The sequence below is a fragment of the Gilliamella sp. ESL0441 genome (genome assembly GCF_019469185.1).
Lineage (GTDB): Bacteria > Pseudomonadota > Gammaproteobacteria > Enterobacterales > Orbaceae > Gilliamella.
Map to the genome: position 1 here is coordinate 921,266 of NZ_CP048264.1, position 57,671 is coordinate 978,936.

Annotated in this window: 47 protein-coding genes (2 of these 47 running past the window's edge); 35 read left to right on the forward strand and 12 right to left on the reverse strand. The window is 34.5% G+C overall.

Annotation, left to right across the window (positions count from 1 at the left end; translation table 11 throughout):
• The 12 genes from GYM75_RS04050 to GYM75_RS04105 form a co-directional block, all read left to right on the forward strand.
• Positions 1–63, forward strand: the 3' end of a protein-coding gene (locus GYM75_RS04050; RefSeq protein ID WP_220216886.1) for a DNA internalization-related competence protein ComEC/Rec2. It extends 2,181 nt beyond the left edge of the window; 63 of the gene's 2,244 nt are visible here — the last part of the coding sequence; its start codon lies off the left edge, out of view; its stop codon occupies positions 61–63.
• 606 nt (positions 64–669) lie between these two features.
• Positions 670–1,911 carry a MotA/TolQ/ExbB proton channel family protein gene (locus GYM75_RS04055; RefSeq protein WP_220216887.1) on the forward strand — a complete coding sequence of 414 codons (1,242 nt, stop codon included), beginning with the start codon at positions 670–672 and terminating at the stop codon, positions 1,909–1,911.
• 97 nt (positions 1,912–2,008) lie between these two features.
• Positions 2,009–3,406, forward strand: a complete 1,398-nt coding sequence (locus GYM75_RS04060) for a TolC family protein (RefSeq protein WP_220216888.1) — start codon at positions 2,009–2,011, stop codon at positions 3,404–3,406.
• Positions 3,407–3,424: 18 nt separating this feature from the next.
• Entirely contained in the window at positions 3,425–4,060 is a 636-nt protein-coding gene (locus GYM75_RS04065; RefSeq protein ID WP_220216889.1) for a hypothetical protein, read from the forward strand.
• An 18-nt stretch (positions 4,061–4,078) separates the two neighbouring features.
• A complete protein-coding gene (locus GYM75_RS04070) occupies positions 4,079–5,431 on the forward strand; it encodes an HlyD family type I secretion periplasmic adaptor subunit (protein WP_220216890.1) in 1,353 nt (450 codons plus the stop codon).
• Positions 5,432–5,463: 32 nt separating this feature from the next.
• Positions 5,464–9,327: a calcium-binding protein gene (locus tag GYM75_RS04075; protein WP_220216891.1), complete on the forward strand. Its 3,864-nt coding sequence runs from the start codon at positions 5,464–5,466 to the stop codon at positions 9,325–9,327.
• A gap of 26 nt (positions 9,328–9,353) precedes the next feature.
• A complete protein-coding gene (locus GYM75_RS04080; protein WP_220216892.1) occupies positions 9,354–13,280 on the forward strand; it encodes a calcium-binding protein in 3,927 nt (1,308 codons plus the stop codon).
• 15 nt (positions 13,281–13,295) lie between these two features.
• Positions 13,296–15,344, forward strand: coding sequence for an ATP-binding cassette domain-containing protein (locus GYM75_RS04085; RefSeq protein ID WP_220216893.1), 2,049 nt, complete (start codon positions 13,296–13,298; stop codon positions 15,342–15,344).
• Positions 15,345–15,795: 451 nt separating this feature from the next.
• A complete protein-coding gene (gene lpxK / locus GYM75_RS04090; protein WP_220216894.1) occupies positions 15,796–16,809 on the forward strand; it encodes a tetraacyldisaccharide 4'-kinase in 1,014 nt (337 codons plus the stop codon).
• Positions 16,806–16,991, forward strand: a complete 186-nt coding sequence (locus tag GYM75_RS04095) for a Trm112 family protein (protein ID WP_220216895.1) — start codon at positions 16,806–16,808, stop codon at positions 16,989–16,991. The genes lpxK and GYM75_RS04095 overlap by 4 nt, the downstream gene beginning before the upstream one ends.
• A gap of 16 nt (positions 16,992–17,007) precedes the next feature.
• Entirely contained in the window at positions 17,008–17,772 is a 765-nt protein-coding gene (gene kdsB, locus GYM75_RS04100; protein WP_220216896.1) for a 3-deoxy-manno-octulosonate cytidylyltransferase, read from the forward strand.
• A 3-nt stretch (positions 17,773–17,775) separates the two neighbouring features.
• Entirely contained in the window at positions 17,776–18,468 is a 693-nt protein-coding gene (locus GYM75_RS04105; protein ID WP_220216897.1) for a DUF2461 domain-containing protein, read from the forward strand.
• Positions 18,469–18,547: 79 nt separating this feature from the next.
• Here GYM75_RS04105 and GYM75_RS04110 read toward each other — a convergent pair whose 3' ends face one another.
• Together GYM75_RS04110 and GYM75_RS04115 are read right to left on the reverse strand one after the other, a co-directional pair.
• Positions 18,548–19,210 carry a MarC family NAAT transporter gene (locus GYM75_RS04110; RefSeq protein WP_220216898.1) on the reverse strand — a complete coding sequence of 221 codons (663 nt, stop codon included), beginning with the start codon at positions 19,208–19,210 and terminating at the stop codon, positions 18,548–18,550.
• Between the two features lie 124 nt (positions 19,211–19,334).
• Complete coding sequence (locus tag GYM75_RS04115) at positions 19,335–19,844, reverse strand: single-stranded DNA-binding protein (RefSeq protein ID WP_220216899.1); 510 nt, start codon at positions 19,842–19,844, stop codon at positions 19,335–19,337.
• A gap of 214 nt (positions 19,845–20,058) precedes the next feature.
• On the opposite strand from GYM75_RS04115, the gene corA reads away from it, so the two are divergent.
• From corA to GYM75_RS04135, 4 genes are all read left to right on the forward strand, one after another.
• Positions 20,059–21,000 carry a magnesium/cobalt transporter CorA gene (corA, locus tag GYM75_RS04120; RefSeq protein WP_220216900.1) on the forward strand — a complete coding sequence of 314 codons (942 nt, stop codon included), beginning with the start codon at positions 20,059–20,061 and terminating at the stop codon, positions 20,998–21,000.
• A gap of 223 nt (positions 21,001–21,223) precedes the next feature.
• The gene (locus GYM75_RS04125) at positions 21,224–22,192 is read left to right on the forward strand and encodes a glucokinase (RefSeq protein ID WP_220216901.1); all 969 of its coding nucleotides are present in this window, start codon (positions 21,224–21,226) and stop codon (positions 22,190–22,192) included.
• Positions 22,193–22,204: 12 nt separating this feature from the next.
• Positions 22,205–22,453 (forward strand): YcgL domain-containing protein, encoded by a 249-nt coding sequence (locus GYM75_RS04130; protein WP_220216902.1) that lies wholly within the window; start codon positions 22,205–22,207, stop codon positions 22,451–22,453.
• Entirely contained in the window at positions 22,450–22,872 is a 423-nt protein-coding gene (locus tag GYM75_RS04135) for a YcgN family cysteine cluster protein (RefSeq protein ID WP_220216903.1), read from the forward strand. The genes GYM75_RS04130 and GYM75_RS04135 overlap by 4 nt, the downstream gene beginning before the upstream one ends.
• A gap of 28 nt (positions 22,873–22,900) precedes the next feature.
• Here GYM75_RS04135 and GYM75_RS04140 read toward each other — a convergent pair whose 3' ends face one another.
• Complete coding sequence (locus GYM75_RS04140; RefSeq protein WP_220216904.1) at positions 22,901–23,458, reverse strand: YggT family protein; 558 nt, start codon at positions 23,456–23,458, stop codon at positions 22,901–22,903.
• A 37-nt stretch (positions 23,459–23,495) separates the two neighbouring features.
• Positions 23,496–24,197, reverse strand: a complete 702-nt coding sequence (locus GYM75_RS04145; RefSeq protein WP_220216905.1) for a YggS family pyridoxal phosphate-dependent enzyme — start codon at positions 24,195–24,197, stop codon at positions 23,496–23,498.
• A 23-nt stretch (positions 24,198–24,220) separates the two neighbouring features.
• Here GYM75_RS04145 and GYM75_RS04150 point away from each other — a divergent pair, with 23 nt between their 5' ends.
• The 4 genes from GYM75_RS04150 to GYM75_RS04165 all read left to right on the forward strand — a co-directional run bounded on the left by GYM75_RS04150 (position 24,221) and on the right by GYM75_RS04165 (position 27,149).
• The gene (locus GYM75_RS04150; protein WP_220216906.1) at positions 24,221–25,174 is read left to right on the forward strand and encodes a type IV pilus twitching motility protein PilT; all 954 of its coding nucleotides are present in this window, start codon (positions 24,221–24,223) and stop codon (positions 25,172–25,174) included.
• 151 nt (positions 25,175–25,325) lie between these two features.
• Entirely contained in the window at positions 25,326–26,135 is an 810-nt protein-coding gene (gene proC / locus GYM75_RS04155; protein WP_220216907.1) for a pyrroline-5-carboxylate reductase, read from the forward strand.
• A gap of 316 nt (positions 26,136–26,451) precedes the next feature.
• Positions 26,452–26,661: a cold shock domain-containing protein gene (locus GYM75_RS04160; protein ID WP_220216908.1), complete on the forward strand. Its 210-nt coding sequence runs from the start codon at positions 26,452–26,454 to the stop codon at positions 26,659–26,661.
• A gap of 203 nt (positions 26,662–26,864) precedes the next feature.
• Entirely contained in the window at positions 26,865–27,149 is a 285-nt protein-coding gene (locus GYM75_RS04165) for a DUF5339 domain-containing protein (protein WP_220216909.1), read from the forward strand.
• Positions 27,150–27,654: 505 nt separating this feature from the next.
• Here the strand turns inward: GYM75_RS04165 and GYM75_RS04170 are convergent.
• The 3 genes from GYM75_RS04170 to GYM75_RS04180 form a co-directional block, all read right to left on the reverse strand.
• Complete coding sequence (locus GYM75_RS04170) at positions 27,655–28,140, reverse strand: thermonuclease family protein (protein ID WP_220216910.1); 486 nt, start codon at positions 28,138–28,140, stop codon at positions 27,655–27,657.
• 215 nt (positions 28,141–28,355) lie between these two features.
• Positions 28,356–28,877, reverse strand: coding sequence for a bifunctional 3-hydroxydecanoyl-ACP dehydratase/trans-2-decenoyl-ACP isomerase (gene fabA, locus GYM75_RS04175; protein WP_220216911.1), 522 nt, complete (start codon positions 28,875–28,877; stop codon positions 28,356–28,358).
• Positions 28,878–29,025: 148 nt separating this feature from the next.
• Positions 29,026–30,813 (reverse strand): Lon protease family protein, encoded by a 1,788-nt coding sequence (locus GYM75_RS04180; protein WP_220216912.1) that lies wholly within the window; start codon positions 30,811–30,813, stop codon positions 29,026–29,028.
• A 191-nt stretch (positions 30,814–31,004) separates the two neighbouring features.
• Here GYM75_RS04180 and GYM75_RS04185 point away from each other — a divergent pair, with 191 nt between their 5' ends.
• The gene (locus GYM75_RS04185; protein WP_220216913.1) at positions 31,005–32,777 is read left to right on the forward strand and encodes a DUF3413 domain-containing protein; all 1,773 of its coding nucleotides are present in this window, start codon (positions 31,005–31,007) and stop codon (positions 32,775–32,777) included.
• Between the two features lie 665 nt (positions 32,778–33,442).
• Here the strand turns inward: GYM75_RS04185 and lipA are convergent.
• Both lipA and lipB read right to left on the reverse strand, forming a co-directional pair.
• On the reverse strand, positions 33,443–34,402 hold the full coding sequence (lipA, locus tag GYM75_RS04190; RefSeq protein WP_220216914.1) for a lipoyl synthase: 960 nt from the start codon (positions 34,400–34,402) through the stop codon (positions 33,443–33,445).
• Between the two features lie 9 nt (positions 34,403–34,411).
• Entirely contained in the window at positions 34,412–35,032 is a 621-nt protein-coding gene (gene lipB / locus GYM75_RS04195; RefSeq protein WP_220216915.1) for a lipoyl(octanoyl) transferase LipB, read from the reverse strand.
• A gap of 375 nt (positions 35,033–35,407) precedes the next feature.
• Here lipB and aceE point away from each other — a divergent pair, with 375 nt between their 5' ends.
• From aceE to lpdA, 3 genes are read left to right on the forward strand one after another with little or no spacing between them, the layout of a single operon-like run.
• Entirely contained in the window at positions 35,408–38,074 is a 2,667-nt protein-coding gene (aceE, locus tag GYM75_RS04200) for a pyruvate dehydrogenase (acetyl-transferring), homodimeric type (protein ID WP_220216916.1), read from the forward strand.
• A gap of 12 nt (positions 38,075–38,086) precedes the next feature.
• On the forward strand, positions 38,087–39,691 hold the full coding sequence (gene aceF, locus GYM75_RS04205) for a pyruvate dehydrogenase complex dihydrolipoyllysine-residue acetyltransferase (RefSeq protein ID WP_220216917.1): 1,605 nt from the start codon (positions 38,087–38,089) through the stop codon (positions 39,689–39,691).
• Between the two features lie 16 nt (positions 39,692–39,707).
• Positions 39,708–41,132, forward strand: a complete 1,425-nt coding sequence (lpdA, locus tag GYM75_RS04210; RefSeq protein ID WP_065559371.1) for a dihydrolipoyl dehydrogenase — start codon at positions 39,708–39,710, stop codon at positions 41,130–41,132.
• 59 nt (positions 41,133–41,191) lie between these two features.
• Here lpdA and manA read toward each other — a convergent pair whose 3' ends face one another.
• A complete protein-coding gene (gene manA / locus GYM75_RS04215) occupies positions 41,192–42,379 on the reverse strand; it encodes a mannose-6-phosphate isomerase, class I (RefSeq protein WP_220216918.1) in 1,188 nt (395 codons plus the stop codon).
• A 421-nt stretch (positions 42,380–42,800) separates the two neighbouring features.
• Between manA and prfA the strand changes: the two genes are divergently transcribed.
• The 5 genes from prfA to GYM75_RS04240 all read left to right on the forward strand — a co-directional run bounded on the left by prfA (position 42,801) and on the right by GYM75_RS04240 (position 50,214).
• Positions 42,801–43,886 carry a peptide chain release factor 1 gene (gene prfA, locus GYM75_RS04220; RefSeq protein ID WP_220216919.1) on the forward strand — a complete coding sequence of 362 codons (1,086 nt, stop codon included), beginning with the start codon at positions 42,801–42,803 and terminating at the stop codon, positions 43,884–43,886.
• The gene (gene prmC / locus GYM75_RS04225; RefSeq protein ID WP_220216920.1) at positions 43,883–44,719 is read left to right on the forward strand and encodes a peptide chain release factor N(5)-glutamine methyltransferase; all 837 of its coding nucleotides are present in this window, start codon (positions 43,883–43,885) and stop codon (positions 44,717–44,719) included. The genes prfA and prmC overlap by 4 nt, the downstream gene beginning before the upstream one ends.
• A gap of 17 nt (positions 44,720–44,736) precedes the next feature.
• Entirely contained in the window at positions 44,737–45,591 is an 855-nt protein-coding gene (gene kdsA / locus GYM75_RS04230; RefSeq protein WP_305054569.1) for a 3-deoxy-8-phosphooctulonate synthase, read from the forward strand.
• Between the two features lie 514 nt (positions 45,592–46,105).
• Complete coding sequence (locus GYM75_RS04235) at positions 46,106–47,521, forward strand: OprD family outer membrane porin (RefSeq protein ID WP_220216922.1); 1,416 nt, start codon at positions 46,106–46,108, stop codon at positions 47,519–47,521.
• Between the two features lie 11 nt (positions 47,522–47,532).
• Positions 47,533–50,214, forward strand: coding sequence for a beta-N-acetylhexosaminidase (locus tag GYM75_RS04240; protein ID WP_220216923.1), 2,682 nt, complete (start codon positions 47,533–47,535; stop codon positions 50,212–50,214).
• Positions 50,215–50,288: 74 nt separating this feature from the next.
• Here GYM75_RS04240 and rraB read toward each other — a convergent pair whose 3' ends face one another.
• Complete coding sequence (rraB, locus tag GYM75_RS04245; protein WP_220216924.1) at positions 50,289–50,687, reverse strand: ribonuclease E inhibitor RraB; 399 nt, start codon at positions 50,685–50,687, stop codon at positions 50,289–50,291.
• A 70-nt stretch (positions 50,688–50,757) separates the two neighbouring features.
• On the opposite strand from rraB, the gene GYM75_RS04250 reads away from it, so the two are divergent.
• From GYM75_RS04250 to GYM75_RS04275, 6 genes are all read left to right on the forward strand, one after another.
• Positions 50,758–51,594: a PHP domain-containing protein gene (locus GYM75_RS04250; protein ID WP_220216925.1), complete on the forward strand. Its 837-nt coding sequence runs from the start codon at positions 50,758–50,760 to the stop codon at positions 51,592–51,594.
• A 105-nt stretch (positions 51,595–51,699) separates the two neighbouring features.
• Positions 51,700–52,320 (forward strand): L-threonylcarbamoyladenylate synthase, encoded by a 621-nt coding sequence (locus GYM75_RS04255; RefSeq protein WP_220216926.1) that lies wholly within the window; start codon positions 51,700–51,702, stop codon positions 52,318–52,320.
• Between the two features lie 267 nt (positions 52,321–52,587).
• Positions 52,588–53,472 (forward strand): 23S rRNA pseudouridine(2605) synthase RluB, encoded by an 885-nt coding sequence (gene rluB / locus GYM75_RS04260; RefSeq protein ID WP_220216927.1) that lies wholly within the window; start codon positions 52,588–52,590, stop codon positions 53,470–53,472.
• A gap of 242 nt (positions 53,473–53,714) precedes the next feature.
• Positions 53,715–55,109 carry a hypothetical protein gene (locus tag GYM75_RS04265; protein WP_220216928.1) on the forward strand — a complete coding sequence of 465 codons (1,395 nt, stop codon included), beginning with the start codon at positions 53,715–53,717 and terminating at the stop codon, positions 55,107–55,109.
• A gap of 17 nt (positions 55,110–55,126) precedes the next feature.
• Entirely contained in the window at positions 55,127–56,152 is a 1,026-nt protein-coding gene (locus GYM75_RS04270) for an SPFH domain-containing protein (RefSeq protein WP_220217280.1), read from the forward strand.
• Between the two features lie 15 nt (positions 56,153–56,167).
• The gene (locus GYM75_RS04275; RefSeq protein ID WP_220216929.1) at positions 56,168–56,413 is read left to right on the forward strand and encodes a hypothetical protein; all 246 of its coding nucleotides are present in this window, start codon (positions 56,168–56,170) and stop codon (positions 56,411–56,413) included.
• 62 nt (positions 56,414–56,475) lie between these two features.
• Here GYM75_RS04275 and pgm read toward each other — a convergent pair whose 3' ends face one another.
• Positions 56,476–57,671, reverse strand: the 3' portion of a protein-coding gene (gene pgm, locus GYM75_RS04280; protein WP_220216930.1) for a phosphoglucomutase (alpha-D-glucose-1,6-bisphosphate-dependent). Its footprint extends 442 nt past the window's final position; only the last 1,196 of its 1,638 coding nucleotides appear in the window; the start codon falls outside the window, past its right edge; the stop codon is at positions 56,476–56,478.

Here is a 57,671-nt window from a genome sequence, read left to right on the forward strand (position 1 = left end):
AGGAGTGAAATAAACCCAAGATGGTATCACAACTGGATAGGGCGTTTACCAAATTATAATTAAATAAATTATTACAATAATAATTTTAAAATACATTATAAATTTTGCTTGGTCTATAGAAGTCATCTTATATATTTATAAGACAATTTGATAGATCACAAGTAATAACACTTACACTATTCATTTCTAATATATCTCTATATGCTTTAATGATAAAAAAATATATTAAATAATTTACAAAAAGCATGAGTAAAATTTTTTTAATTTGAGTTTGTAACTTTTATGTAAATTTATTCTTTTTAAATATCAAATTTAAAAGAAATATAATCAATGAATATATAAAAATATATCTTCATGAATAATTGAATGAATTTCTTTGTTTGTCGATTTTGTGATTTTTTATAAGAAAAAATCTAACATTAGTCCAAATGCTACTAATTCTTGTTGTAAACTGGCTTTTTTAAAGCTAACTCATTATAAATAAAAACTAATTAGAAATTTTTTTTACAAAAAAGGTTTCATTTTTTATGAATCGATAATAGAATAGTCAAGGCATCATTTTTTGTAAAAAAAGATTGATGAATATAAATTATTTATAAAGAATTAGAAAATTTTTAAAGCAAAACTAAATTATAATTGATTTTCTAATTTAGTTTAAGGATGGATAAAGTGAAGTTGAATTCAGTTAAACGATCGATAAGTTTGATCTTTTTTATTCTTTTTGCAATTGTAATGGCTTTTACAATTTTTCACGATTTGCTTTTAGAGACGATTGGGCACAATCCGATAATTAACTCAGTTATTGTTTCAATGCAAATTATTGGTGTAATTTATGTCTTTTATGTCTGTATTTCTCTAGTAATGAGCATTAACAGTTGGAATAATTTTACCTCTTTAAAATCTAATGATGTTGAAGCTCTTGATAAGTACCAATTTTCAGGGGCTCTTAAAGGTTTAAGAGGGCGAGTTTCTGATTTAGTGCTAGCTGGACCGGAAATTCGGAGTTCTATTTTAGATGAACTAAAAGACAAATTTTCGCATCGTGTATCTGGGGCTGATTATTTATCAGGATTACTTGTCGGGCTTGGTTTATTAGGTACCTTTTTGGGCTTGATAATGACAATGGGCAGTATCACTGAGGCGATGATGAACCTCAAAAATAATGCGAACGATATTGGTAAATTACTAGATAGTATTAGTGGTCCATTGAGCGGTATGTCGCAAGCGTTTTCAGCTTCGTTTTTGGGGTTGATGGGCTCTTTAGTGATGGGTTTATTAGCACATCTTTTAAGTTCTATCGTAGATAATGTTTATCACTCAGTCGACGATTGGGTAAAAAAACACGCTGAAGATCAAGTGTCCGGATTTGGTGGAGCAGAGGGGGCTACAGGTTCATATTCTGGTTCAACAGGCGTACTAGGATCGGGATCACACGGTGGAAGTATTAACGCTGCAATATTAGATGCATTTAATCAATTTCTTGCTTCTATGAATGAACAACAACCTATATTACGTAGTATTAAATCAGAACTTGAAACGGCAAACAATGCATTAAATGTCATTGATCAGCACACAGTTAAAATTGCACAAAACCAAATACAGACAATTGATGCAATTGATAGTGTTCATGTCTCAACAGAACAAAATCGTACAGCCTTAGTAGAAGCTATTGGAGGTATGAATGCTGATCGTCTGCAAATTGTGACGTCTTTTGACGAAGTGTCAGAGACATTATCTGTCTTACAATCAGAAATACGTGGTGTTCGCCAGCAGTTGTTAACCATTGAATCTGTTGCTCGTACCAAAACAAGTGATTCAGAAGCTGTTGTAAAAGCAATAAGACAACAAAATGAAGCTTTGATTGAGTGTGTCGGTCAAATGACCTCAATAAAGGCATCGATTCAATCATAAGTTAATACTTATTGTTTTGGTTTAGTTAACTCTATTTTCAAATTAACAGAATAGAGTTAACCATGTTTAATTGTTATTAGTTATATGGATTGTTGTTGTGAAAAATAAAATTATTGTATTAAGTGTGCTTTCATCTCTTATGATCGGTTGTACTGTTAAACATAAACAGCATAACACTCAGGAAACGTATGAAGAGAATGAAATTATTTTGTTGTCTGAAAAACAAGTCCCAAATACCTTACAAGAAGATTTCAACATTTCAGCGAAAGGTTTATCTTTACAAGAAGCTATTGAACTAGCTCAATATTATTCACTCCGTACCGTTTCAGCCAATTCTAAATTACAAGAAGCCGATGCGCGTATCCAAGAAGTCAGTGCGACTTATTATCCTAAAGTTAATGTATTAGCAAAAACTCGAGATAAAGCCTTTGATAGAATGAAATCAGTTTCTCGTTCGAATGATGAATATGCACAGGCTCAAGTTTCTTTACAATATAACTTACTCGATTTTGGACGAACACGTTATGGTGTTGATAGTGCGACTCAACTTCGTGAATCAGCTAAATACACGGCTGAATTTGAAAAAAGTAAAGTAACATTCAATGTTGTTAAAGCTTATTTTAATATACGTCGTTACACGCAACAAAAAGGTTATGCACAAGATTATATCAAACAGATGTCTGATCTTGTAAATACTATTGGTGTTCGTGTTTCAGGGGGGCTATCTCCACAATCAGAATTAATTAGAGCTAAATTAGCATTAACGAATGCTCAAAATGCTGCTAAATCAATTGAACTACAACTAAAAAAATCAATTCAAGAACTTAATACATTATTAGGTCGATCTGTACCAACCCAAAGTGTCAAATTAAAAGAAATTTTTATTAATAGTCACGAATTTAATGATGTTTTAGCTGATGTTTTAGCAAATAATCCTGATATTAAATCTTCAGAGTTTCAATTAAACAGTTCTCGCTCAGAAGTAGAAGTAGCCAAAAGTGCACGTTATCCATCGGTTGATGCTGTAGGTTCATATACAAAACCTTTCCAACATCCAGATGATAAAGACGGTAACTTTATTGGTGGAAAAGTCTCATTACAAGTAAGTATGCCTATCTTCGACGGTGGAGTTAATACCTCTAAAATCAATCAGGCTTCGGCTCGTTACAATTATAGTATGGCATCTTATAACCAACTTGTTCGAGACATTAAAGAAGTTTCAAACAATTTGGTAGAAGATGCGCTCAACGCCACTGATACATATAAAATACAGTTTAAAGCAGAAAAAGATGCGAGTAAAACACGTAAATTATATATGGATGAGTTTCGTTTAGGTCAACGTACTTTGAATGATTTGTTAACTGTTGAAACAGACTATTTCAGTGCTAAAGTCAGTAAATCTTCTGCATTGTATGATTACTATCTTTCAGCATTAGGTTTGTATCTTTTAGCTGATCAGCTTGATAATGGAATGTCAAGACTAAGCTTAAAATAACAGAAAAGGTATTGTTTTATGAAATCGAATTCTCATTTCTGGCCGGCATATGTAGATATGATGACAGTATTGTTACTAGTATATCTTCTAGTAACTTTAATTTTTCAAATATTGTTAATCATTGCTCAACAAAATGCTGGTGTTAAATTACGTGACCGTAACCAAGTAGTTACCGTTCACTATAAAATTGATGAAAATGTTGATCCAAATGAATTACGTTTGGCATTTGATAATAATAAAAATGCAAACTATTTAGATTCTAAAAATGAGGAAAAATTATCTGAATGGATGGAAATTCATAAGGATGAAATAGAGCAAAAAGGTGCAGTTGTTTTCTCAACAACTATTTCTTCAAAAGATGAACAAACAGGTAATGATTTAAAGCTTCAGTTTGAGCGTAATATGCATTTGTTGGGATTGATACAAGATAAAGTTTCATTGGGTAAAATCAAGATCGAAAATGCTTCTGTAAATAAAAGTGATGTTGCGTTTGTGTCTATTCGCATCTTGAAAGCAGGTGAGTTACAAGAAGACCAAAATTCAACTAAAGCTAAAGAATCAGAATCATTGCCGTCAAATGGAGGTGGTTCAACTACTTTACCACAGCCACAATTTAATAGTATTGAAGATCAACAACCTTTATTAGCAGATTAAAGGATTTTTGGAACTAAAATGAAAGATAAAATTCTAATTTTAGAAAAATTAGTTAACAACTTTCGAGAAAAAATTAACAAAAAAACAATTGTTAATATTCTTCCAAAACGAATTGTTGATAGTAAGCTAATGAACTACCTGCCGACTGGAATGGCAGGTAGAACATTAGTTATCATCATTTTATTTCTAATTTGGATTTCGTTATTTAAAGTTGATGTATTAGTAAAAGGTGTTGGTGTTATTCGTGTTGAAAGTCGAAATGTCACTTTACAACACCCTGAAGGTGGCGTAATACAACAACTCTTAGTACATGAAGGGCAGCATGTAACTAAAGGACAATTAATAGCTATTGTTGATAATAGTTATGTTAATGAAAGTTTTGCCAAAAATGAAATTGAACGTAAAGCATTATTGGTCAGAATAGAACGGCTTAATGCAGAATTAAGTAATGAAAAATTTGAACCTAAATTTACAGGTGAAAAATCATTAGATGAAATTATAACAAGTGAATTAAATTTATTTGATTCAAGATCAGTTGCTTTACGGGCGCAAAAACAAGTCATTAATGCTCAAGTAGAACAAAAGAAAGCTCAAATTTTAGAACTCGTAACTAAAATCGATGACCTTAGCAAACAAGCAGAGTTGACTAAACAGGAAGTTCAACTTTACAAAAACATGGTAGCTAGAGGGGCAGCAGCACAAGGAACTTTGCTTCAGAAAAAACTTGAAAATCAGCAAATTCAAACAACACTTAATGAATCAAGATTAAGAGTGCCAAGATTAAATAGTGAACTTTCAGAATATGAAGCAAGGTATGAACAGATTCAAGCCGATTTTATATCTGATGTTCAAAAACAATTAACTCAAGTGAATATCAATTTAAGCGATGTTGATAACTCACGAACGCATAGCGAAGGGCGACGAGAAAATTCAAAAATTGTTAGTCCTGCTGATGGCGTTATTCAGCGCCTGTTTGTTGCTCATACAGGCGCAGTTATTCGAGCTGGGGGAGAAGTTGTTGAAATAGCACCTTCAGAAGTCCCTTTAATTGCCGAAGTAAAAGTAAGACCAGAAGATAGGGATCGTATTTGGGAAAAAATGGTTGCAAGATTGCATATCAGTGCTTTTGATGTTTCATATGCAAACACCTTAGAAGGAAAAGTATCTGTTATAAGCGCAGATGCTGTTTCAGACGAGAACTTAGGTCGATATTATCTTGTTAGTATTGAAGTTCCTTCTGAGAAATATAATGTAACAATGTATCCAGGTATGAGTGTCGATGCATATTTGCTGACTGGAAAAAGGACATTGCTTGAATACTTTTTAAAACCTTTATTATCAAACAGTTCGCTTATTTTTTCAGAACCTTAACGTATTAAATTAAATGAATGGAAAGAAAATAGATGTCATATAATTATTTACCAAAGCCTACATCTCCAGAAAAGGCAGTTGTACCTGTAACTTATTCGGATAATTATGTACCAGTAAATTATAAAGATGTTAAATTATTAATTAATGGAAGTGATTTAATTATTCAATCAGGTGAGGACAAATTAATATTACCTCTAGCGGCAAAATTAGCATCAATGGACCCAAATATATTTACATTTACATTTCAGGATGGGGTGACGATAAATGCTAGTGAACTGATATCAAAATCTCAATTGATCAGTAATATGCCTAAATTAATCGAAAATAATGAATCCGATAATAGTCAGAAAACGGAATTAAAAGGGCAAGATGCTGATGAAATAATTGAACCGGTCGCTAAGGATGCAGTCGAAATCATTATTGTTGAAGATCTTGATAGTAAATTGCAAAAAAATGAGCAAAGTATGCAAGATCTTGAGAAATATATCTCAAAGCAATCAGCTTCTTCATCAAAAGATTCCGATATTGATACAGCAGAATATGTTTCCCAAATTTCGGCTTCTGATACGGCTGAAACATCAAAAGAAACATTTATAGATGAAGCGCATATAGTTGATGAAATACAAATAACGGATAATGACGATTCAGAAAATCCGAGCGAAGTTAACATACCTTCAATTACGTTATTACAAATCAAAAGCGTTGTTGATCAAAATACTAAAACATGGATTAGTGGTACAGGTAATGAAGAATCCACAACTTCAGGTGATTTTCGTTCACAATACGAAAATGTTCTCATCGATTTATCGGCTGAAACAGCAGATTGGACTATCTATGCTAATAATACTCAAATGATTCCTGCTGGACAAATAGGTCGAATTGTTGAAGTTACTGATGCCATGAGTGTAACATCCGTGACAGGTCAACTTAGTAATATGACAGTCATTACAGCTGATTCAGCATTAGGTAAACAATATGGTTTAAAAGCAAATCAATTCATGATCCTTTATCCTGAAGGCTCAAAAACTAGCTTCACGCTTTCATATAGTTATATTGATAATGATGGTCAAACCGTTACCGATAATGCAACTTTTGATGTTGTTAATAACCCTGCGGTGATATTTGATAGTACAGGGCATGTTCAACTAGCATCCTCAAAAAATAATGTGGATATTGTCGCAGGAAGTGGTGATGACACTATTTTCGCAGGTAATCAAAATGGACATTACAATGGTGGAGCGGGTACAAATACTGTTAACTACAGTGAACTTGATGAATCATTAACAATAGATCTAAATAATGGCAAAACAACTTCTGATCATACTCATCATACTTTAGAAAACATTCAAAATGTGGTTGGAAGTAATAATGGCGATATAATCATTGGTCATCAAACGGTAAGTAATAATATTATCGGTGGTGATGGTGATGACAAGATCATGACTGGTGGTGGCAACAATGTGATTGATGGCGGGGAAGGTCTAAATACAATCAGTTATGAAACAGCTGCTAGTGGTGTTCATGTTGATTTATCGAATAATGTTGCTTCTGACAATGGTAATGGTGGTAAAGATTCAATCAAAAATATACAGAATATCATCGGAAGTGCTTACGATGATGTATTAATTGGTGACGATCAAGATAATATCATAAATGGTGGTGAGGGTGATGATATTTTATCAGGGATGGGCGGAAATAATATTCTCAATGGTGGAGAAGGAAACAATACTGCTGACTACTCTCAAGCTGCTTCTGGTATTAACGTAGATTTAATACAATCTCAAAATCAAGTTATTAAAAATGGTTTTGGCGGCCAAGATACACTCATTAATATTCAAAAAATTGTTGGAAGTGATCATAATGATAATTTCCGCACCGGAGTTGGTACGACTCATATAGATGGTGGCGCTGGTGATGATCGCTTTTTAATTGGCGGTAACGAAGCGAGTATTACCTTTATACATGGAAATAGTGGCAATAACACTTACTATGCAGGTGCAGGGTTTAATAACTATATTGGTGGTACAGGTCATGACACGGTTGATTACCGATTGGCTTCAAGTAGTGTCAATATTGATTTTGAAAAAAATGTTGTTTATGACAATGGATTTGCGGGCATTGATGTCTTCAAAAATATCGATAAAGTCGTGGGAACCAAATTTGATGACTATTTTGTTTTAGGCAATGGTGATCATGAGGTTGATGGTGGCTTAGGTAATAATATTTTTATAGCTGGATCAGGCAATAATAAAATCAATGGTGGCAGCCAAGGAATGGGTTATGTCAACACAGTCGATTATAGTAATGCTGGTTCTGGTTTAGACATGGATCTGGTTTCAGGGAATGTTGCTAATAATGGTTTTGGTGGACAAGATAATCTAACAAATATACAAAAAATTATTGCTTCGGATTTTGATGATGTGATTTACAGTAGTGGTAATGATTTAAGTATTTTTGCTGGTGCAGGAGATGATATTGTCTATGGAAATGATGGCAATGATACTATTGATGGCGGTTCTGGAAATAACACACTAAGATATGACAAACTTCAAGATGGTGTGAAAATTGATTTAAGTACAGGTCAGGTTTCAAAAGCGTCAGGCGTAGATCAGTTTACCAATTTCAACAACTTTGTTGGCTCTAATTACAATGATACCTTTATTGCCGCAGCTGGTAATCAAATAATTGATGGTGGTGCAGGACACGATATCATTAGCTATAAAGGTATTGCTGGGAAAATGATTGCTCACCTCGATGAAAATAAAATTTATGATGGCGTACAAGACAGAGAACTCTTTCAACATACCATCAAGAATATAGACGAAGTTCATTTTTCAAATGCATGGGGAAATCAAGGTTTCACTAATAAACAAGGAAATACTAAATTTGTTGGTGGATCATCTGATGACTTTTTCTATGTACTAGGTGGTAGTAATGAACTAATTGGCGGCGGCGGTTTTGATACCGTAAGTTATCAGCACTCAAATACAGGAAAAGGTATCGTTGCTGATCTCGATCGAAATGGATCCGGTACTGTTACTCAAAATAGTTATGATAATGTCGATCATCTGCAAAATATTGGAGTTATTATCGGTACTCAATATGATGATAAGATTAAATCAGGTGGTGAAATTAGAGGGATGACTGGTAATGACACCATTGAAGGTGTTGGTAATGCCATGGTTAGTTATGTTGGCGTATCTAAAGTAGATGTTGATCTTGAAAAAGGTACAGCGTTGAAAACTAATGGTACAGATAAATTAATTAACATTAATAATGTTAAAGTTGGCTCAGGTGATAGTATTGTTCATGGAAATGCAAATAATAATAATATTATCGGCCAAGGTGGTAATGATACTTTTTATGCTAGTGCTGGCAATGATTCTTATGATGGTGGGAATGGTTACGACACGTTGATTTATAATCAGTTGAAAAGTAATACAACGATTAACATGGATCTGACCACAAATAAAATTACTAAAAGTGGTGGATTGGGTACTGACACTGTAAAAAATGTTGAAAAAATCATAGCGACGAAAGGTAATGATCTCTTCAAAATTTCTTCGTTAAATGATTTGAATAACTATCGTTCAATTGATGGTGGAGATGGTTTTGATGTTGTTCAAAAATCAGGTAAATCAAGTTATTTCTTCTTTGGTTCATCTTCTATTTTCAAACATATTGAACGTTTTGAATTCAATGATAAAGCGTCTGATAACATTTCTGTGGATTTATCATCGATTTTTGATGTCATGGATCAAAACAGAATTGAGTTTGTTCTAGATAGTAATGACAACTTAGCAGTGATAAATTCTTCATCATGGTCTCATAGCGTGAATGGTTCGACAGAAACCTGGACTGATGGCACACATGAATTAGTAGTTAATCGAGTTTAAACAATTATAAGAAATGAGATAAATTTATGAGTAACGCGAATAAAGCATTAACACCGATGGCTTCAGCACCATCAATTATTCCATTCACCTATGAAGACAATAAAATTGATGCATCATGGGAAACCGAAAATATAACTTTATCGATTAAAGGTCCTGATTTAATCATTGCCACAGGCGATGGGCGTAAATTAATTTTAACTATGGGCGCTGAATTAGCATCGCTCCACCAAGGGTTGCTTTCACTTTCCTTTAAAGATGGTAAAAAATTAGATTCATATGAAATTTTGAGTTTAGCTCGTGTTGACGGTGTTGCTCCAAATGTGATTGAAACAAATAATCCTGATTCAATGCAAGTCAAAGATGAGGATACTCAAAAACAAGAAATTGAAGAGACAACAGTCGATGTCACTACAAATATGACAGATAATTTCATTATTATCGATAGTAGTGGTGGTGCTGAAATGTCTACCAGCGAAGCCGAATCATCTTTGGATGATATGATGAATATGGATATGGAGATGTCACTTAGTAAGCTTAAATCTCCTAATTCATCGATTGTTCTTAAAAAAACATCCACATCAAGTTCAGACTCTTCAAAGCATGACTCAACTATTGATGGTGAAGTACCAATTGTTGAAAGTAAACCGCCTGCAGATGTTGTTCCTGAAGTACCAAAAGTTAAGCTATTTCAATGGGAAGGTTTAATTAACAGTGCTGAACATAAATATGATGTCGGTAGTGGTAACCTCGATGCCAGAACAGAGGCTGGTGCAAATGAGCAATATGCTACAACAATTGTTGATCTTTCTAATGAAAGTGCTGATTGGACTATCAACGTTCCAAACCAAAATTGGATCCCTGAAGGTAAGATTCTTCGTGTTGTTTCTTTTGATGATATTCAATCAATTTCAAGTTTTAGTGATTTACCTCCGGAATATGAAATTATTCAGGGTGGTACGGCGCTAGGAGATAAATATGGTTTAGCTCCTAATGAAATCATTATTTTATATCCTCAAGATCAGATAAGTAAGTTTGCTGTTAATATCACGTATAAAGATACAAATGGTGTGACAAAAACAGAAACTTTCAACTTTTCGGTTGTAGACTCTCCATCGTCTGTTGTTGATTTGGAAGGAAACATACTGTTAGCCACTAAGCCTAATAATGTTCATGTCATAGGCGGAGCTGGAGATGATACAATCATCGCTGGAAAAACCAAAGATATTTATGATGGTGGGGAAGGGATTAATACAGTTGATTACACTAAAGTTGAAGGTAACTTAGTTGTTGATTTAAATACTGGTATCATTTCAGGTGCTGTTGATCAACAACTTAAAAATATCCAAAATATTTTAGGTAATGATGGTGATAATACTTATATCGGTAGTCTCACTGAAAGCAATAAATTAATAGGTGGTGCTGGTAACGATACGTTTTTTGTCGGAGGCGGTTTGTCTAATCACATAGATGGACAAGGTGGTATCAATACTATTAGTTATGAAACTGTTAAAAATGGTGTAGAAGTCGATTTAACCCAAGGAATAGCTACTGATGCTTTAGGAAGAAACGATACCATTAAAAATATTAATAATATTACTGGTACACAATTTGATGATGTTTTGATTGGTGATAGTAACGACAATGTCATTATAGGGAATGGCGGTAATGATATTCTAATGGGTATGGGTGGTAATAATACTTTAATTGGTGGTAACGGTGGAAATACCACTGCTAGTTATGAAAAAGCAATCCAAGGTATTAAAGTAGATCTAGCCAATGCAACAGAACAAGTTGTTGAAAATGGATTTGGTGGTAAAGACACATTAAAAAGAGTACAAACGATTAGAGGTAGTCAATTTGATGATGTTTTCACTACAGCAAAAGGTAGTATCACTATCTACGGTGGTGATGGTAATGATATTTTTAATATCCAAGGTGATGCCACAAGCCGAGCAGTAATTTATGGTGAATCAGGTGATAATCTTTATATTGCAGGGCAAGGTTATAACTCTTTCATTGGCGGAACTGGTAACGATACTGTTGATTACCATCTTGCTACTTCAGGCATTGATGTAAATTTAAAAACACGTCGAGCTTATTCCAATGGTTTCGGAGGATCAGATCAGTTAACAGATATAAATGGAATTATTGGAACGGATTTTGATGACCGTATAGAGTTAACGGATGATACCAATTATAAAATTAGTTCAGGAGCCGGAAACGATTATATCATCGTTGGTAAAGGTGGAATGGATAATTTTTATGATGGTGGAACTGGTGTTGATACTATAGATTATAGTAACGTACAAAACGGTATTGAAATAAGCTTAAAAGACCAAAAAGCAGTAAAAAATGGTACCAAAGATGTAAATAATATTGATGGTCAAGATGCTGTAATAAATTTTAACAATATTGTTGGTTCAGCATTTGATGATATTATCGAAGGTAGTGATGAAGATAACATCATTGATATTGGTGGCGGAACAAATAACGTCATTTATGGTACGCTTGGTTCTGATCAAATTATTGCTAAAGGGAAAGGAACAAATACGCTAGACTATAGCCGTTATTCGGCTGTTTCGCAGGGTTCTGGCATTGAAATAAATGCAACTGCAGGAACGGTATTAAAAAATGTAAATGGAGATGACTATCAGGATACTTTTACAAGTAACGGATTTAGCAAATTTGTAGGTACTGATTATGATGACACATTTATCATCAATAAAAATACAACGTTTGTTGATGGTAAAGATGGGATCAACACCCTTGTTTTAGATGAAACGATGAAAGAATCGTATACTATTGATTTAGAAAATAATCGTCTTACTTGGGGTAATTCTTCTGCTGAAATACATAACATTAATAATGTTACCTCAAAAGAGGCTGCTATACATTTTTATGGAAACGAGTCTAAAGATAATATCGTTATTGCTGGAGCGAATAATGACCATATTCACGCAAAAGGTGGTGACAATTATATTGATGGCGGCGCGGGCAGTGACTGGATTTATTATGATGCAGGTACACAAGGTGTAAATGTTAGTTTAGATAAAAATGGTAATGGCACAGCTACTAATGGTTTCGGTGGTACTGATACAATTAAGAATATCGAAAATATCTATGGTTCACAATATGACGATGTATTGACGGGTAATGGTATTTTAATTGGTGGTGATGGAAACAATACATTAATTGGTTCTGGAAGTAACGCTGTTGCTGAATACCGATCACCTAAGGGAATAATAGCTAATCTTGAAACTGGTGAGGTTAAAGATAATGGATATGGTAAGGAAGATTTACTTATCAATATTCATAAGATTGTTGGAACAAATCATGATGATATATTTTATGGCAGCAGTGTAAGTGATGAAATTTATACTGGCGCTGGAAATGATATCGTCTACGCAAGCAGTGGTAACGATAAAATAGTTAATACTAATGGAAGTAAAGCCACTGTTAATTATGAAACCTTGACACAAGGAATTAGAGTTATTGTCACCAACAATAATAATACCACTGTAAATAAAGGTAATTGGGGTCAAGATACACTAACATCAGTTACTGACATAATTGGTTCTAATAAGAATGATACTTTTCAGTTTAGTTCTCTGAAAGATTTCAATAAATTTAGTTCAATTGACGGTGGGGCCGGTATTGATAGCGTGACGAAAAGAGGTCAGGCTGGTCTTTTTGATTTCAGTGTTGTTAACAAAAATTTATTCAAACATATTGATATATTCAATTTCAAAGATGGCAATGGCGGTGATTTTATCCTCGTAAACTTGAGTGACTTATTCCAAAATATGGATAACAACAACATTCGGTTTGATACCGATAGTACTGATTCACTTCAAATTTTGGATAGTGCTGGTGTGTGGACTCACTCTGAAGTTTCACCAGGAGTAGATCAATGGACCGATGGTACCCATACATTAACCTGGAATCATGTGTAGGTATCAGATATCTTTATGAATAGTGAATTAACATCAAATACTTCAGAAATTTATCAATTAAAGTCGGCCTTGTCAGAGGCCGCAAAAAAATTGTCCTTACCTGTAGGTCAATGGGAGTGGCAAGAGCAAATTGAAAAACTTGATACAGATGTAACACAAGAAACGTTATTTGAGTTAGCAAAAAAGTATCTTGGTATTGAGCTATTTCCTTGTTCAGAAGATCATAATCCTGTTAATAAAGCCCTTTATATAGCTTATGAATCAGAAATGGGGTGGTCATTACTTTCTGTTCACTTTGGTAAGATTCGAAACGAAAAGGGTGTAAAGCTAGAGAAATTACCAGAAAAAACATGGCGAATTTTGCCGTCAGAACGACAGAATAAATTAAGCTGGCGCTCATTATTAGTCATGGGACAGAAAGAGAATAAAATAATCTCTCGTCTATTTTGGACTACATTGATTATCAACTTGTTCATTATGCTTATTCCGCTATACTTAAATGCGATATATGACCGAGTTATACCGGGACAAGCTGATTCATCATTGTGGGCACTATCTTTGGGTGTGATACTTGCAATATTAGTTGAGTACTATTTCCGAATGGACAGAATCAAGTTAGGATGTGAATATTCTTCTTTAGTTCAATATCGTTTAGAACCTAAAATCATTTCTGAGCTTATTCAAGTAACGCCAAGCTTTAAAACGCAATGGGGACGTAAGGTTATCGAGGCAATGAATAACTGGAATGTTTTCAGAATGCAGTTTTTAACATTCTTCTCTAGCACGGTATTAGATCTTGTCTTCAGTCTTCTTTATTTTATTGTCATTGCTATTGTTGCAGGCTGGTTAATTATTGTTCCTATAATTATCTTTTTCTGTGCAGTTGTACGTATTACGTTTTTCTATTTTGAGAATAAGTCCGTACCAGCAATCAATGCTCAAGTTCCGTTTTCGCCTACGACACTTGAATATTACCAGTCTTCTGTTTCTTATAAAGAAGCGACCTATACATTTCTCGCTGGAAATGAAAAAGCACAACAAAATGAACAAAAAAGATACATTATTAATAATCGATGTAGTTCATTTTTAATGGGATTAACAAGTCTCCAAACTGTTCTTGCGGTTATTGTTGCTTTTTATCTCATACAGACAGGAAATATGTCACCGGCTGGTTTATTTGCAACGATTATTATTGGTGGACGATTGAATCAACCTTTCTTTTCATTAATGCATATGTTGCCAAATCTTCAGCGTATGACTAATACGATGGATCAAATTAATGAATTATTGGATAAACAGCAAAATGAAAACGGATTATTAAGTGGTTTTAATGGTCCAAAAAATGGTTGGAGTGCTTCAAAAGTATGTTTCAAATATCATCCTTCATTGCCATGTTTAGATGATATTAGTTTGCAAATTCAGCAAGGTGAACGTATCGCAATTGTCGGTGGTCCTGGATCAGGTAAAAGTACTTTACTTAAATTGCTATTAGGTATTTTAGACGTTGATGAAGGTAATATAACTTGGAATGGTTTCATGTTGACTAAATCAATCAGCGATTCATTACGCGCTGATACGCATTATTTATGGCAATATAGTGGGATTATCGGTGAAACTGTATATGAATATCTAACATTAAATAATGATGCTACCCAAATTAGTCACGAACGTGCATTAGAAGTTTTAAAACAAGTCAATTTAAACAATTTACTGCCGTTTTTAAATAATGGATTAGATACATATTGGCGTCAATTACCTGTACCATTAACGATATTACAACGTCAAAAATTAGCTTTGGCTCGCTTTATATTATCTCCGCATAAGATATCATTCCTTGATAATCCTACAGCGGAATTGGATCCTAATACCGAACAATTACTATTAGCTCAATTAAATTCACGAGCAAAAGAAGGTCAAACCATGGTTATTGCAACGGATAGGACTAATTTGTTACCATTTGTTGACAGGGTGATTATGCTTAATGGTGGAAATATTGTTTTTGATGGTGATAAACAAGGTTTTCAAGCTTATTTAAAAAATACCTCCCAAGATAAACAAGTTTAAAATCTTATAAACATAACATGAAATGTATCACTTAATCAGAGTGATACATTTTATTTAAATAATATTAGTAGCATATGATATGTTCATTCACTTTTTTACTATACATATGAATGTTCAATATTGGCTATTTATGCCATACCAAATAACAAAAGTTGTTATCTTTTAAACCCTAATCATAAAGTAGTCTAGTTTATTAGTGCATACCCCCCAAATCCTTAAAACTTAAATCGTTTTATTTATCTAATTGGTATGAAATTGAACATGAGATTAAGAAATTAATTTAGTTGATTTTTACGTTATCAGATAAAATAGCTTAAAAAAAATTTACATCCAAATATTCGATTATTGTCATCAGACAAGAGAAATTATATATAATTAAAGCACAATAAAGACTGTATATAGTAAAATAGTCATTTTGGGGAAGTCGTTATAATAATGTGGTGGATTAATCATGATTGAAAAGCTATGGTATGGAAAATCAAAATTTTATTGGTTGCTCGTACCTTTTTCTCTGTTATATGGATTGATTGCATTTTTGCGTCGGCAATTATATAAATTAGGTATTTTAAAATCATGGCATTCGCCAAAACCAGTTATTATTATAGGTAACTTATCGGCTGGCGGTAATGGAAAAACACCATTAGTAATTGGATTGATCGAAGCTCTAAAAGCAAAAGGTATCCAGGCTGGTGTTGTGTCACGGGGTTATGGCGGAAAAGCCGATAAATATCCACTCATCATAGATAGTCAGGTTACAACAGAACAGGCTGGAGACGAACCGGTACTTATTTATCAACGAACACAGGCCCCAATCGCAGTCTCACCACAGCGCAATGAAGCGGTAAAAGCCTTACTAAACAATTATAATATAGATGTTATTTTAACTGATGATGGTTTACAACATTACGCATTAGCGCGCGATATAGAAGTTGTTGTTATTGATGGTAAACGTATGTTTGGTAATGGTTGGTGGATACCTGCTGGCCCCATGAGAGAGCGTCAAAACCGATTAAAATCGGTTGATTTAATCATAATAAATGGAGATACTGAAAGCAATTTAGCATTAAAGTACCCGAATAAAACGTATACCATGCAGCTAACACCAAAATATGCAGTAAATTTGTTAACACAAGAAAAAAAGGAGTTACATCTACTGAATGATGTATGTGCCATTGCTGGTATCAGTAATCCTAAACGTTTTTTTAATATGTTAACAGATAGGAAAGTTGACCTAATAAAAACTGTATCTTTTGCAGATCATCAAAAATTTACATTATCCTTATTAGACAATATAGTAACGACTAATCAAACCCTTTTAATGACGGAAAAAGACGCAGTAAAATGCCGAGCATTTGCAATGCCAAATTGGTGGTATTTACCGATTGATGCAAATATCCCATCACAGGCCGTTGATCAGATCTGTTCGTTGTTAGATGATTTAAAAATTAAAAGAGCAAAAAAATGAAAAAAATACTTTTAAGTGCGCTAGCTTGTCCTAAATGCCATGGCAAACTAGAGTATGATTTACAGAAAAATCAATTAATTTGTCAAACTGACAAACTCGCTTTTATTATTAAAGACAATATACCGGTATTGTTAGAAAACCAAGCTATACCATTAATGCAGTCGCAAAGTACACAAGACTAAACAGAAGGCTTTGAATATGAATTTTTCGGTTATCATTCCTGCAAGATATGCTTCAAGCCGTTTACCTGCAAAACCACTTGCTGACATTCATGGTAAACCTATGATTGTGCGTGTGATGGAGCAAGCCAAAAAGTCTTCTGCTCATCGTGTAATTATTGCAACTGACCATCAACAAGTATTTGATGTGGTGAAATCTTATGGTGGCGAAGTAATTCTAACCAGCAGTAAACACAATTCAGGTACAGAACGATTAGCAGAAGTAATTAATACCTATCAATTTGCAGATGATGAAATTATTGTAAATGTACAAGGAGATGAGCCTCTAATCCCGCCAATCATCATAGATCAAGTTGCTGAAAACTTAGTACAATATAAAACAGGAATGGCAACGTTAGCTGTTCCAATTGACTCAGCTACAGAAGCATTTAATCCTGGAGCAGTAAAAGTTGTTACTGATAAAGATGGATATGCACTCTACTTTTCACGTGCAACCATTCCTTGGGAAAGGGATCGCTTTGCAAAATCAGCCGATCTTCTCAAACAAACAAGTATTGGTGATTTTTATCTTCGTCATATCGGGATTTATGCTTATCGGGCTGGTTTTATTCGTCAGTACATCAATTGGGCACCTTCCACCCTTGAACAGATTGAAATGCTAGAACAGTTGCGTGTACTTTGGTACGGTGAAAAAATTCATGTGGCTGTTGCTAAACAAGCACCTGCTATTGGAGTTGATACCCAAGAAGACTTAGAAAAAGTCAGACTGTTATTTAAGGACTAAAATATGACACAATTTACGGGATTTACCCAAACGGGGCTTAATTTTTTACAAGATGTATGGATCAACAATAGTAAAGCATGGTTTGAAGAGCACCGATCAATCTATGATAACGAATTAATCAAACCTTTCAGGCTATTAGTAGAACAGTTAACCCCCAACATGCTGAAAATTGATGAATGGTTTGAAACAAAACCCGTTATTGGGAAAACCATATCTCGTATTCATCGTGATACGCGTTTTTCAAAAGATAAATCGTTATACCGCAGTCGGTTATGGTTAACCTTTAAACGACCAAACCGAGATTGGAAAGAAGCGCCTGCTTACTTTTTTGAAATAGCGCCTAATTGTTATCGTTATGGACTTGGCTACTATTGCGCATCAAAACAAACAATGGATATCTTTCGGGAAGAGATTCTTAATGACAGCACAAAATTTTTAGAGATGATTCGCTGCGTTAAAAAACCATTTGAACTCGTTGGTGAAAGTTATAAACGCCCACTAATTAAAGATCAAGATGCAAAAATCGCAACTTGGTATAATCGAAAAAGTTTGGCTGCAATGGTCACTAACACCAATATTGAAGATTTATTAAATGAAGATCTACCCAACAAATTATCAAAGGGTTTTAAACAACTATTACCCCTTTATAATTATTTAATGCGAGTTGAGATGATAAAAAATATTCCAAATTTATGATTCAAAATAAAGCATTAGTGAGCTAGCCAAAGTTGATTGTGTTATCACCATAAATAACATTATTAACTCGTTTAATTTATTAAATATTTGGAAAGCTCACGATTAATTCTTTCACACCATTAATGATGAATTGAGTACCAACGCAGACTAATAAAAATCCCATAATTCTTGACGTTGCTTCAATCCCACTTTTCCCCATAAAACGCATTATGCTGCCAGCACTCCGCATACAAAACCATAGAATAATACATAATAAAAGAGGAACTAATATTGATGAAGTATAAACAACCCAGCTTGAAATATTATAACCACCGTTATTTACTGTTGAAGCCATACTGATAATCATTGCGATAGTACCTGGACCAGCCGTACTTGGCATAGCTAATGGCACAAAAGCAATATTATTTGATATTTCTTTCATCTTAGCATCAGCTTCTAACGTACGGTGAGAAGGTTGTTGAGGAAACAGCATTCTAAAACCGATAATACCCACAATCATTCCGCCGGCAATACGTAATCCTGGAATTGAAATGCCAAATGTATTCATCACCAGTTGCCCACCATAAAAAGAAACAACCATAATGATGAAAACGTAAATACAAGTCATTTTAGACTGGTAGTTTCGTTCTTCATTAGTCATATCTCCTGATAGACCTAATAACAGCACAACCGTTGTGAGGGGATTAGTCAAAGGAATAAATAAGATTAAACCAAAGCCGACAGTTTGAATCAGTTCTAACATAATTCTATCTTATAATTATCAAAAAACTTACATAATTATAATTCAAATTAGATTGATAAGATATATGGGAAAGATAAGATTTCTGGGCGTTTTATTACGCCCAAAATTAAAAAAATAGGTAAGATTAAAAAGGAATATCGTCATCGAAATCCATAGGTGGTTCAGGCGATTTTGGTTGAGCTGGGTTTTGTTGAACTGGACGAGGTGCGCTAGGTGCAGCCGACATATTATTTGCACTTTGTCCCCAATTTTGTGAACCATCATCAAAGTTTTCATTACTATTACGAGATCCTAAAATTTGTAACGTACCACCAATAGGATTAATTACAACTTCTGTCGTATAACGATCATTGCCTGTTTGATCTTGCCATTTTCGCGTTTGTAATTGTCCTTCAAGATATACTTGAGTTCCTTTTTTGATATATTCACCTGCAATTTCAGCTAACTTACCAAAAACAACGACACGATGCCATTCTGTACGATCACGGGTTTCACCAGTTTGTTTATCTTTCCATGATTCTGAAGTTGCAACACTGAAATTAGCAACAGCGCTACCATTTGGCATATAACGAACTTCTGGATCTTGACCTAAATTACCAACTAATATGACTTTATTTATTCCACGGCTTGCCATTATAAACTCCTAAATATTGCACAAACATTTAATTGTCGTATTGTAACATGAGACAATCTTAACATCACCGTTTTTAATTTAAATATGGAACTTTGTATCCATTTCTAAAGATACAGAAATATTTGCATAACCATAGGAATTTATGCACATAACGAGTATAATGCCAAACATTTGTTAAAAGAATTTTTGAAATATTTTCCTTGAAGGGGGCCTTATGATTAATGCGTTTGGATTAAAAAACAAACAATTAGTAAAAGTTAATGAAGGCGACATTAGTAATGCAGCTTGGATTGATTTGATTGAACCAGAAGAAGCTGATCGAGATTTTGTTTTAACGCATTTAGGACAAAATTTAGCAACAAGTATTGAACTAGATGATATTGAGGCCTCAGCCCGTTTTTTTGAAGATAACGAAGGATTACATGTTCACTCCTTCTTTTTTTATGAAGATGCTGAAGATCGAGCAGGAAACTCGACTGTCGCTTTTACAGTGCACAATGGACGATTGTTTACTTTACGAGAAAGAGATTTACCCGCTTTTCGTTTGTATCGCATGCGTTCTCGTTATCAAAGTCTGGTAGATGGAAATCCTTACGAAATATTACTTGATTTATTTGAAGTTAAAGTTGAACAACTAGCGGATCAAATTGAACGTATCTATAGTAAATTAGAGGAGTTAAGTTTAATTATTATGGATCGTTCTGCTCAAGAACAATATGATGAAGCAATTACATCATTAGCTGAACTCGAAGATACTGCTTGGAAAGTCAGATTATGTTTGATGGATAGCCAACGAGCGGTTAACTATCTCGTTCGTCGAGCAAAAATGCCAGTTGATCAACTTGAACAAGCTCGCGAAGTTATTCGCGATGTTGAATCGCTAGTACCACATAATGAATCATTGTTTCAAAAAGTTAACTTTTTAATGCAAGCAGCTACAAGCTTTATTAATATTGAGCAAAGCCGAATCATTAAAATTTTCTCGGTGGTATCAGTTGTATTTTTACCACCAACTGTGGTTGCATCGGCATATGGTATGAACTTTGAAAATATGCCAGAACTCAAATGGGAATATGGTTACCCATTCTCATTACTACTCATGTTATTGGCTGGCGTTGCGCCTTATATTTATTTTAAACTAAAAAAATGGTTATAAATATAACAGTTGATTGAATGTTAATTTGTCCTTTTTAAGGTAGTGAATAAAAAATTAGTTAATGTTTTAATTTCATAAAAGGAACTGAGTAAATCTATTAATAACAAGGAGATAACAAAGTTGCCTTTTATGTTTTTCGTACTCAATAATTAAATGCCAAAAGTATAGAAAGCTATATATCTAAGATCATAAGTATGATTAGTTTGTCATAAAAGGGAGTAACATGAGTCAGTATGCACTAGTCACCGACATCGGTGGAACCAATGCCCGTTTTGCATTGTTTAATTTAGCTACAAACGAGTTATCAGCAATCACCAAAATTCTTATTGCAAAAGATGACATCTTACTGAAATTAATAAAAAATTATATTCAATCCCAATCGGTAAAAGTTGAAACTGCATGTATTGCAATTGCCTGTCCGATTGATGATAGCGACACTGTTATTATGACAAATAACAATTTGTCGTTTTCTCGTCGTGAACTAATCGAAGAACTCCAACTTAAAAAACTTGAAGTCATTAATGATTTTACAGCGGTCTCAACATCTATCCCCAAATTGTTACCGCAAGATCTGGTGAAAATTGGGGGTGATGAACCTAATTTAAATTATCCTATTGCAATATATGGTGCAGGTACGGGGCTAGGCGTTTCTCATTTAATAAAAGTTAATCATCAATGGATAAGTCTGTCCGGCGAGGGGGGACACACAGAATTACCCATGATAAATGAGGAAGAAGATCGCATTTTAGCGCAGCTTCGTCAAAAATTTGGTCGAGTTTCTGCTGAACGGTTTTTATCCGGAAATGGAATTGTAAACATCTATCAAGCGATACAGCAAATAAATAACCAACCACTAACTAACATTACGCCTGATATTATCGTAAATAGAGCATTAACTAATAGCTGTGAAATCTGTTTGCAAACATTAAATTATTTTTGTACATTTATGGGAAGATTTGGTGGTAATTTAGCGTTAACGTTGAATACGCAAGGCGGTGTATACATTGCTGGTGGTATTGTTCCTCGTTTCCTTGACTTTTTTAAAGCATCGGCGTTCAGATCGGCATTTGAGCATAAAGGACGTATGTCTACTCTCGTAAAAAAGATTCCGGTTTATGTCATTACACATAAAGATCCTGGACTATTTGGCGCCGGAGTTTATCTACAAAATAATCTTCATAATATTGTTTAAAGGTTTTATTTTATGATGTGGTGTTATATCTATCGTAGTACAAAAAAAGAAAATTGTTATTTATATATGAAAAGTGAAAATGATTTTTCGGGCATTCCTGAAAAAATCCTCTCAATTTTTGGTACACCAGTTTTTGTAATGAAAGTCTTATTAGACGGAAAAAGACGGTTTGTGGTAGGGACATCGGATGAAATTGAAGAAAAGATTAAAACGGATGGATTTTTCTTACAAATGTTAAAAGAAGATGATTTTAAAGCATGAGTGAACCATTTTGGAAAGATAAAACCTTAGATCAACTAAGCGATGAAGAGTGGGAACAACTATGTGATGGTTGTGGTCAATGCTGTTTAAATAAATTAATGGATGAAGACACTGACGAAATTCTATATACCAATGTCGCTTGTAATCTGCTCGATGCCAACACATGCCAATGTAGGCATTACCATAATCGTTTCGAGTATGAACCGGATTGCATTAAACTCACTCGTGAAAATTTACTCACTATTGAATGGCTACCTTTGAGCTGTTCTTATCGATATTTCCAAGAAAATGGAAAATTACCGGATTGGCATCCACTAATTGTTGGAAACAAAAAAATGATGCATGAATTAAAAATATCGGTCAAAAATCGGATAGTGTATGAAAAAGATGTTATTTGTTGGGAAGATCATATTATTTAAAAAGGGAGCAATGCTCCCTCTGACAAGTTTAAAGTATCATCCATGACAAGCCAAAAATATTATTGGCAAAAAGATTCAAAAACATAAGCGCTATCGCAAAAATAGCAAAAGATACATCAATCATACCAATTGGAGGAATAAAACGACGTATTGGAGCCATTAAAGGTTCAGTTAACTGATAAAGAATTTCATCAGCCACCGAATTTCCTCGACTAATCCAACTCAATATTGCTCTAAAAAATAATAACCAGAACACGAGATGTCCTGCGGCATGCAAAATAGCGACAAAAGCATAAAACAAAAAAGTAACACTGTCAAAAAGAGACTGTAATGAAGCAAAATAGACAATAAACATCACTTTTAATAATGCAAATAGATACAAAAGCATCCAAGTTGCAGTATCAACCTTACCGATTGATGGAATAAAGCGTCGTACATGACCAATAATTGGTTGAGTAATCTTTACGATAAATTGTGTGATAGGATTATAAAAATTGACTCTTACTTTTTGCATCCATAAACGTAAAATCAAAACATACAAGCAAAAGGTCAAAAACGTTTTGCCAAGAAAGAAAATTAATTCCATTAAGTACTCCTCAAAGTAAAGTAATGCAGGCAATATATCATAAATAGATTCTTGAACCAAAAATCGCCGTACCAATACGAACCATTGTGCTACCTGCAAAAATTGCTGCTTTCATATCACCACTCATCCCCATAGACAACGTATCCATAAACGGATAATCACGCTGTAATTGTTGCAAAAGCAATTGCATTTTAGAAAAAACACACAATTGTTTATCAAAATCGTCTTCAATTTCCGGAATTGCCATCAAACCCCGTAAATTAAGATTAGGAAGAGTTCTAATTTGCTTAACTAAATCGATAACCTCATCGGGTTTTATGCCCGATTTAGTGGATTCGTTGCTAATATTTACTTGTATAAGAACATTCAATTTAGGCATAGTAGAAGGACGTTGGTCATTAAGTCGTTGAGCAATTTTGAAGCGATCGATAGTGTGCATCCAATCAAAATTTTCGGCTACCAATTTAGTTTTATTTGATTGTAATGGCCCAATAAAGTGCCAATTTAAAGAAATGTCGGGCATTTTTTCTTTAAAATAATTTATCTTTTCAACACCTTCTTGAACATAATTTTCACCAAAAGAACGCTGTCCCGCATGAATAGCTTCTTCGATAAGACTAACCGGTTTAGTTTTACTGACTGCAATTAGTTCAATTGTTTTGGGATCTCTGCCACAATTTAATGCGATTTTTTGAATTTCGCTTTTGATGGCAATTAAATTGTCATGTACTGTTTTCATTTTATACCCAATCAATAATTAAGATGTCAAATTCAATATTAAATTCATTATTACTTATTAGTGTAACGCAAAAAGCGTCTGATTTGCACCTATCAAGCGGTGAAATACCTTGTATTCGCATAAATGGACAACTTCAATTTATCACTCGTGATAAATTGATCGCAAAAGAACTTGAAAGTGAATTATTAAAACTACTTAATGACTCACAAAAAAACGATTTACTACAAAATAAGCAGATTGATTTTGCTTATCATCATGAAGAAATAGGGCGATTTAGGGTAAATATCTTTTATCAATACCGAGGGATTTCAGCTGTTTTTCGTATATTAAATCATCAAATACCAACTTTAAAAGAGATTGGGGCGCCTAAAGTATTCAATTCATTGATTCAATCTGATAGTGGTATTATTTTAGTGACTGGAGCCACGGGGAGCGGAAAATCCACTACTTTGGCTTCGTTAATACAATTTATCAATTCAACCTCAGCAAAACATATTATCACATTAGAAGATCCAATAGAGTTTATTTATCAAAATGATAAATCATTAATTCAACAACGTGAACTCGCTGATTTTAGTACAGTGTTAGAAAGTATCTTAAGACAAGATCCCGATATTATATTATTTGGCGAATTACGTAATAAACAATCAATACAAGCTGCATTGACCGCTGCCGAAACAGGGCATCTTGTTTTGGCAACCTTACATACTTGTTCAGCTATTCAAACTATTAACCGGATTATTGATATATTTCCTGAAACTTCAAGAAACTCTATCCGTACTCAATTATCCAACAGTTTAAGGGCAGTAATATCACAAAAGCTAGTCACCAATAACAATCGGCGCAAAGCCTCGTTCGAAATATTAATTAATACACCAGCAGTGAGCAATTTAATTAATGAAGGAAAGATCAAACAAATTTTATCATTAATGCAAACCGGTCAACAATATGGCATGCAAATCATGCATCAAGATTAAAATTGAATAATAAGCAAATCTTCTTCAGATTCAGTACGAAATGAATGTCTTCCTGTGGAAGACAAAATTAATCATATACACATTATGTTTTCTAAAGAAATACCTTATACTAATTATTAAATAACCAATTATTTTTAAGAGGCAGATTAAAATGGAACAACGTATAGGTTTTATTGGTTTAGGTAATATGGGGAATGCGATATTACAAGGCATTTTAGCGAGTAACATTATAACGGGATCACAACTTTATGTATATGATACTCACCCAGAAAAAGGGATTTCTCTCAATCAATTGTACGGTATCAATAATTTAGATTCGGCAAAAAACGTCGCAAAAGAATCTGATATTGTCATTGTTGCTGTAAAACCTAATGTTATTATTGATGTGCTAAATGATATTCAAAAAGAATTGAAAAAAAATACGATAGTAATTTCTATTGCTGCTGGCGTTAGTATCAAATCCATTGCCAAATGTGTTGGCTATGAACAAAAAATTATTCGTGTCATGCCAAATACGCCGGCATTAGTCAATGCGGCAATGTGCTCAATTACACCAAATACGGAAGTGACTGCTGAAGAATTAGAAATAGTTCAGAAATTATTCAATTGTATAGGTGAAACAGAAATTGTCTCTGAATATTTAATTGATGCCGTTGTTGGAGCGAGTGGTTCTTCGCCAGCTTTTGTATTTATGTTTATTGAAGCGCTAGCCGATGGTGCTGTTAAAGGTGGATTATCAAGAAAACAAGCTTATAAATTTGCTGCTCAAGCGGTATTAGGATCGGCAAAATTGTTACTTGAAACTGAAAAACATCCAGGTGAATTAAAAGATATGGTATGTTCTCCAGCAGGCACAACAATTGAAGGAGTACAAATGCTTGAAGAAAAGGGCTTTAGGGCAGCAATTATTGATGCTGTAGAAGCAACCATTACTAAATCCAAATTACTTGGTGAAAAATAATTCATTAATAAAAATGGTAGGATTGTCCATCGAAATAAAACAGATGGACATCTTGAAAGGTTTTAACTATTGAATTAATCATTAAAATCTTTGAAACATTTCTTGCATAAATAACAAATATATGAGTAAATAGAACACAGCATATAACATGCAGATTTATTTAGTAACATCTCGATTTAAGCAGTTTGTAGTTTACTTTCTATTTACATTAGTATTAGTTCTCTTCAGCTTTCACGTTTCAGTGTTTATAAGTAGTCCAAGTTTTATGTTTTTTAAATTAGCCCGTCGGCTTTAAATTTTTTATAGGAAGATTATTATGTCTAAGAAAACTGGTCAAGTTAAATGGTTCAACGAAAGTAAAGGTTATGGTTTTATTTCTCCTGCTGATGGTAGCAAAGATGTATTTGTACATTTTTCTGCAATCGCTGGTGATGGATTTAAAACATTAGGTGAAGGTCAACAAGTTGAGTTTTCTATCCAAGATAGCGAACGTGGCCCAGCTGCTGCTGATGTTGTAGTAATGTAATTACTACCTACCTCATTTATATCTTATCAGCATGTAATCATTATATGCTGATAAGATTTTCCATTTTACCCTTTACAATTTACTCCTCTTTTTTCATTGTATAATAAAATTAGATAATATATCATTCCCTTCGATTTTTGGTTTTAGCCAAATTCTTATTATTATCATAATGATAATGTAATTTATCGTAAGGAAATTAAATAATGAAAAAAGTTCTATTTTCAGTAGTATTATTAAGTTTATCTTCAGTTACAATGGCTGGTTTATCTGACACGTGTAAATCATATTTTGATAAAATTGATATCATCGTTAAAAATATGCCGGAAGACGCAGCTTCCAAGCAACAAACTGATATGATGAAACAAAATTTAGATGCAGGTAAACAACAAGTTGCTGCTCTACCTGAAAGTCAACAAGAAACTGCTTGTCAACAAGGCTTAGAAGCATTAAAACAACTTGAATCTGTTTATCCTCAATTAAAACAATAAGTTTAAGTCTCTTTACGGCATTAAAAAAATGCCGTAAATTTGATGTCCTAGCATCCAAATTATTGCTTATCTTAAATAAACAGTGTTCAATCAGTCTATATTTTCAAACTACTTTTTTAATGACTTAATTCTTAAAAATAGATCTTTCCATTCATGACAATTACATTTAAGTAAATACTTTCACCAAAAAACAGAGCATTAAGATTTTCTTTTCAACGTTGATAATTGATCATGATTAACAATTTGAGTGATATTCAAGTTATACTATAAAAACGGGTATTGATAGTTTTACTTTTTTGTAAAACGAATTGAGGATTTTTTTATTAAATATAAGTATGCCGACAGTATGAATTATAAAATATTCACTGATTAATAAAAAAATATGGGTAAAAAGTGATATTTATAAATATCACTCAAATACAGTAAGGTCAGTTATAACAAGTTCTTTCGACCTTTGAATCAGATATTATTACAATGATCTGATAAAAAGGATTTCCTTAAAAATTCATTTTTTGTTTGCACGTCGAAAATTCCAAGGAGCTATTGGTTTTCGATCACGCCAAAGCCCTTTTTTATTTTGTTTGGCTTTTGATTCAAGTTTGAGAAATTTCTTATTCTTTGCTACACCTTTATAGCGATAAACCCATGCATAACCACCGGAGACCATTTTTTCATTAATATTAATACGATTATAAAATACAGTTCCTAAAGTTCGTTGATAGATATCTTTTTTATTTTCTTTAATAAATACTTTCTTTCCAGCTATCAGTGTTGCTAAATATTTTCTTGAAGCATTACCATAAGCTTGACCTGTTTCTGGGGCATCTATATCAAGTAAACGGATACGAATTTTTTCTTTCAACGGTGTCAACACATCAATGGTATCCCCATCAATAACTTTGACTACTTTACCGTTAAAATCGGCATGAACTAGAGATGAAAATGAAATCAGTAAAATGAAGAAAATAGAAAATCGCTTTATCAACAACATTATTGGCACTAATAAAAAAAATAACTTATAAAAGAGCGCCATTATATCTATATTACTTAGAAAAAATAACTAAAAAGTGAGTTGATGGCGGTAATTTTGTTATTTAAATTCTATTTTTCAGTAGGATAATGTCAAAGATGACTGAATTAAAATTTTGAATGAAAAGTTTGAATCATGCCTTATTAAATAAAAATAAGGCATGATTTCAGGAAAAATTAAAATTCACTGGTGTCTTTAAATAAACCAACTTTAAGATCTGATGCCTCATAAATTAGTTTGCCATCTACATAAACTTCACCATCACCAATTCCCATAATTAGCTTACGGTTAATTACACGTTTAAAATGAATTTTATAAGTCACTTTTTTGTTTTTAGGTAGAATTTGACCTTTTAATTTTAATTCTCCAACGCCTAATGCTCGACCTTTACCTTTTCCGCCTAGCCAACCAAGGTAAAATCCGACTAACTGCCATAAAGCATCAAGCCCAAGACAACCGGGCATTACAGGATCATTTTTAAAATGACACTTGAAAAACCATAAATCGGGATTAATATCAAATTCGGCCTCAACATAGCCTTTATTAAAGTTACCACCATTTTCATTCATTTCAATAATGCGATCCATCATTAGCATCAAATCGGATGGTAAAGGGGGACCATCATGACCAAATAGTTCACTATTTCCTGATTTAATCAAATCAGCTTTGTCATATGAGGATTTACGTTCAAATGTCATAAATAAACCTTTTATTTTATGTAATTAACTACATGTTTAATAAATAATTATTCAAAATTATTACGATGAATAATCAAAGATGGTTAAATTCCTTTAAACTGTTCCATCTTATCAATGAAACATTGGGGCTAAAGTTTATTGGCTAACGTTATTTTTTGCAATAATTTTGTAATTTACTAAACCAATTGTCTCGTTTTTTATCTTGTAATAGCATTGATTGCATACGAGCCAAGATAAGTTGATATAAACTAATACTGTTTCCATTTTTATACGGCATACCCGTCAATAAATAAAGTGCATCTGCTATATGTTCAACAGTCCAGATCGAAAATGTTTTTTCATTAATTGCTTTACTGATCTCATCATTCAAACATAAATGACGCTGATTGCTGGCAGGTATAATAACACCTTGTTGCCCCGTTAATCCTTGGTGTTTACACACAGTAAAAAATCCTTCGATTTTTTCATTTATACCACCAATCGATTGAACATTTCCAAACTGATCGACTGAACCGGTTACCGCTATTTGCTGATCAATAGGTTGTTCAGAAAGCGCACTGATAATTGCACACAAACCTGCTAATGATGCACTATCTCCATCTATTTCACTGTAAGATTGTTCAAAAACTAAAGAAGTAGAAAAAGGTAATTGGTGATTAATTGCAAATTCAGACATAATAAAAGATTGCATAATCATCATCCCTTTAGAATGAATGTTACCAGCTAATTCCGTTTTATGTTCTATATCGATGAGTTCGCCATCGCCAAAATGAACTAAACAACTTAATCGGCTGGGTTCACCAATAGCCATCGGATAACCCGGATATTGAACAACGGATAACCCATTAATTTGTCCGATGACTTGATCTTTGGTATTGATCATTATTTGGTTGTTAAAAAACTCTTCCAGAAAACGTTCTTTTAAATAACCTTCACGCCATAATTTTTGCTCAATAGCCTTATCAATCGCTGTTTCATCAATCATCTCATCGTGTTGAATGAAATAAGTCGCATTAACTAATAAAGAATAAATCCAATCAATTGCTAGAGGCAAATAATATTGATCTCCAGTATAACGAATCGCTTCTTGATAAATTTTGTTATAAGCAGACTGAGCAATTTGGGGTAATTGATAAGTCGTTGCGATAAATTTTATATAGTCTAACCAGTCCTGTATTTGGTCTGGTGATTTGACTTGGAGTTCATTTTCATATTCCGCATAGAGCGAAGAATTATAAAAATCCGGTTCGTACTCTTGTAATTCAGCTAAGCTTAATCTATCACCGACTAAAATGATTCTTAAATCAAGGGGAATCGGGGGGATAGATAGTGGCAAAGGATTAGATTCGTCAACGGAAAACCATTCAAATTTTTCCTTTAAAACCATCTGTTTTAATTTTATTAGAAGATTAGGTTGATGGAGAAATGATCGTAAACCTAAAATTAACACCCCACCATTAGCGTCATGAACTAACCCGGGTTCTAATTTAATTGGGCTATTTTCTGGTTGTCTTACACAACCAAATAATTTTTCTGAATCAACGTGAGTCATTGATATACAACTCTCTTTAGTAGCAAAGTTATCTTGCTGACTCTTAGCGTTACTCAGTGTTATTTTATTATCACTAAAAAAATAACTATAGCCTAAATTTAAAATAGGGGTAGAAGAAAGAAATTCTGATTTTACCGCACTCTTAAACAATTCAAAAAAAAGCTCACTTTCTTGAGCTTTTAATAACATAAAGCGTGGATTAAAATTTGCGCGTTTTTTGGGGCATAACATTGACAAGGCCGATACGACACGCGGTTGCCATGTGAGTAAATTTTTTTGATTATCGATAACTGATTTTATTGTATTTTTAGTGTTAGTCATTTGCTCATGAAGGTGAGCTAAATCAGGTTGAATCTGTTTTACTTTGAGTTGTGTAATGGCCAAAATTATTATCTTTTTTGTCAGCAAATTTAATAAACAAATTATAACAAGTATCGTTTGTTACGCCAACACAATACCATAATCATTATGCTAACAAATAAAAAAATTACAGAAAGATTTTTCAAAATCAGGTAAACTGTCACACAACATGCGACTTTTATATTCTTCATTATCATCATAATCAACAATTAACTATGCTCAGACTCAAAAATAATCACATTAAAGATACCCAATCCTCGCAAATTGTAAGCTGGGGACACTGGTTTACATTATTTAATATTTTTGTTGCTATAGTATTGGGTAGTCAATATTTGATTATAGCTGATTGGCCTCGTACTTTTATGGGGCGATTTTATGCACTTATTAGTATCACGGGACATTTCAGTTTTCTAACGTTTATTACCTATCTAATTTTGCTTTTTCCATTGAGTTTTTTTATTCATTCATCTCGATGGCAACGAATAATTGCGACGATTATTGCAACATTAGGCATGTCACTATTGCTAATTGATATAGATATCTTTTCACATTTTAGGATGCATTTAAATTTATCAATTTGGCAATTACTCACCTCGCAGAAAGCCTCATTTTTGAGCTCTGCTTTTGTTATAGTGCCTTTTATTTTATTAATTGAAATTTTATTTGCGCTATGGAGTTGGAAAAAATTACGAAGTTTAAATAAACGTAAAAAGTACGCCAAACCTGTCGTGATTATTTTTATTCTAAGTTTTGTCTTTTCACACCTAATTCATATTTGGGCAGATGCTAACTTTTATCGACCAATAACAATGCAAAGATCAAGTCTTCCGTTATCCTATCCTCTAACCGCTCGTCACTTCCTTGAACGATATGGTTTTATAAGTGAAAACGACTATCGTGATCGAATAAATCAAGAAGGTAATCCTTTTGCCATTGCTATCGAATATCCGCTTGGACGGCTAGATTATGATCAGAAACAAGCGACTAAAAATGTCTTAATGATTGTGATTGATGGTTGGAGTAACGAGATATTAAATAATAATATGCCGTGGTTAAAACAGTTTGCTGCGGAAAATATCACATTTGAGAATCATTATAGTGCAAGTAATCAAACCTATATTAATAAATTTTCTCTTTTTTATGGGTTAGATCCTAATTACTATAATAGTATTTTAGCTGGTCACAAGCCTTCTGTTCTGTTAGATGCGATTAACTATCGACACTATAATTTAGGTCTATTTTCCTATGATGGTTTTGCAGAACCTCTATATCGCACGGCTTTATTATCTAATTTTACGATTCCCGAAACCAAAAAATTATCCAATAAGCAAGTAACGGATAATTGGATGGCATGGAACGATGAGCAAAATAAATTAGAAAATCATGCACCACTATTTTCTGTTATACAGTATTCAATTGGCGTAAAAAATAAGAATTTAACCTTTAAAGATATCGAATCTGACGCAAAGAAATTAGATCAATATCTTGAATCATTGATTGCGTATACTCGATTAACCAATAATTTTGAAGATACCGTCATCATTATTACAGGAACAAATGATTTTAAATTCAACGAAACTAAGAAAGTTGCCTTACGCAATGACAATAATGTGATTCGACGAAATTCGTTAAAAGTGCCATTAATTATATCTTGGCCGGGTAAAACACGTACAACCGTTACTCAACTTACCTCACAAATGGATATCATGCGAACCCTCATGCAAGATGTGTTCTACGTGACATCCTCTCCTCAACAATATTGTCAAGGTGCCAACTTATTTAACACCAAACCTCGCCAATGGATAGTTGCTGGTAACGAAAAAGAAATTGCTGCCCTCTACAATGATAAAACCATTGTTCTTGATGGATTTGGACGATCGAAACTGTATGATTTAAATAACAATTTACTTCAAAATGAAAAAATCAGTTTGCCGATATTCTTACAAATTGTTACTGAAAATCGTCGATTTATGGTGGTGGATAACTAAACTTAAAAGCACTGTAGGGGTAACGGTAGTATTAGGTTCAATAACCAGTTTTATCACTATACTGTAAGGGGGCATATTATTACTTGCTGGAGAAAAGGCTATTGCTGATTCTTCACTTTCTGATTTTCGTAAGTTATCCGCTAAAATTTATCGGAGTGAGCAAACACAACATCTCAATGAGACTTTAGATAAGGCATTACTTTGGGGTGGCAATGACGATAAAGATTATGATGGTATTTGGATTAGTGCGGTAACAGAGAAACAACAAAAAGCAGTATTAAATTATTTTAATGAAATCAAGTTTCAACCAAATAATTTTTTCAATGTTGATGATTCGATAGGTATTGCTGGAGATTGTGCATATTGGTTGTCATTAACTTTAGCTGTTGAAAAGACTTTAGATAGTAAGAACAAGCAGCTTGTACTAATCGGAAAACCTAAGATTACGGCTTCAGTAGTGGCTTGTCCTCAACTGAGTTAAAAAAGGTGATGTTATATTTACCTTAAATTTTAGTGATTTTAATAGTGTTATTTTAAAAAAATAACACTTTTTCAACACTTACAGTTAGGTTAACTATAACATCTCGATTCGTTATTAAAAATAGGTATTGTTATTATTATTACTTTTATAGATAGTATCTTGATTAAATAAAATAATAAATATTCTATTTCACTTCTTTTCCCATCGCTTGTAAATCAGCATGATAAGATGAACGAACAAACGGACCACACGCTGCATGGGTAAATCCCATATTTAAGGCGATTTGTTTTAATTCATCAAATTCAGATGGTGAAACATAACGTTCAACAGGTAGATGATATTTACTTGGTTGTAAATATTGTCCTAAGGTTAACATTGTCACACCGTGGCTACGTAAATCTTTTAAAACTTGAATAAGCTCTTCATTTGTTTCACCTAATCCAACCATTAAGCCTGATTTTGTGGGAATATTAGGGTGTCTTTCTTTAAAGGCTTTTAATAATTTTAATGACCCTTCATAGTTTGCACCAGGGCGTATCTTTTTGTATAAACGGGGGATGTTTTCAAGATTATGATTAAACACATCAGGAGGCGTTTGGCTTAAAACATCAACGGCTTGATCAATACAGCCTCGAAAGTCTGGTGTTAGTGTCTCTACTTTAATATTAGGACTTAATGCTCGAATCTCTTTAGTACATGCTGCAAAATGACTTGCACCACCATCTTTTAAATCGTCTCTATCAACCGAAGTAATCACCACATAGCGCAATCTCATCTCTTGAATCGTTTTAGCAAGTTTAACGGGTTCTTCGTGATCAGGTGGTAATGGTCTACCGTGCGCAACATCACAAAATGGGCAACGGCGTGTACAAATATCCCCTAAAATCATGAAGGTAGCCGTTCCGTGATTAAAACATTCCGCTAAATTTGGACAAGACGCTTCTTCACAAACCGAATGTAAGCCATGTTTGCGCATAGTATTTTTTATATGCGCAATATTATCACTATTCGCTGATAGTTTGATTCTCATCCATTCAGGTTTTTTTAATGGTGCGGAATCTTCCACCGTAATGGTTGGAATTAAGCGTGTTTTATCTGCATCACGGTATTTTGAGCTTCGGATTATTGGTTCATCATTTGGCATAATTTTATCTTATTGATTTTGTAGCTGGCTAATAAAGTTATCAGTTAATTGTTGCTTAATAGCTTTGCGATCGATTGATGAGACATAGTCTTTTAATTGTGTCATTTGCAATCCAGCATAGCCACAAGGATTAATATAAGTAAACGGAGTGAGATCCATATCAATATTTAAAGCAAGTCCATGCAATGTGCAACCTCGTTGGATGTGTAAACCAAGTGAACAGATTTTTTTAGAATCAATATAAACGCCAGGTGCATCGGGTTTGGCATAAGCAATAATATCATAATTAGCTAAAGTTTGTATGACACTGTTTTCCAGATAACTGACCATATCACGAATGCCGAGTTTGGCTCTTTTTAAGTCAAAGAGTATATACATAATTTGCTGACCAAGAGCATGGTAGGTGATTTGACCGCCTCTATCTGTTTGTACAACAGGTATATTCGTTTGTTTAAGTAAGTGTTCAGGTTTACCCACTTTACCTTGAGTGAAAACCGCATGATGTTCGACAAGCCAGATTTGATCGGGCGTCTGATTATCTCGACTTTGAGTAAACTCATGCATAGCTTGATACGTTTGCATGTAAGGTTGTATATTCAAATCTTTGATAATAATGTCTTTGTTCATCATGCTCGTTTTTTCAGTCTCTACGTTGCATTGCTTTAAAATTTACATTTATATATCAGATTTTACTATAGCTTGACAACCTATGCTTGAACAAGGTATAACCATATAGATATTTCTTTAATTTTTCACTTCTTAAAAATTCTTTTATATCAATGAAATATATGCTCTAAGTCGTATTTATTGGAATAGTTGATTAATTTGATAGGAATTAACATTCTTTTCTAAACTCAGGTTTACTTTACTTTTTTTCTGAAAATGGCAGACTGATATAAGTAAAGCTCCATAATGCAGAATTGAAGCTTATATATTTAGTTATGCTTTTGTGATAGCTAAGGATAGCAAAAACTGCATTTTTTTTAACAAAAAAGAGGTTTTTATATGTCGGACATGCAAATGAATGATATCGATCCATTTGAAACGCAAGATTGGCTGAAAAGTATCGAGTCAATTATTCGTGAAGAGGGTATCGAACGTGCTCAGTACATTATCGAACAAATAGTCAACAAAGCCAGAGATGGTGGCGTTCCACTTCTTTTCGGTTCTTCAACAAGTAATTATATCAATACCATTCCAGTAGAAGAACAACCTGCTTATCCAGGCGACTGGGAAATTGAAAGGCGCATTCGTTCAATTGTTCGTTGGAATGCTATCATGATGGTATTACGAGCATCTAAAAAGGATTTAGAGCTTGGCGGTCATATGGCTTCATTCCAATCGGCAGCCACTTTTTATGAAGTCTGTTTTAATCACTTCTTCCGTGCTCGCAACGATAAAGATGGTGGTGACTTGGTCTACTTCCAAGGTCACATTTCACCCGGTATCTATTCTCGTGCTTTCATCGAAGGACGTTTGACTGAAGAACAATTAGATAACTTCCGTCAAGAAATTCATGGTAAAGGTTTACCATCTTATCCGCACCCTAAATTATTACCAGAATTTTGGCAATTCCCAACCGTATCTATGGGATTAGGGCCGGTAAGTGCTATTTATCAAGCTCGTTTCTTAAAATATTTACATCATCGTGGACTAAAAGATACCTCTGAACAAACCGTTTACGCTTTCTTAGGTGATGGTGAAATGGACGAGCCAGAATCTAAAGGTGCAATTACGGTGGCAACCCGTGAAAAACTGGATAATTTAGTTTTCGTTGTTAACTGTAACCTGCAAAGACTTGATGGACCAGTAACCGGTAATGGTAAGATTATCAACGAACTTGAAGGGATTTTTGCTGGTGCAGGTTGGAATGTTATCAAAGTGCTTTGGGGTGATCGTTGGGATAAATTATTACAAAAAGATAAATCAGGTAAATTGATTCGTTTAATGAACGAAACCCTTGACGGTGACTATCAAACTTTCAAATCAAAAGATGGTGCTTATGTGCGTGAGCATTTCTTTGGTAAATATCCTGAAACGGCTGAATTAGTAAAAGACATGAGCGATGAAGAAATCTTCAGACTCAACCGTGGTGGTCAAGATCCAGAGAAGATGTTTGCGGCATTTAGTCGTGCTAAAGAGACTAAAGATCGTCCTACCGTGATATTAGCACATACTATTAAAGGCTATGGTATGGGTGAAGCGGCTGAAGGTAAAAATATTGCTCACCAAGTGAAAAAAATGAATATGGACGGCGTTCGTCATGTTCGTGATTTCTTTAACATCCCAGTTAATGATGAATCACTTGAAAAATTACCTTACATTAAATTTGAAGAACATACGCCAGAATATAAATATATTCATGAACGTCGCCAAGCATTACATGGTTATGTACCTTCACGATTAACTAAATTCTCAGGCACCGTGTCAATTCCACCGTTAAGTGAATTTGCGCCACTACTTGAAGAGCAATCAAAAGAGATTTCGACCACTATTGCTTTTGTTCGTGCGCTTAACATCATGCTTAAAGATAAAGATCTTGCTCCTCGTTTAGTGCCAATTTTAGCTGATGAAGCAAGAACATTTGGTATGGAAGGCTTATTCCGTCAAATTGGTATCTATAATCCACACGGTCAACAATATACGCCACAAGACAAAGAACAAGTGGCTTATTATCGTGAAGACGAAAAAGGACAAATTCTACAAGAAGGTATTAATGAATGTGGTGCAACGGCTTCATGGCTTGCAGCTGCAACATCTTACAGTACCAACGACTTACCAATGATTCCATTTTATATTTACTACTCAATGTTTGGTTTCCAACGTATTGGTGACTTAATGTGGGCAGCAGGGGATCAACAAGCACGTGGCTTTATGATCGGTGGGACTTCAGGTCGAACAACCTTAAATGGTGAAGGTCTACAACACCAAGACGGTCACAGTCATATTCAATCTTTAACTATTCCTAATTGTATTTCATATGATCCAGCTTACGCTTATGAAGTGGCAGTGATTATGCAAGATGGTTTACGCCGTATGTATGGTGAGCAAGAAAATGTTTACTATTACATTACCACACTAAATGAAAACTATGCACAACCAGCAATGCCAAAAGGTGCTGAAGAGGGTATTCGTCGTGGTATTTATAAACTCGATACGGTTAAAGGTAAAAAAGGTAGCCCAACCGTTCAATTATTAGGTTCAGGTGCAATTTTACGTCATGTTCGTGAAGCCGCAGAAATTTTGGCTAAAGATTACGGCATTGGATCCGATGTATATAGTGTTACTTCGTTTACTGAATTGGCTCGTGAAGGTCAAGATTGTGAACGTTATAACATGTTACATCCAAGTGAAAAACCAAAAGTACCTTATGTAACACAAGTGATGAATAATAACCCAGCAGTGGTTTCTACAGACTATATGAAACTGTTTGCTGAGCAAATTCGTGCCTTTGTACCAGCTGAAAGCTACAGAGTACTTGGTACTGATGGTTTTGGTCGCAGTGATAGTCGTGAAAACTTACGCCATCATTTTGAAGTCGATGCATCTTATGTTGTTGTTGCAGCATTAGGTGAGCTTGCTAAACGTGGTGATATTAAAGCCAGCGTTGTTGATGAAGCGATTAAAAAGTTTGAAATCAATGCTGACAAACTAAACCCACGTATTGCATAAGAGGTAACCAACATGAGTATTGAAATTAAATTACCTGACATTGGCAGTGATGAAGTCGAAGTCACCGAAATCCTTGTAAAAGTGGGAGATAAGGTAGAAGTCGATCAATCATTATTAACGGTTGAAGGCGATAAAGCCTCAATGGAAATCCCTGCGCCACAAGCAGGGATCGTTAAATCTATCTCTGTTAAAGTCGGCGATAAAGTTAAAACTGGTGTCGATATTATGGTATTTGATACCGAGAATGGCGCAGAATCTGCGCCAGCTCAAGCAGAGTCTGCCCCGAAAGTTGACGTTGCTCCAGTGGCTGCAACCGTAAGTCAAACAGTCGATGTTAATGTGCCAGATATTGGCGGTGACGAAGTCGAAGTGACCGAAGTTTTAGTGAAAGTCGGTGATACTATATCGGTAGATGATTCACTTATTACTGTTGAAGGCGATAAAGCCTCAATGGAAATACCTGCCTCTATCGCAGGTGTGGTTAAAACGATAACAGTTAAAGTTGGCGATAAAGTGAAGACAGGTTCCAAAATTATGGAATTTGAAACGGCATCCAGCAGTGCGCCAGCTAACGCTGCAACTGCAACGCCAGCGCCGACAGCACCAGAAAAATCAGCTTCGGTTGCTGCACCGGTGAGTAATGTTGCTACGCCAGCAGTGACGGCTTCTACAACGGCAAGTAATGATTTTGTTGAAAATGATGCTTACGCACATGCAACACCATCTGTTCGTCGTTTAGCGCGTGAATTTGGCGTGAATCTGGCTAAAGTGCCACCAACAGGGCCTAAAAACCGAATCCTACGTGAAGACATTCAAGCTTACGTTAAAAATGCGGTTAAACAAGTTGAAAGTGGTGCCGCAGGCGGAGCATTACCGGGATTATTACCATGGCCAAAAGTTGATTTTAGCAAATTTGGTGAAGTTGAAACCTTGCCATTAACTAAAATCCAAAAAGTGTCAGGCGCAAATTTACATCGTAACTGGGTCATGATTCCACATGTTACTGAATTTGATGAAACCGATATCACGGATTTAGAAGCATTCCGTAAGCAACAAAATGCCGAAGCAGAGAAGAAAAAACTCGATCTTAAGATTACGCCGTTAGTGTTTATTATGAAAGCGGTTGCAAGTGCATTAACTGCTTATCCACGTTTTAACAGTTCGCTATCGGAAGATGCACAAACCTTGATTGTTAAAAAATACATCAATATTGGTGTAGCGGTTGATACGCCAAATGGTTTAGTCGTACCGGTATTTAAAGATGTGAATAAAAAAGGCATCGTTGAGTTGTCACGTGAACTTGCCGAAATCTCGAAAAAAGCTCGTGATGGTAAATTAACTGGTGCAGATATGCAGGGCGGATGTTTTACTATCTCAAGTCTGGGTGGTATTGGTACAACTTCATTTACCCCAATTGTGAATGCACCTGAAGTCGGTATCTTAGGAGTGTCACGCTCAAGCATGAAACCAGTTTGGAATGGTAAAGAGTTTACGCCTCGTCTAATGTTACCTCTATCTCTGTCATTCGATCATCGTGTGATTGATGGTGCAGATGGTGCACGCTTCTTAAGCCATATTGTTAACGTCTTATCTGACTTACGTCGATTAGTGATGTAGTTTAGGAGAATAAATTATGAGTCAAGAAGTTAAAACACAAGTTGTGGTTTTAGGTGCTGGGCCAGCAGGTTACTCTGCTGCGTTCCGTGCAGCCGATCTTGGATTAGACGTAACGTTAGTTGAACGCTATTCTACTTTAGGTGGTGTATGTTTAAATGTGGGATGTATTCCTTCTAAAGCGCTTTTACATGTTGCCAAAGTCATGGACGAAGCCAAATCGCTAACAGAACATGGAATTCACTTTGGTACACCTAAACTTGAACTGGATAAAGTTCGAGGTTGGAAAGAGAAGGTCATTAATCAGTTAACTAATGGGTTAGCGGGTATGGCTAAAATGCGTAAAGTCAATGTTATTCAGGGCGAAGCGCAATTTACCGGTAGTCATACTATGGATGTGACATCTGCAAAAGGTATTACTAAAATTACGTTTGATAATGCCATTATCGCGGCTGGATCCAGACCAATTAAATTACCTTTTATTCCGCATGATGATCCTCGTATTTGGGATTCAACAGATGCGCTTGCTTTAACAACCATTCCTAAAAAATTATTGTTAATGGGTGGGGGTATTATTGGACTTGAAATGGGTACTGTTTATCATGCCTTAGGTTCAGAAGTTGATGTGGTTGAAATGTTTGATCAGGTCATTCCTGCTGCGGATAAAGATGTGATCAAAGTCTTTACAAAACAGATTCAGGATAAATTCACCCTACGTCTTGAAACTAAAGTGACGACAGTTGAAGCTAAGCATGATGCAATTTATGTCACAATGGAGAAAAAAGACGGAACGACTGAAACTCATACTTATGATGCCGTATTAGTCGCAATTGGGCGTTCACCTAATGGAAAACTTATCAGCGCTGAAAAAGCCGGCGTAAACGTAACTGATCGTGGCTTTATTGAAGTCGATAAGCAAATGCGCACCAATGTACCACATATTTACGCTATAGGTGATATTGTTGGTCAACCTATGCTTGCACACAAAGGTGTTCACGAAGGACATGTGGCTGCTGAAGTGATTGCGGGCAAAAAACACTATTTTGATCCGAAAACGATTCCTTCTATCGCTTATACCGAGCCAGAAGTGGCTTGGGTCGGTTTAACCGAAAAAGAAGCGAAAGAAAAGGGTATCGATTATGAAGTGTCTATCTTCCCATGGGCGGCATCTGGGCGAGCTATCGCATCGGATTGTTCACAAGGCATGACAAAGCTGATCTTTAACAAAGCAGATAATCGCCTTTTAGGTGGTGCAGTCGTTGGTGCTAATGGCGGTGAATTGCTTGGTGAGATTACCCTTGCGGTTGAAATGGGTTGCGATGCCGAAGATATCGCCTTAACTATTCATGCGCATCCAACTCTTCATGAATCGATTGGACTTGCCGCTGAAATTTATGAAGGAACAGTAACCGATTTACCCAATCCGAAAGCTGTAAAAAAATAGTCAATTTTTAGTCTTTTTATCTATCTTAAACTTTTGCCGTCAATCATTGACGGCTTTTTTTAATCACTTACTTTTGCAAAACAGCCTTTTCCACAATAATGGTAATATTTGGCATGATACGCAATAAACACCGATTCACCTCTGTTTAGAGTGAGTACTTCATTTTTTGTTGTCAATGTAATAGCGCCATTCATACAAAATAGGATTTGAGGGCTGCTGACTTGCTCTTGTCTTAATTGAAGATCACTTTCAATGATTTCAAATTTAAAATCATTAACGGGAACAGGAAAATCAATTTTATTATGATTAATTATCGAATTGGTTAGCAGTTCATTTGCATCAATACTCTTAAAGTTCGTATTCTCAATTAGTGCGTCAATATCAATAAACTTATGGGTTAAACCGGCTCTTAAAACATTATCTGAATTTGCCATCACTTCAAACCCCGTACCCGATAAATAACAATGTGGTGTTTGGGCATATAAAAACATTGCTTGCGATGGTTTAAGTTCAATCACATTTAAAATGAGTGGCATAAACAAACCAATATCTTCAGGATAATCTTTTACCAGTGTATGAATGGTTAAAAAAGGCTCTTGATTTAAACTTTTGATACAGATTAACAATTGATGAATAGCTTGTAATTTTTGGTCTGGTGAAAGATTTAATAAGAATTGAAAAAAGTGTTTTAGTTGCTTTGGATAAGGATTGTTTTGTAATTGTGCCAATTCATCCTTGAAGATAGGAATATTGATTTGCGTAAAAAATGCCAATATTTCTTCAATTGGTCGAAATGAGTTCATGGCTTTAAAGGGGGTGAGTGCATACAATAATTCGGGTTTATGATTGGGATCCTTAAAATTTCGGTAAGGAGAATGAAGATCAATGCCTAATTGATTTTCCTTTTCAAATCCCTTTTGAGCATCAGCTTTAGTGGGATGTACCTGAATTGAAAGCGGTTTACGTGCTGCCAGCACTTTGAATAAATAGGGAAGCGTGCCAAAAAGTTGATAAGTGTTTTTACCCAATGTCTGTAGTGGATTTTGACAAATAAGCTCATCAAGTCTGATTTTTTCGCCATTTACGCCGATGACTTTTGAACACCCTAACGGATGAATACCCATCCATATTTCTGCCATGGGTTTTTGGCTTGGGTTTTTAATATCAAATAGGGTTGTGATACTATCGATACTTCCCCAGTCATAATCTTTAATACAATTTTCAAGTTTCCATATCGTTTGCTTCATATTATCATCCTTTAAGAGAGTGAATGTGACGCAAGTAAAGGCAATTAAGCTTATTTATACCCTAAAGAAGATGTAATTTAGCAGTACTGCATGTTTATTGAAGATATAATTTAATTAATCTTAATTTCCCTTAAACTGATCTTAAAACTGTTTGTTAAACATTTTGATTAACTTTTAACGACGATTATTATTCGACCTGATCATAGTAACGGCTGAAATTATTTTTTTAAATATCCAAATATCATTTTTGTGAAATGAATAACAGTTTTTGATAGTCGTGTTCATAAATAAAATCATTAGATATTTCAACGCATTACATGTACTTCAATTGATGAACCGGTACGGAAACTGTATTTTAAAGACGATTAAGTATATAATGCCCCGCAAATTCATTTATTCACGATTAGAAATAGACTTTTATATGAAACCCTCAATTATCAGTAAGTTAGAAACTCTACAAGAACGTTATGAAGAGGTTCAAGCGTTATTGTCTGATGCATCGGTGATTGCCGATCAAAATCGATTCCGTACTCTTTCTAAAGAATATGCGCAATTAACGGGTGTGGTGAAATGTTTTACAAGTTGGAAGCAAACGCAAGAAGATATTGAAACTGCTAAAATGATGCTTGCCGATCCTGAAATGAGTGAAATGGCTCAAGAAGAGTTAAACGAAGCTTTAAACCGTATCGATGAGCAAGAAAAGCAGTTACAAGTTTTATTACTACCTAAAGATCCCAATGATGATTATAACTGCTTTGTTGAAGTCCGAGCAGGAACCGGTGGCGATGAAGCAGCAATCTTTGCTGGTGATCTGGCAAGAATGTATACCAGATATGCAGAATCCCGTCATTGGCGAGTTGAGATTATGAGTGCCAATGATGGTGAACATGGTGGCTATAAAGAAGTCATTATGTTAGTCAGTGGTGACGGCGTTTATGGTAACTTGAAATTTGAATCAGGTGGTCATCGAGTTCAGCGTGTTCCGGAAACAGAATCGCAAGGTCGTATTCATACCTCAGCATGTACGGTTGCGGTGTTACCTGAAATTCCTGAAGCAGAAATGCCAGAGATCAATCCAGCTGACTTAAAAATTGATACTTATCGTTCATCAGGTGCAGGTGGTCAGCACGTTAATACTACCGATTCGGCTATTCGTATTACCCATATTCCAACAGGAATTGTTGTAGAATGCCAAGATGAACGTTCTCAACATAAAAATAAAGCTAAAGCGATGTCAGTTTTAGCAGCACGAATTCAAGACGCAGAAACCCGAAAACGTCAACAAGAAGAGGCATCAACCAGACGTAACCTTTTAGGTACTGGGGATCGTTCAGACCGCATTCGAACCTATAACTATCCACAAGGTCGGGTGACGGATCATCGCATTAATTTAACCATATATCGTTTAGATGAAGTCATGGAAGGCAAGTTAGAAATGTTAATTGATCCAATTATACAAGAATATCAAGCAGACCAACTTGCTGCTTTATCGGAACAAGATGAATGACTTATTTAGAATGGCTAAAGCATGCATCTTTAATATTATCTGAAAGTGAAAGCCCTAAACGTGACGCTGAAATTTTATTGAGTTTTGTTACTCGCAAAACACGCACTTTTATTATGGCTTTTAGTGAAACAGAGTTAACCAGTGATGAAATTACGGCTTTAGACGAACAATTAGATCGTCGCAAAGCGGGTGAGCCGATTGCCTACATAACCGGTGAAAAAGAGTTTTGGTCTTTAAAATTTAATGTATCAGACTGCACATTAATTCCCAGACCAGATACTGAAAAGTTGGTTGAGTTGGGATTAGAGTATTTACCCAAAATACCTTGTGAAGTCCTGGATCTTGGTACCGGTACGGGAGCTATTGCTATTGCCATGGCAACAGAACGTCAGGATTGTCTTTTTACCGCAGTGGAGAAAAATCGAGAAGCACTTATTCTCGCTCAGCAAAATGCGACACAGATAGGCGTTAACAATGTTTATTTTTTGCAAGGTGATTGGTATAAACCATTGAAAACACGCCAATTTTCTATGATAACTGCTAATCCTCCTTATATTGACGCAACAGATATTCACTTATCCCAAGGTGATGTTCGTTATGAACCAAGAAGTGCGCTAGTCTCTGAAGATGACGGTCTTGCTGATATAAAAGTCATTGTTAAAGGCGCAACCAAGCATCTAATTCAATATGGTTGGTTGTTAATTGAACATGGCTGGAAACAAGGGCCAGCGGTACAAACAATATTTAAACAACACGGATTTCAATTAGTTGAAACTTTCACAGACTATAGTGGCAATGATCGAGTGACTCTTGGTCGTTGGTTTAAACCTTAATTAGGAAATATTTTATGATGAAGCAAAAACAAGTAAAAGTTAGGGATATCACTGTCGCTAATGATCTCCCATTTGTATTATTCGGTGGTATGAATGTTCTTGAATCTCGTGATCTAGCAATGAAAATTTGTGAACATTACGTGACAGTGACAGATAAACTCAATATTCCTTACATTTTTAAAGCTTCGTTTGATAAAGCTAATCGTTCTTCAGTTCACTCATATCGAGGGCCAGGATTAGAAGAAGGCATGAAGATCTTTCAAGAGCTTAAACAACAGTTTGGCGTGAAAATTATTACCGATGTTCACACCGAAGCACAGTGCCAACCTGTTGCCGACGTGGTTGACGTTATCCAGTTACCTGCGTTCTTAGCAAGACAAACGGATTTGGTTGTTGCAATGGCAAAAACCGGTGCAGTAATTAACGTAAAAAAACCACAGTTTGTAAGCCCTGGGCAGATGGGTAATATTGTTGAAAAGTTTGAAGAAGCCGGTAATGATCAAATTATTCTTTGTGATCGTGGTAGCTGTTTTGGTTATGATAATCTAGTGGTTGATATGCTTGGTTTTAACATCATGAAAAAAGCTAGTCATGGCTCACCCGTTATTTTTGATGTTACTCATGCTTTGCAATGTCGTGATCCTATGGGAGCCGCATCTGGTGGTCGACGTGGGCAAGTGACCGAACTTGCTCGAGCTGGTATGGCTGTTGGTCTAGCAGGGTTATTTTTGGAATCACACCCTGATCCAAGTCATGCAAAATGTGATGGGCCTTCCGCATTACCATTAGCTAAACTTGAACCTTTCTTAAAACAGATGAAGGCAATTGATGAGCTAGTAAAAAGTTTTGAGGAAATTAATACCGAAAATTAATACTAGTTTATTAATTTTAATCAGTAAATTAAATATATCATCGTTATTGGTACTGTGTTTTCTAAAAGAGAAATTTTTCAATTTCTCTTTTTTCTTTCTTCCCTTCTTATACTTTGATGCCTAACAATTTAACCCATTTAATCAATGACACATCACAATAAGTGAATCGATTACATGGATTTTTTACACTCTTCATCTTCTCTTATTTTTTAAAATAAAAAAAGTTGTGATATTTATCCAAAAATTAGAAAAAAAAAGGGCTATTTTGGTGATTCCGATCACGATTTAACAACATTTAATTTGCTAACCAAAATATGTTTATGCATTATGAAATTACCTTTTAAAGGTTTTTTTAAATTAATTTATTAAATTTAATCAGATTTTTTTATTGTAGATAGACATTAATTTTATCGTTTTTAATTGATTTTAGGCATAAAAATGATTTTCAAATCCATGTAAGAGAAGTGCCAACTAATCTTATCGTGATTAAAAAAGTCATTTCAAGGAAGCAGATATGAATTTTTATAATCCTTTATTTACCAATCGTTCGCTAAATTGTATCACAAAGCTAATACTGTCATGCTCCATTTTAGTCTGTGCTGTGCCAGCACAAGCTGATAATATTCAACCTTTTTTTGATGATGCTTCATTAACCAGTAATGTCTTTTTTTGGAATCGTGATCGAGAAAGAAAGGATATCACTCAACATAAATATGAAAAAAACCTTAGGCATACTTCTTTCAACACTAATTTAGATTTCAATTCAGGTTATATTGCGGATATGTTTGCTATTGAACTTGGCGGATACGGAGCTTGGGAAGTGAGTAACGGCGGTAATGGTCATCCTAATGAAATCGGTTTTAGTGGCGCCAATAATCGTTGGGATGAAAATTGGAAAAAAGATGTCAGTGGTCTAAGTTTTTATAAGGCTCAGCTAAATTTTAAACTCGATAAGCTATTATGGTTAAAAGCGGGATATATTCAACCATCAGGACAAACACTGCTTGCCCCGCACTGGAGCTTTTTACCTGGCACTTATCGAGGCGTTGAGTTTGGAACAACGTTTGATTTTGACTCAGCAGGGATGTTATCCATGTCCTATATGTGGGCTGATAAATATAAAGCTCCGTGGTATAAACGACTTTATGAATTTAGACAGTGGCAAAAAGGGAAAAAAATCGATTATTTACATTCTGCTGGTTTGAAGTATGACTTTAAAAATAATTTAGTGCTAGAAACTGCGTTTGGTCAATCGCACAATTATATGAATCAATTTTTTGGTAAAGCATCTTATAAAATGAATGTATTTGATAATCCGCTAACTTTAAGTTATCAATTTTATGGTGCTAAAGACCAATCCCATAAAGGTGCTAAAGTTTATGATGGTTTAGCATGGTTACAAGCGGCAACATTAGGTTATCAGATGGGGCCAGTAGGTCTACGACTTGAAGGTGTTGCTGTCAAAGCAGAAGGCGAACAAGGATTCTTTTTACAACGAATGACGCCGGATTATGCGTCATCAAATGGTCGCTTAGATGTATGGTGGAATTCACGTTCAGACTTTAATGCCAATGGTGAAAAAGCCTTATTTGCAGAAGTAACTTATGATTTAAGTCATCTTTCCCCTTATTTTAACGGGTGGAAAACGGGCGCTTCTTATGCTTATGGGTGGGATGCTAAACCAAGTACGAATAAACTTTTTAACCAAAAGACTCGATTAATTGAATCAGCTTATAATTTCGATTTAGGTTATACAGTACAGCAGGGTTTTGCTAAAAACACCTCTTTCCAGTTACATTATACCAAATATAATAACCACTCAAAAATACCAAGCTGGAGCGAAGGTTATGGTAATATCTTCCAAGATGAACGAGATATCAAATTTATTGTTACTGTTCCATTCACAATATTCAATGCAAAACAAAAATAGGTAAAAAAATAATGAAAAAGCTTAAAACTGCAATACTTGCAACCTCGATAGCCTCTTTATTAAGTGTAGGCGTAACACAATCAGCTTATGCTAATCAAAAGACAGTTGATTTAATGAGTGCTCAACTTAATGTTAAATATACTGTTAATGATAATCAGGCAAATGATCATGGTATCAATTGTGCTGCTTTGGGTGCGGATTGGGCTGCATGTAATAAAGTGACCATCTCGTTAACAAATAATGGTTCAGCAATCAAAGATAAAGATTGGGCAATTTATTTTAGTAGTATTCGTATGATTTTGTCCGTTGACAATGATCAGTTTAAAATCACTCATCTTACTGGGGATCTTCATAAAATAGAACCAACGGATAAATTTACCGGATTTCCTGCCAAAGGCACTATCAATATTCCAATTATTGGTGAATATTGGATCGTAAGCGAAAGTGATATTATGCCACGTTGGTATGTAACATCGACCAATGCAAAGCCTAAAATTATTGCAAATACTAATACTGATTCTGATAATTTATCGGCTTTTGTGTCGCCAATTAATCAACAATGGAAAAGAACGGCTGATGACCATAACATTTTAATGACGACTGTTAATCGTTTTCAATATAACGCCGATATTGAAACATTATCAGCAGATTCTTTACGTGGACAAATTTTACCGACGCCAAAACAATTATCAGTCGGTAAAGAAGATATTAAGTTTGATGCTAAAGGTGTCAATTTAGTACTTAATGGTTTAAATCAAGATAGCTTAGCCGTTGTAAAAAATGAGTTTAAAACGTTAAATATCCCGGTTACAGAACAAGGTTTTAACATACAAGCATCAATTGATCCTCAAAAGTTTGAACAAGGGCAAGCCGGTGCTTATCAACTTGATATTACCAAAGATAAAGCAACCATTTACGCGTTTGATGAAAGTGGTATTTTTTATGCAATTCAATCTCTATTATCGACGGTTTCTGTCGATCATTCGAATTCAGTTCCTACTCTTAGTGTCGTTGATTCTCCAAGATTTGAATATCGTGGTGTGATGCTTGATATCGGACGTAATTTCAAATCCAAACAAGCGATTTTACGTTTATTAGATCAAATGGCTAAATATAAAATGAATAAATTCCATTTTCATTTAAGCGATGATGAAGGTTGGCGAATTGAGATTCCGGGGTTACCTGAACTCACCGAAATTGGTAGTAAACGTTGCCATGATCTTACTGAAGAGACTTGTTTACTACCTCAATTGGGATCGGGGCCTGAAAGTAATACAACCGGATCTGGTTATTTAACTCGTCAAGACTATATTGAAATTATTAAATATGCAAAAGCAAGGTTCATCGAAGTCATTCCGGAAATTGATATGCCTGCACATGCTAGAGCCGCTATTGTTTCTATGGAGGCACGTTATAAACGTTTAATGAAAGAAGGGAAGGAGCAACAAGCTAATGAGTTTCGCTTAGTGGATCCAACTGATACATCTAATACCACAACTGTTCAGTTTTATAATCGTATGAGTTATTTGAATCCTTGTCTCGACTCATCTCAACGATTTGTTACTAAAATTATGGATGAAATGGCAAAAATGCATGTTGAAGCTGGACAACCGCTCACGACTTGGCATTTTGGCGGTGATGAAGCAAAAAATATTCGTTTAGGCACAGGTTACCAAGATTTAAAAAGTAAAGATAAAGTTGCTTTTAAAGGTCTTATTGATCAAAGTCATGAAGATCATCCATGGGCTAAATCAAAAGCCTGTCAAAGTTTTGTATCTAAAGGGGTAGTTGAAAATATTGAACATTTGCCTAGCTATTTTGCTGAGCAGGTCAGCACCATAATTAAAGATCATGGTATTAACCATATGCAAGCTTGGCAGGATGGTATGAAGCATGCTGAGAGTGCTAAATCTTTTGCTGTAGATAAAGTGACAGTAAATTTCTGGGATACACTTTATTGGGGCGGATTTGATTCAGTCAATGAGTGGACAAATAAAGGTTATCAAGTCATTGTCTCTAATCCGGATTATGTGTATTTAGATATGCCATACGAAGTTAATCCAAAAGAAAGCGGTTATTATTGGGCAACACGTTATAATGATGAGCGCAAAATTTTTAGTTTTGCACCGAATAATTTACCTCAAAATGCGGAAACATCTTTAGATCGTGATGGCAATCCGTTTACGGCGAAAGGTACGTTAAATTGGCCCGGAGCTTATGGATTGTCTGCTCAAATTTGGACTGAGGACATTCGAACAGATGATAAGATGGAATATATGACTTTTCCTCGCTTATTAGCCATTGCAGAACGGGCTTGGCATCAGGCAGATTGGGAGATCGACTATCAAAAAGATCGTGAATTCATACAAGGTAAAACACACTATGTGGATCAACAAAAATTGCGTCAAGATTGGGTGCGTTTTGCTAACTTAGTTGGTCAACGAGAATTAGCAAAATTAGATTTAACGGGAATTGATTATCGTTTACCAATTCCAGGTGCTAAAATTGAAAATAATCAACTTATGGCTAATATTGTCTTCCCTGGCTTAATCATTGAATACTCAATTGATAATGGTAAAAATTGGCATCGATATACCGATCCTGTCACCATTAAAAACGATGATACGGTATTGGTACGTAGTTTATCAGCTGATTTGAAAAGAGTGAGTCGTGTTGAACAAGTAAACGAATAACTAACTAATTTACCATTTTTATCCAAGTATTCTTGGATAAAAATGGAAATGGATTGATTAAGAATGTTTAGAATTTAATGTAGAGTTTCATTATCAAAGACACTTTCGTCTAAAATATCATCACTCCCATCTTCAAAATAAGTACCCCAACCGTCATAATTCACTTTAAATTGATGCGCCAACGTCATAATTTGGGCAATCTGTGCATTGATTAAATCAGCACTGAGAGGGCTTTCAGCGATGATATCAAAACCAATAATAACATTGCCAAAATCATCAACATCTTCATCGGGATCTGTTGCTTCATAACCTAATTTATAGGCTTCAACTGCAACTTTTTCAAGTTTATCAAAGTTTTCTGATGAAATATGATGTTCAATTAAATACATCGCATGGGGATCACTACCATCTTCTAAAAGTTCATCAATAATTGATTGAGTATCTTGTTGGGCAAGTAGAATTTGATCTTTCATAATATACCTTTTAGTGGTCACGCAAATTGTGTGGTATATTACACGTTTAAAAATAATTTTCGAGAAAAAAGTGATCGTAGATTTGCATTCTCATACTATTGCCTCTGATGGTGTCCTATCACCCAGCGAGCTGGTTAAACGTGCTATCGATAACCAAATTGACATATTAGCGATAACGGATCATGATACCGTAAAAGGATTACCAGAGGCACAAAAGTTGATCAAGGATGAAAGTCTGCCGATTAGGCTGATTAATGGTGTTGAAATATCGACTGTTTGGAAAAATAATGAAATTCATATTGTTGGCTTAAACATTGATATTGAAAATCAACAATTGTTGGACTTACTTGTTGCACAAGAACAAGGGCGGATAGATCGTGCAATGGCAATCAGCCATAAATTGGTCAAGTTACATATTGATAACGCTTATGAACAAGCAAAGGTGTTTGCTAAAGGGGATATTGTTTCTCGTGCACACTTTGCCCGATTTCTCGTTGATCAAGGTTTAGTCAAAGATGTGAAAACGGCATTTAAAAAATATCTTGGAAAAAGTGGATATGCTTATGTGCCCGCAAAATGGTGTAGTATTGAAGAAGCGATAACAGCTATTCATGCAGCAGGTGGACTTGCGGTATTAGCACATCCGACTCGATATGATTTAACTGGTACTAAATTGAAATTATTAATAAATGATTTCAAGACTTGGGGCGGTGATGCCATTGAAGTTTCGCAAAGCCGACAAACACAAGATGACTTACAGCGATTAGCTAAATTAGCCAACGAATTTGAACTGCTTGCCTCGCAAGGTTCTGATTTTCATGATTTGGTTAACTATTTAGATTTAGGTAAAACGACCCCTTTGCCAACTAGTGTAACGCCAATTTGGCATAATTGGATACTAGATTAATATGGACTAAAATTGCTTTAAGTTAACATGCTATCAATCTTGTCTGATAGTAAAACTGACATTGTAAAAAGTGTTTTAAAATTAATATTAATATAGAAGATCATTATGAGCCAAACTTTTTATATACATCCTGACAATCCTCAAAATCGATTATTAGAGCAAATCGTAAAAATCCTGAATGATGGTGGGGTTATCGCCTTTCCTACTGATTCTGGTTATTCACTTGGTTGCTTACTTGATAATAAAAATGGTGTTGATCGTATTTGTAAAATACGTCAGCTTGATAAATATCACAATTTTACGTTGATGTGTCGAGATTTATCGGAGTTATCCTCTTATGCAATGGTCGATAACATCACATTTCGTCTGCTCAAAAATAACACTCCTGGTAAATACGTTTTTATTTTACCTGCAAGTAAAGAAGTGCCTCGTCGCTTGATGAATGAAAAACGGAAAACCATAGGATTACGTATTCCGGATAATAAAATTGATTTAGCTTTACTTGATTTATTAGGTCAGCCATTAATGACCACAACGTTAATTTTGCCAAATGAAGATGAAGCACAATCTGATCCTGATGAAATTGAGGATAAAATTGGACACCAACTTGATGCGGTTGTTCATGGTGGTTATATCGGTCAGCAACCAACAACCGTTATTGATTTAACAAATGATTACCCTGATGTTATTCGTAGAGGTAGTGGGGATATTAAGCCTTTTGAATAATGATCAAACATGTTGAAAATGATTCATGAGTTCATATTGTTAAATATAATGATTGAATCCTTCAGTATGCAATTTTATTGATGATTGAAATGACTCGGTCAATGAATGCTTTAGCTTGGTAATCAATCTTAATGTAAGTTTCACGTTTAATTACCATTGACAATGAGAACTTCAATTATGATACGTGTGTAATAGCACGAAAAGTCGTCGTTTTTTAACGAATATACAAATGTTTAATCTGATACCTGTGAAGGTAGCGAGGAAAATATGAAAAAAGTAAATGACAATACTGAAAAGTTGCAAAAAGTGTTAGCTAATTTAGGTAATGGTTCACGTCGTGAAATTGAGGCAATGATTGCCGCAGGCAAAATTAGCGTTGACGGTAAAATTGCAACATTAGGTGATAGGGTTGATGTGAATGCTAACCCTAAAATTCGAATTAATGGACACTTGGTTCAGCTAAGAAGTAAAGAAAAAACGGTTTGTCGTGTGTTAGCTTATTACAAACCCGAGGGGGAAATCTGTTCCCGTAACGATCCACAAGGACGAGCAACAGTTTTTGCTCGTTTACCGCGTTTAAAAAATGCTCGCTGGATCAATATTGGTCGATTGGATATTAATACTTCTGGTTTACTTCTTTTTACCACAGATGGTGAATTGGCTAATCGATTAATGCATCCTCGTCATGAAATAGAACGTGAATATGCGGTACGTGTTTTTGGAAATGTGACTGATCAGCAAGTTAATCAATTACGAAAAGGAGTACAACTTGAAGATGGTCCAGCTTCTTTTAAATCTGTTAAAGCGCAAGGTGGCGATGGTTTAAATCAGTGGTTTAATGTCGTCATAACTGAAGGGCGTAACCGTGAAGTGCGTAGAATGTGGGAAGCAATTGATGTACAAGTAAGCCGTTTGCTGCGTATTCGTTATGGTAATATAACCTTACCTAAAGGTTTATCACGAGGAACTTGGATGGAGTTAAGTCTTGACTCGGTTAATTATCTACGTGATATTGTCGGATTAGCAAAAGAATCCAAATCATTCATTGATGCCAAAACAGATAAACGTAGTTTCAGACCCAAAAGAACTAAACTCAACAACTTGTCAAAATCATCAAGACAAGCTACAGCTAAAAAGCCAACACGAATCTAAAAACTAAATCACATCCTCAATAAAAACAGATCAATTTATTGGGGAGTGATGACATCTATCCAATTTTTCTCACATAGACAGTAAAGCAATTTCATAAAACACACTAATTAAGTAAATTAAGTTAATCTTGATTTACAATTTATTCAGCCTCTAAATGACAATTTAGATGTTATTATTAATTTTAAATATTTATAATGTTTTCACTTATATAACATGAAATTAACGAATATAACTAAAGTAAAATGACTTCAAATATATTAACCATCAAATGTCCACAATGTGGAAGTATCAAGCATATCTCATTAGGTAATGAAAAATATAAATGTGAAGGGTGTGGAGCAGTTTATTTTGTCGATAAAAAAGATATTCATATTTTTCATCATCAACAATCCCAACAACCAAATATGGTAAAACCTAATAAAACCATAATCTGGGGAGTGATTGCTTTTTCCTGTGTCGTGTTTTTACTCGTAATGATTGAATCATTCATAGATGAAAATAATTCTAATACCAAAGGTAGTGTTGTTGGACACAGTAGCTATAGTTCAACCAATAACAATCGTCCAAAACCAACCCAAGAGGCGATAACCAAAGAATGGTCTAATAATATTATCGATATGTACGTATTTAAAGGAAAACCTTATTTGATTTTCAAAACTGAATTAAGCTTATCTAAAAGAGCATCACGCAGCCAATATCAACATTTTATAAGAATTTACGATATCGAAGCAAATAAGATTGTTGGTCAGTTTGAGTTGCCAACTGATAAAAAAGACCCTTTTTCAAGACCTCATCCTTATGAATTAGTAAAATGGGAAGACGATGACTTTATGCTGCTTATTGATAATCAAAAATTATATCAATTAAATAAATACAATAATACGTTTGAATCTGTTAATAAGGAATTGTTTTCAAAACAAGCTGAGTTTTCTTCAGGATTAGCAGAAATCAAATTTGTCAGCGAAGATTACGGTAGTGGTTTATATGTGTACACCAATAAAGGTAAACATTTCTATTATTACCCAAAGATTGATAAAATTTACAATGATAGTGAATATTACAAAGCAAGAAGTGGGCAAACACCATTGCCGTCCAATTTTTCTGTACGCACTGGTTTTAGTTTTAGTACAAAAAGTAATGATTATCCAGATGAAATTCCGAGATTAATAAGATATGAATATCAGTTCTTACCTGGTTATCCACGAGAAGATGTAGGGTTTAAATGGACAAATGTTTACTATACCAAACAAAATCAGGCTATTGTTGTTATAGACAATAATACGCCTTATGAAAAAATTCTATTGGAACCATGGCGAAAGAAAGCATCCAGGACGTTAAAATATCTAGATTTTACCCCAGATCGTGTTTATTTCTTCCCACGAATACTCGATTATAATGCTGATTCAGTATTAATTGGTTTCTCTACCTCACCTGTCAACAAAGATAAGTATATTATTCAATTGTTGGATGCAAAAACAGGAGATATTCGTTGGAGTTATAATTTTCCTTTGGAATACTATAAACTTGGTGCAAAAATTTTGGATAATCGTATTATTTTGAGGACAGAAAATAAATTTATTCTATTAGATTCTGATGGTAAACAAAATTCAATTTCAGATATAAAAACTTTAGAGTAATAAGGAATAATATCATTATGTTAAATATTTTTAGAAAACAATTAGCTTCTGTCATTGAATGGAATGACAATTCACCCAATATATTATGGTATCAATTCCCGGCTACCAATAATAACCAAATTATCAATGCCAGTAAGCTTATTGTTGCCCCTGGGCAAGGTGCAGTATTGGTATATGAAGGTAAAATAGCCGATGTCATCGAAGATGCTGGTATTTATAACTTAAAAACTGATAACCACCCATTTATTACAACGATGTTAAAAATAAGACAATCTTTTAAAAGTGAGCACAAGCTTTATATCTACTTTTTCAGAAAAAACGATATCGTTAATCAAGGGTGGGGTACAGCATCACCCATCAAATATTTAGAACCTGAATATCAGTTTCCAATTCAACTAAAAATGAATGGTAATTATTCTTTTTCAATCAGTAATATTGCACAATTCTATCAACAAATTATTGGTCAACGAAATCAATATACCATTCAAGAAGCGAAAGAATTAATTTCAAATCGTATTATTCAAGAAATAACCAGTAAACTTGCCCAGATGCAGTACGGTTATTTACAAATAGATTCAAAATTAATCGAACTATCTGAAAATGTTAAACAAGAGTTAATTAATGAATTTGTTAAATTAGGCTTAACTTTGTCGGATTTTCGTATTTTGGGATCTCAATTCGATGATGAAACAGATAGTAGAATTGCGAAAATAGCTAATATTTCAGCAGATGCAACAGCAGCAAGCAAAGCAAATTTAAGTTATGCTGAAATGGAAAAATTACAAGCTATGCGTGATGCAGCTAAAAATGAAGGTGGTATAGCAGGTTTAGGTGCGCAATTTGTTGCAGGCGCTGAATTATCCAAAATCTACACTCAACATGTAGCCGATACAGTGCATAAACAAAATATGTTTGATACTCAGACAGTTGACACAGAAGATACCTACACCAAGTTAACAAAATTAAAACAACTGTTAGATATCGGAGCTATTACTCAAGTTGAGTATGATGCGAAGAAAAAAGAATATGTTGATAAGCTTTAATTAAGGAATAACAGAATGAAAACATTTTTAGCTGGTCTTTTTATTGCTATTATTTTTACCTTTTCTGTAGGTTTAATATTGTTAATATGGAATATTGATATATTTCAATATGTTGATATGAAGAAAATTTTGTTGACTATGGTAACCATCGTGGTGAGTTCTATCATACTATGTCTTGTATGGGCGCTACTATTCAATAAAAATCAATATCGATATGATAAAAATGCAGGTAATGTGGCGCAACCCCGAAAAATAAAATAATAAAATTTTATTTGATTTTATCACAATTAAAAGCCGACATAACGTCGGCTTTTTTGTTTCAATTACTTAATGGCATTAGCAACAATTTGTTGTGCTTCCTCTTGAAGTAAGGCTAAATGTTGATTGCTGATAAAACTTTCCGCATAAATTTTATAAGCATCTTCAGTGCCAGAAGGTCGGGCTGCAAACCAGCCATTTTCAGTAATAACTTTCAATCCACCAATAGGAGCATGATTAGCGGGTGCCGTGGTTAAACATTGAGTAATTTTTTCACCTGCAAGCTGATCAGTAGTCAATTGGCTTGCATCAAGTTTGGCTAGTTTTTGTTTCTCAGCAAATGATGCTGGCGCCTGAATTCTGCCATAATAAGAAACGCCAAATTTATCTTCAAGTTGTTGATATTGTTCTTGTGGGTTTTTGCCTATTTTGGCGGTCATTTCCGCTGCCAATAAACATAAAATAATGCCATCTTTATCGGTTGACCAAACTTTACCATTTGTTCGTAAAAATGATGCACCTGCACTTTCTTCACCAGCAAAACCTAATTGACCATGATAAAGTCCTTGGGCATACCATTTAAAACCGACAGGGTATTCTAAAAATTTTCGGTTTAGGCTGTTCGCAACGCGATCTATCATTGAACTTGTCACCAGTGTTTTGCCAATGGCAACATCTTTATGCCACTCTGGACGGTGCTGAAATAAATAATTTACACAAGCTGAAAGATAAGCATTTGGATTCATTAATCCTTTTGGTGTGACAATACCATGACGATCAAAATCGGTGTCATTACCAAAGGCTAAATCAAATTTGTCTTTTAAATTTAACAACCCATCCATTGCCCAGCGACTAGAACAATCCATTCTAATCACTTCATCGTGATCTAAATGCATAAAACTAAAGGTAGGATCAATTTTGTTATTTACAATATCAAGATTAAGACCATACTTTTCAGCAATTCGAGGCCAATAAGAAATACCGGCTCCGCCTAATGGATCAACACCAATTTTAAGTGAAGAAGATTTAATCAGTGCAAGATCAAGAATATTTTCCAGATCGTTAATATAATCAGTTTCGTATTCTTTAGTATGAATAAAATCGGAATGGATGGCTTTTTCCAATGTCACTCTTTTCACACCGTCTAATTGATGTTTAAGTAATTCATTTGCCCGATTTTCAATTTGTTTGGTAATATCAGTATCCGCAGGCCCACCATTTGTTGGATTATATTTAATTCCGCCATCTTCAGGGGGATTAT

Excerpts from the sequence above, each read along its gene's own strand:
- GYM75_RS04110 (WP_220216898.1), bottom strand. The coding sequence starts at position 19,210 with ATGTTAGAACTGATTCAAACTGTCGGCTTTGGTTTAATCTTATTTATT.
- GYM75_RS04270 (WP_220217280.1), top strand. The coding sequence starts at position 55,127 with ATGTTAAATATTTTTAGAAAACAATTAGCTTCTGTCATTGAATGGAAT.
- GYM75_RS04105 (WP_220216897.1), top strand. The coding sequence starts at position 17,776 with ATGACACAATTTACGGGATTTACCCAAACGGGGCTTAATTTTTTACAA.
- GYM75_RS04065 (WP_220216889.1), top strand. The coding sequence starts at position 3,425 with ATGAAATCGAATTCTCATTTCTGGCCGGCATATGTAGATATGATGACA.
- corA (WP_220216900.1), top strand. The coding sequence starts at position 20,059 with ATGATTAATGCGTTTGGATTAAAAAACAAACAATTAGTAAAAGTTAAT.
- rraB (WP_220216924.1), bottom strand. The coding sequence starts at position 50,687 with ATGAAAGATCAAATTCTACTTGCCCAACAAGATACTCAATCAATTATT.
- rluB (WP_220216927.1), top strand. The coding sequence starts at position 52,588 with ATGAAAAAAGTAAATGACAATACTGAAAAGTTGCAAAAAGTGTTAGCT.
- prfA (WP_220216919.1), top strand. The coding sequence starts at position 42,801 with ATGAAACCCTCAATTATCAGTAAGTTAGAAACTCTACAAGAACGTTAT.
- GYM75_RS04165 (WP_220216909.1), top strand. The coding sequence starts at position 26,865 with ATGAAAAAAGTTCTATTTTCAGTAGTATTATTAAGTTTATCTTCAGTT.
- GYM75_RS04145 (WP_220216905.1), bottom strand. The coding sequence starts at position 24,197 with ATGAAAACAGTACATGACAATTTAATTGCCATCAAAAGCGAAATTCAA.
- GYM75_RS04255 (WP_220216926.1), top strand. The coding sequence starts at position 51,700 with ATGAGCCAAACTTTTTATATACATCCTGACAATCCTCAAAATCGATTA.
- aceF (WP_220216917.1), top strand. The coding sequence starts at position 38,087 with ATGAGTATTGAAATTAAATTACCTGACATTGGCAGTGATGAAGTCGAA.
- GYM75_RS04185 (WP_220216913.1), top strand. The coding sequence starts at position 31,005 with ATGCTCAGACTCAAAAATAATCACATTAAAGATACCCAATCCTCGCAA.
- GYM75_RS04085 (WP_220216893.1), top strand. The coding sequence starts at position 13,296 with ATGAATAGTGAATTAACATCAAATACTTCAGAAATTTATCAATTAAAG.
- GYM75_RS04235 (WP_220216922.1), top strand. The coding sequence starts at position 46,106 with ATGAATTTTTATAATCCTTTATTTACCAATCGTTCGCTAAATTGTATC.
- proC (WP_220216907.1), top strand. The coding sequence starts at position 25,326 with ATGGAACAACGTATAGGTTTTATTGGTTTAGGTAATATGGGGAATGCG.
- GYM75_RS04265 (WP_220216928.1), top strand. The coding sequence starts at position 53,715 with ATGACTTCAAATATATTAACCATCAAATGTCCACAATGTGGAAGTATC.
- kdsA (WP_305054569.1), top strand. The coding sequence starts at position 44,737 with ATGAAGCAAAAACAAGTAAAAGTTAGGGATATCACTGTCGCTAATGAT.
- GYM75_RS04135 (WP_220216903.1), top strand. The coding sequence starts at position 22,450 with ATGAGTGAACCATTTTGGAAAGATAAAACCTTAGATCAACTAAGCGAT.
- GYM75_RS04125 (WP_220216901.1), top strand. The coding sequence starts at position 21,224 with ATGAGTCAGTATGCACTAGTCACCGACATCGGTGGAACCAATGCCCGT.
- kdsB (WP_220216896.1), top strand. The coding sequence starts at position 17,008 with ATGAATTTTTCGGTTATCATTCCTGCAAGATATGCTTCAAGCCGTTTA.
- prmC (WP_220216920.1), top strand. The coding sequence starts at position 43,883 with ATGACTTATTTAGAATGGCTAAAGCATGCATCTTTAATATTATCTGAA.
- GYM75_RS04275 (WP_220216929.1), top strand. The coding sequence starts at position 56,168 with ATGAAAACATTTTTAGCTGGTCTTTTTATTGCTATTATTTTTACCTTT.
- manA (WP_220216918.1), bottom strand. The coding sequence starts at position 42,379 with ATGAAGCAAACGATATGGAAACTTGAAAATTGTATTAAAGATTATGAC.
- aceE (WP_220216916.1), top strand. The coding sequence starts at position 35,408 with ATGTCGGACATGCAAATGAATGATATCGATCCATTTGAAACGCAAGAT.
- fabA (WP_220216911.1), bottom strand. The coding sequence starts at position 28,877 with ATGACATTTGAACGTAAATCCTCATATGACAAAGCTGATTTGATTAAA.
- GYM75_RS04115 (WP_220216899.1), bottom strand. The coding sequence starts at position 19,844 with ATGGCAAGCCGTGGAATAAATAAAGTCATATTAGTTGGTAATTTAGGT.
- lipA (WP_220216914.1), bottom strand. The coding sequence starts at position 34,402 with ATGCCAAATGATGAACCAATAATCCGAAGCTCAAAATACCGTGATGCA.
- GYM75_RS04140 (WP_220216904.1), bottom strand. The coding sequence starts at position 23,458 with ATGGAATTAATTTTCTTTCTTGGCAAAACGTTTTTGACCTTTTGCTTG.
- lipB (WP_220216915.1), bottom strand. The coding sequence starts at position 35,032 with ATGATGAACAAAGACATTATTATCAAAGATTTGAATATACAACCTTAC.
- GYM75_RS04240 (WP_220216923.1), top strand. The coding sequence starts at position 47,533 with ATGAAAAAGCTTAAAACTGCAATACTTGCAACCTCGATAGCCTCTTTA.
- GYM75_RS04160 (WP_220216908.1), top strand. The coding sequence starts at position 26,452 with ATGTCTAAGAAAACTGGTCAAGTTAAATGGTTCAACGAAAGTAAAGGT.
- lpxK (WP_220216894.1), top strand. The coding sequence starts at position 15,796 with ATGATTGAAAAGCTATGGTATGGAAAATCAAAATTTTATTGGTTGCTC.
- GYM75_RS04170 (WP_220216910.1), bottom strand. The coding sequence starts at position 28,140 with ATGTTGTTGATAAAGCGATTTTCTATTTTCTTCATTTTACTGATTTCA.
- GYM75_RS04095 (WP_220216895.1), top strand. The coding sequence starts at position 16,806 with ATGAAAAAAATACTTTTAAGTGCGCTAGCTTGTCCTAAATGCCATGGC.
- GYM75_RS04080 (WP_220216892.1), top strand. The coding sequence starts at position 9,354 with ATGAGTAACGCGAATAAAGCATTAACACCGATGGCTTCAGCACCATCA.
- GYM75_RS04070 (WP_220216890.1), top strand. The coding sequence starts at position 4,079 with ATGAAAGATAAAATTCTAATTTTAGAAAAATTAGTTAACAACTTTCGA.
- lpdA (WP_065559371.1), top strand. The coding sequence starts at position 39,708 with ATGAGTCAAGAAGTTAAAACACAAGTTGTGGTTTTAGGTGCTGGGCCA.
- GYM75_RS04075 (WP_220216891.1), top strand. The coding sequence starts at position 5,464 with ATGTCATATAATTATTTACCAAAGCCTACATCTCCAGAAAAGGCAGTT.
- GYM75_RS04150 (WP_220216906.1), top strand. The coding sequence starts at position 24,221 with ATGTCAAATTCAATATTAAATTCATTATTACTTATTAGTGTAACGCAA.
- GYM75_RS04130 (WP_220216902.1), top strand. The coding sequence starts at position 22,205 with ATGATGTGGTGTTATATCTATCGTAGTACAAAAAAAGAAAATTGTTAT.